Here is a 53,553-nt window from a genome sequence, read left to right on the forward strand (position 1 = left end):
CACCAGCCGTACCGCTTCCAGCTTGAATTCCAGCGTGTACTGCGCCCGCTTTGTCTTGCTTGTCATCACATCTCTCCTTGCTTCAGTTTAACCTCAGCAAGGGATTCGTTTTGCGGGGGCAAGCTCATACAGGCGTCGGGGCAGTCACTCGCGCTTTGGCATGACGAGTACCGTGTGCAGTTTCCAGACGGTCGGGTGATCTGGGTCGAAGGCGAGGCGTCGCCTGAAGCCATGCCTGATGGGAGCATCCTCTGGCACGGCTATATCCATGATGTCACCTCACGCAGAAGATCTGCGGAAGAGCTTCGCCTTGCGGCTAAAGTTTTTGCGCACACAGGAGAGGGCATCCTCGTTACCGACGCTCAGGCCCACATTGTCAACGTCAATCGGGCGTTTTCCGTGATCACTGGTTATGCGCGGGAGGAAGTAATGGGTCAGACACCTCGTCTGCTCGAGTCCGATCGCTATGACGATGAGTTCTATCAGACCGTTTGGCAGGCTCTGCGTGAGCACGACTACTGGCACGGAGAGCTCTGGTGCCGACGCAAGAACGGCAGTCAGTTTGCCGCGCTGCTGACGATCAGTGCAGTCCCGGATATGCGGGGCAATATCGAGCATTACGCAGCCATGTTTTCCGACATCACAGCCCTGAAGGAGAACCAGCAACAGCTTGAACGCGTTGCTCATTACGACCTGCTCACCGGCTTGCCCAATCGACTATTGCTTGGAGACCGCCTTAAGCAGGCCATTGGTCAGACACGTCGGCGTGGCATGCACCTGGCGGTTGTCTTCATCGATCTGGATGGATTCAAGAAGGTCAACGACCAGCACGGCCACGCAGTCGGCGACAAATTGCTGTCCGTCCTGTCCAGGCGTATGACGCAGGTGTTGCGCGAAGGCGATACCTTGGCCCGCCTTGGTGGTGATGAGTTTGTCGCTGTTCTGGTCGACCTGCCGGATGTTTCCATTAGCGTACCGATTCTCGATCGCCTGAGCGAGGTGGTTGCGCAGCCCGTACCGATTGGTGACGCACTGTGCGAAGTGAGCGCGAGTATGGGTGTGAGCTACTACCCGCAAGGCGAAGATATCGACGCCGACCAACTACTGCGGCAGGCAGATCAGGCCATGTATCGCGCCAAGCAAGCTGGCAAGAATCGATATCACGTTTTCGATACGAAGAAGGATCGTACGCTGCGCACCCGTCACGAAGGATTGGACAGCATAGCGAATGCCCTTGCCAATGGGCAGTTTCTGCTTTACTTCCAACCTAAGGTCAACATGCGCACCGGTGAGGTGCTGGGCGCCGAAGCCTTGATCCGCTGGCAACATCCGGCGCGTGGCTTGTTATCTCCTGCCTCCTTCATACCCATCATTGAGAACCATCCGCTCGGGGTTGACGTGGGGAAATGGACCATCGAGGCTGCGCTGACCCAGATCGAAGTTTGGCGCAAGGCCGGCCTTCATGTCCCGATCAGCGTGAATATCGGTGCGCGGCACTTGTTGCAACCGGACTTCACCATGCATCTACGGGGTATGTTGTCACGACATCCCGGCGCCCAGCCGCAAGACCTTGAACTGGAAATCCTCGAAACCAGCGCCGTGGAGGACTTCGTTCAAGTGTCTCAGTTGATGGCGCTGTGCGAGAGGATGGGATTGCGTTTTGCCCTCGACGATTTCGGCAGCGGCTATTCATCGCTGACCTATCTGAAGCGCCTGCCCGCGCACCTGCTCAAGATCGACCAAGGTTTTATACGCGACATGCTCGAGGATCCGGACGATATCGCCATCCTGGATGCGCTACTGGCACTGGCAAGGTCGTTTGGCAGGAACTGCATCGCGGAGGGAGTCGAATCCATTCAGCATGGTGAAATGCTGCTGCGTCTGGGATGCGAGTGGGGCCAGGGTTATGCCATCGGGCAACCGATGCCGGCGCATGAATTCGAGCAATGGCTACACACCTGGCAGGTACCCTTATCCTGGAAGGGATTCAAACCTGACAGTCGCTCCGCGCTGCCCGTGCCGTTCACATACGCCGACCACCGGGTCTGGATTTCCCAGATGATCGACTATCTGTCAGGCAAGACCCAAGTGCCCCCTCAATCCGAAACACTCCAATACTGGCGGGATCAAAGTGGTCGCCCTACGTTCTTCGGCAAGGATCCTGATGATCCGGTCGATGTCCTGCATCAGAGCATTCAGCAGATGGCTCACGCCCTGAGTGAAATGAAAAAAGCCGGCCGTGACGAGGCATTGAGGGCTGGCATCGACAAGTTGCAACATTTGCAGGCGGATCTGCTGGGATTGCTGCCGCCGGACCAGAAGCCGGATTGATGCCATGCATGGGACGAATGGTTGACGTGCAAGAGGCTGATCCACCCATCGGCGGCGCCACGGGCGCGCAGGACATTATGCGCTGGGTGACATCCCAATTGTCACGATGAGCCCGGAACTGATGCTCATTTTTGGAGAACCATTCAATCCTGAAGAAAGAGAAGAGTGCCCATGCAGAAAGATCCTAACCGAACAATGCTCGACGACATGCGCGATCAGTGGCGTTTGATGACCTTCTATGAACGTTTCGAACAGGTCGTTGCGCTCGTCTTGTCGGCAGTGATCGCCGTAATCATCGTGGTTTCGTTACTCCAGCTTGTCTCAATCGTATTCACCCTGCTGGTTCTGGATGCGTTCAATCCCTTGGATCACAAGGTGTTCCAGACTGTTTTCGGGATGATCATGACGCTGCTGATCGCCATGGAGTTCAAGCATTCCATTGTGCGCGTGGCGCTACGCCGTGACACCATCATCCAAGTGAAGACCGTGATTCTGATTGGACTGATCGCGTTGGCGCGCAAGTTCGTGGTCCTCGATCCCGAAGCCAGCCCGGGCAAGGTTGCAGCGCTTGCAGGCGCTACGCTGGCCTTGGGCATTACCTATTGGTTGCTGCGGGAGCGTGACGATCAGATGACCGAGAAAGCCGCGCATGACCCATCGTGACCCCGACAATCCATGCGATGCCTTTTCACGGCACCGTTGGCTAAATCGCTTGCAAACGGGGCTGCTGGGTTTGACCTTGTTAGGGATCGCCGCCGCTGCCGGCAGCCTGCTGTTCGGCGAGAACGGATTCTGGCTGGCACTGACAGTATGCGCATTGACCTTTTTGATCGAGCCGTTAGCCACCACGACGCTGACCTTGCGATTGTATGGCGCGCACGTGCTTCATCCGCACGAGGCTCCTGCGATCTGGTCGATGCTGCGAGATCTATCCACTCGCGCCGGTTTGTCAGCCACGCCAACACCTCACTATGTGCCCACCGCCGTCGTCAATGCCTTCGCTATCGGTTCGAAGCGCCATGCCGCCATCGCTCTCACAGATGGCTTGTTGCACAGCTTGAGCGAGCGCGAGCTGCGAGGTGTGCTCGCGCATGAGATCGCGCACATCGCTCAGGAAGATCTTCGTGTCATGGGGCTGGCCGATTCCATCAGCCGGCTCACGAATCTTCTGGCGCTACTGGGGCAGATATCGATCCTGTTCAGCTTACCGGCGCTGATGATCGGCGCGGTAGAGGTCAATTGGCTGGGGTTGCTGTTGCTGGCAGCCTCACCCCAACTCGCATTGCTCGCACAGCTCGGCTTGTCGCGCGTACGCGAGTTTGACGCCGACCGAATGGCCGCGGAGTTGACAGGCGATCCGCAGGGACTCGCTTCGGCGCTGGCGAAGATCGAGCGGGTGAGCCGTTCGTGGCGTGCTTGGCTGTTGCCCGGATGGGGCAACCCCGAACCTTCATGGTTGCGCACGCATCCGCCAACGGCGGAGCGCGTCGCGCGCCTGCTGGCGTTCGCGCCACAGCCTTCGTTGGCGCCACTGTTCCCCGCAGATCCATTCGCTCCGAAGCCCCTCGCCCCAATGCGCCCGCCACGTTGGCGGCCGGGCGGCCTTTGGCGCTGACCTACCCGACAGGAGACTCATCATGCCTTACCCAGACCCTCATCAGCGCAGCGTGCCGAATCAATTCGTTCGGCGCTGGCTCATCATGACCGCGTGTGTTGCCGCCCTCATGCTGTTGTGGCAGTTCCTGCCCGCAATCGAAGCTTGGCTCAGTCCGCACGAAGCCGCCGAGCGCACCATCACGCCGCGAGGTGATCTAGCCGCCGACGAAAAGAGCACCATCGAACTGTTCGAGAGATCGCGGGCCTCGGTGGTCTTCATCACCACGGCGCAGTTGGTGCGCGATGTCTGGACCCGCGATGTCTTTTCTGTTCCGCGCGGCACGGGCTCGGGTTTCATCTGGGATGATAGTGGTCACGTCGTTACCAATTTCCATGTCATCCAGGGGGCTTCGGAGGCCACGGTGAAGCTGGCCGACGGTCGCGACTACCAAGCCGCGCTGGTCGGAGCGAGCCCTGACCATGACATCGCCGTGCTCAAGATCGGCGTCGGCTTCAAGCGCCCGCCGGCCGTGCCGATCGGCATGAGTGCCGACCTCAAGGTCGGACAAAAGGTGTTCGCCATCGGCAACCCCTTCGGCTTGGACTGGACACTCACCACCGGGATCGTGTCTGCGCTCGATCGCTCACTGCCAGGGGAAACGGGCAGAGCAGCCATCGAACATCTGATTCAGACTGATGCCGCCATCAACCCCGGTAATTCGGGGGGGCCGTTGCTTGATTCGGCAGGCCGCTTGATCGGTATCAATACCGCGATTTACAGCCCTTCCGGCGCATCGGCCGGGATCGGTTTTGCAGTACCTGTGGACACCGTGATGCGCGTGGTGCCACAGCTCATCAAGACCGGCAAGTACATCCGCCCGGCACTTGGCATCGAGGTGGATGAACAGCTCAATGCTCGCCTGCAAGCGCTGACTGGCCTCCAAGGTGTGTTCGTTTTGCGCGTCACCCCTGGTTCTGCAGCGCAGAAAGCCGGTCTTAGCGGTGTTGAGGTCACTGCCCAAGGCATCTTGCCGGGAGACCGAATTTCCAGCATTGACGGCGTTGCTGTAGCTGACGTTGCCAAGTTGCTGGCACGGCTCGACGAAAGGAAGGTTGGTGATGTCGTGGTGTTGTCGGTAGAACGGGCTGGCAAATCGCGCCAAGTGCGCGTGGAGTTGCAGCCAGGCGTCTGATCTGGAGTTGGGAATACTCGGCGAGTTGCCGAATGTGGATGGGAAACGCAGGTTTTCGCCCAGGGTTGGAGTCGACATGCCCAGCGCCGGAAAAGACGTTGCCATTCGGCATCTGGTCATTGGCAAGGAATAACGATGGGATGTAGAAGAATTCGTGCCCCAGAAACTCGATGCCCTACTCTTTGGTGAGCAGTAAGGAAATCTCAGCCTCTCGTCGCGCGAAAAGGCCCGGTAGTACTTTCCCACCACCATAGACCCAGCGCCTTAGCTCCGTCGCCACACTTGCCCAGTCCCGCTGATTGACTCGCCGCCGCAACGTCGAGGTCTGCAACCGCCCCGGGCCAAGGTTAAACGTGAAATCCACGATTGCCGCGAGCCTGCTCTCGGGTTCAGTGGCCAGCACTGGGCAGTAACGTAGCGTTGCGGCGAGCGCTGTTTGCAGATCGCGCACCAAATAGACCTCGGCTTCTGCCTCCGTGATCGGCGGGTGCTTGGGATCGCAAAGGTGGCCGTACCCAATTGTCCAGAAACCTGCGGGGCAGATATAGGGAACAGCAGTGATCTCGATTCCGCGTTTCACCTTGCGCTCGAATCCCTCGAAGCGCTTGGCCAGATCAATGGCCGCTTGAGGCATTTCGATCATGGCCGTACCCGGTCAAACACGCGCCCGAGGAACCAGAAGTTCAGCACCCCGGCCCACAGCGCCTGATCGGCCTCCGTCCATGCGTGCAGGATGGCAACACCCCAGCCAGCACCTGCAGTCACTGCCGCCGCGAAAGCGGCTGTCTTGGCGGCGCAGTACAGGGCCATGAACCAGTAGGTGATGACGGGGCGCACGCTGATCGACAAGGCATCGGCCCAGCGAACCCCGGTTTTCTCGCCCTGAGTCCGAACTGCTTCCCGCAAGGTTTCGATGGCACCGACGTTCCATGCCGCGTCGGCACCCGCGCCGATTTCCGACATTCGCTGCGCGCCACGAATCTTCTCGAACTCCAGCGCCTTGTCCTGCATTGCCAGTTCGTGGCCACGCTCACCCTTGCGGTCGAGCCATTTGAGGATTTCAGGTGCGAGACGGAAGGCCCCTCCGAGGAGACCACCGAGCAGTGTCTCGATCATTGTGGGCCTCCCATCAGTTTCAACTTGATGGCAGCACCAACCAGCAGTGCGGCCAGAATGCCGGTGGTGATGACCTTGACGGTGGTCTGCCACGCGGTACGCCGGGCATCTCGCCAGGCTTCCAACAGGTCGCGTAGTTCGCGGATGTCGCGTGCTGCGTGGCCGTTTTCCAGGCCAAGGTGGGTCAGGACACGCTCGGCTCCGCGTTCAGCGGCCCGATCCAGCAGTTCGTCGAAGTCCTCGCGGCGCAAAAGGAGCATGTTCTCGACGAGCGCAGGCTGTTGTTGTTCGGGTTGGGTCATTGCAGTCTCCAGAAATGCGAAACCCGCCCAGTGCGTGAACACCTGGGCGGGTTTCTGGTGGGTACGAAGATGGGAAATCAGATGGCGATGCCTGCGCTCCAGCCGGTGGACTTGTAGGCCGAGAGCTTGGCCTCGTCCTCAATGTAGCAAAGCCAGCCGATCTTGGGCGAGTGGTACTCCCAGGCATCGGCAATGCGCACCGCGATCTGGTTGGTTTTTCCCGCCCACACACCCGTGGCAGCGGCAGGAATGAGGTAGCGGTCGCCGTTGGCGGGGCTGGCAGGTGGCGTGGTCAGGTCGCGGTCTTTCACGGACAGGCCGACCACAGCGCCGAGGCGCTTGAGGTTGGCGTCCATGCCGGTGTCCCAGCCGCTCTCGCCGAGCGTCCAGCCGTAGTTGAGTCCAAGGTTCGGGTCGGTTGATGACATGGTCTATCTCCAGAGATTCGATGCTTGGCGAATGCGCCGGACTGCTTCCGGATCGCCGGTGCGATGACTTTGTTGCGGGTGCTGCCGCCAATGACGCCCGACGATGGGCAGGTACAGCACACCGCCACGCTTGGCCACAAGCAGGGTCAGCAGCCAATCAGCAAAGTTGTTGAGGTCAGTGGTTTCCTTGAGCACGGCTTCGACGACGGAGCGTCGCATCACGATCAGGCCGTGCACGTGGCTAGCGCTGTTTGCGTGTTGCCAACGGCTGTAGGCCAGACGCCTCACGGCGATGTCCTGGCCGTTTTCGTCGGTCAGTGCTTCGTCGGTGTAAGCCATCACGGCCTGCGGGCAGGCATCCAGCGCATCGGCCAGTTGTGTGAAGGCACTGGCTTCGTACAAATCGTCGGGATCAACAAAGGACACCAGCGGCAGCGTGCCTTGTGCATAGCCTGCCGCGCGTGCCTCGCCGATACGCCCCGGAATGCCGGGCAAAACGTGCAACTGGATCGGTGCGTCCTCGAGGCTGGCGATGCAGGCCTCACGCCATTCGGCAGGCTCGTTCAGGGTGAGCAGATGAACATCGATGCGCGGCTCCATCACACACCTCCCCAATACTGTCCCCAGCGCAGGCCGTAGCCCGCGCGATCCATGACCCGCACCTGCGGCTGCCAGCTACTCAAACCATCGCGCACGGCACTGATCTCCGCCGTGATGCGGTCGCCCAGCGCACCGGCATCCAGCGCGGCCACTGCTGCCGTCCAGATGTAGGCGGTGCCGAGCAGCCCCGTCTCAGTACGAACCAGCACGTTGTTGCGATTGCGGATGTGCACCGTGTAGGTCACGCCCAGTTCTGGCCCGATATCGCCCTCGTCTTGCTGCACTAGATAGGCGGTCTGCTGTGTGCGGTCGCGATGGGCCCACGCGAAGGTGAGGTCACCGGCCACTACGACAGGCTCGGTCTGGCCATTGAGGCGGATACGACCGGGTGGATACGGCAAAGCCTGCCGACCGGCCAGCACCATCGGCTGCCCATTCGCGGCCAGCACTGGATCACCCTGATCGGTCGATGTGCGAGGAATCGCGCCCACGAACACCGATTCGCCCGGGGCCCGCTCCGCGCCTTCGGATGCCAGCCATTCGCCGACACCGATCAACCGAGTCCCCGGGGCATGTGCTTGGGGTGTGGTGTCGAGCACGCCGCGTGCGAGATCGATGGTCGCGTTGGCGGTATCGAAGGCCAGGACGACAACGGCCTCTGCAATCGCCCCATTGGCAGCCACCAGATACGCGTAGTCGCCCACGGCCAGTCTCTCCGGCTGGCTGATGGCCGTCACCGGCACACCGATGGCATCGACCTCGCTGGCAGGCAAGGCCACATCGAGCGTCAGCAGTGGTGCGTAGTCTTCGCCCACCACGGCAGTGAGGTCGCCGCCGGACGCGCCCGTAGCCAGTTGCCAATTCAACTGCCCGGTGCCACCGGCGGCGGCCAGCGCGCCGAGATAAGTGTCCGTATCGGTCAGGTAGGCCAGATCTGCGCGCGACAAGCGCCGGGCCAGTTCCCAATACGGCACCTCGACGGCCAGCACCACGGCGGGCGGCAACGGTTCGATGGTCGGCTCCTCGACGTGCGGTGGCGGGGGCGACAGCACGGTGTTGCTCATGCCGAACACATCTTCCATGGCTTCGATGCGCCACTCGGGCGCTCCCAAGGTGCCGGTGTCGATGCCGGTGACGCGCACCACCATCTGATCCACACCCAAGCGTGGCCAGTTCAGCAGGAACACATCGCCCGGCAGAGGCGCACGTTCCAGGGTGTCGCGTGCCACGGTCAGACTCATTCGGGCCAACGGCGAACCCAAGGCGCGCAGGTCACGCAAGGCCAGCCGCGCGGCCAGTGGCCCGTAGTTAACACCCGGGTAGTCGCGGCGTTGATTGATCACGCCGCCCTGCAACTGGATGGCGGCCAGGTTCTCGACCGTAACGGCGGCATCACCGCCGGTTTGCCAGTCGGTGTAGACGACGGTCAGTTCATTGGGTAGCTCGCCCCACTGGGCACGCTCGAAGCGTTCCAGCCGCACGATTTCGTCAGGCCCCAACTGTGGCAGGCTGTCGATCCAATAGTCGTCGCGCAGCAGCTTGAGCTCAAACGTGCCTTGCTCCGGGTCGGTGTAGAGGATGCCGCCAATGTGATCGATGACCTGGCCGATGAAGCTCTCGATGGGCTGCTGCCGTGTCCAGATCAGATTGAGGCCGAAGCCCTCACTCGACAAAGCCCATGCCGCGTTCCAGAAACTCCAGCCGATGGTGCTCTGCGGATAGCCCATACCCCAATGCGGATCGGTGAGGCACTGCACCAGAATGTGCGCCGGGTTCATGCCGACGCTGATCTCACGGCCTTCGTCCTCATCCCAGCTGCGGACTTCGGCATTCCATTCCATCCATGGCGCATCGAACCAACCCTCCGTGAAGCGCCGGACGCGCACTGCCCACGGTTTGATGTAGGGGTTGTTGGCTGCGAACAGGATCTTGTGTGCCACCAAGGACAGCACGCCCCGAAATGCCGGAATGGAACTGCCGAGGCGACTCATCAGGTAGTCGTTGCGTCCTTGTCCGGCATGACCAGAAAGCACATCGATGGTGCCGACCACGCCGCCTTCGCGCTCGTCGCCGCCAAACAGCGTGGGCTTGTTGATCGAGAGGCTGGTCAGCCCATGCCCGTTGGACAGCGGCGCGCGGTCGGCATCACCCCACGCGGTACGGTCGCCCATCTGGATTTCCTGCACGGCATCGACGGGCCCCTGGCACAAGGCCAGATGCAGCCCCATCCGGTAGCGATAACCGACGGTTTGCTTCTTGCTGCTGCCACCCATCAGCCTTGCCCCCGCTGGCTGGATTGATTGCGGGCGTGCTCGACCACACGCTGTGCCATTGCATCGCCGGTGGCCAGCAAGGTTTCGGCGTCACAGCCTTCACGCAGGAAAGCGCGGAAATCCAGGTCGTGACGCGCAAACCACGTACGCGTGCCGTTCACGCACAGGCCCACGGCGCGCACGTGATCGATGGTGATGACGGTCTGCGTGGTCATTTCTTGCCACCTTTCTTCTTGATCGGATCGGCTTCGAGATCGCCATACCAGACGACGTTGGAGCCGCGCAGCAGCACGGTGCCGAACACGACCGAGATCGGTCGGCCTTCTTCTGCGGTGGGGGCATCGACGTCAGACAGGGATGCCGGTTTGGGTTCGGGCGGTTTCGGCGCGAGCGCGACCGAAACCAGCGCCGCCACCACGATGACGACGAGGTACCACATGGCGATTTCTCCAAGAATTCAGAACACGCCCGTCGAGAACGGGTTTTTGCTCGGGATGGCGGGAAAGCCGCCGTAGTTGTCGAGGTTGCCGAAGCGCGACTCGCACGTGGCCGTGCTGTGATCGCAGCCGACCGTCAGCAGAACCTCGGTGCCGACTTCAATGGCCACCGGATAGAGCAACTCCACACCACCACCGTAGTCATTGACAATCATGTGGCGGGCACCTTCCGGGGTTTGCAACCAGCCACCGGCCAAGCCGCCACTGACACTGCCGGGCGTGCCACCGTCGAGATCGACGTTGCGGCCATTGCTGTTGCTCACCAAGGCGCTGGCAGAAATCGGTGAGGCACCACAGGCAGCCGAATACAGCACATGGGAACACTTGCGGCTGTAGAGCCGCCGCAACCCGATGCGCTTGAGACTGACTTGCGCCGACTCGCAGCGAACGCGAGCCACATCGTCGGCGACTTCGACACCCAGCACCCGGCCCATCCAGCGCGTTCCAGAGATCCACCAGTAGTCGCCCCAGGTGTCGCGCCGTCCGATACGCAGAGTGATCGAGGTGGTGTCACCGGTCAGAGAGTTGGCGAGCAGATGGCGCACCAAATCACAGTTCGGCGGCAGTTTCAGATCCAAGCCAGCCTTCGCAGCTTCAGCACCCAGCGCCAGTTCGTTGCGCTCCAAGGCCAGGCTCTTGTAGAGGTTGCCATCCAGATCAACATCGAATTCGTGCGGCGTCAGATAGAACTGCGCGCTGTTGCTGGCGAAGGCGTATAGCTCGACTTCCAGCAATGGGTTCTGGCTCATCGCGCTTACGCTCCCTCGTAGGTTTGACGGTCATTGCCGCGCGGTTCGGGCAACTGGCGCGCGGTCAAGGTGATCTCCAGCAGCGTCGGGCTGTGCCAGTACAGATCGACGGCGTCGTGGTCGAGGCGGCAGCGCACGAGGCGAATGACGCGGCTGCCTGCGGGCACCCAGTCGTCGAAACCCGAGCGCAGCACCAGCACACCACCTTGATCCAGATGGCAGGTCGCAGTCAGGGCGTACTGCCGATAGCCGTCTGGGTGCACGATCAAGCAAGCGGCAGGGCGATGCCAAAAATCCGAAATTCGCGCGGAGATATCTTTGCCATCCACGCGCAGGAAGCCATCCTCGGGATCGGCTTCGACGGTTACCCACAGGATCGGAGCCAAGCCATCGGGCAGCCAGAAGGCTTCCAGACGGCCTTGGGTGCGCCACAAGCGCGCCCGCCAGATCTCGACTTCATCGAGTGAGCTGGCCAGATAGCGCCGCTGCAAAGTTGTCGTCGCCCACGGATCGTCCCGGCGCATCCACGGATCTGCAGGCGAGAAGTCTTGGCGGGTGATCGTGGCTTGCGCGGCGGCCGTTGGATCGTCACGCCAGTTGCCATCTGGCCAGACCGGGATCTCGTCGAGCCATGGGTCATCGAGGACATCATGGTCGGGCAATGGCGCAGGCTGGATCTGTGTGGGGACGTTGCCGCCGACCATACCGGGTACCCACTGCGTGAGATCCGCCGGGTCAATGGCTTTGCCCCACACCAAGGGCATGATGGTGCCGCCCACGGCTGCGGCGCGTGCCAAGGGCTCCGTCAGCCACAGCAGATCGCTTTCCACTTCGCTGAGTTGGGCGATCTGCCAGCCATCGGCGGTGATGATCAAAATCCAGCGGCCATTGTTCTCAGTTTCCTGCCAGCCCTGCACCCCGTCGTAGGTCAGATGCACATTGGCCGAGAGTGGCCCGAACTGTCGCCCATCTGCCTCCGTCACATTGAGTGCCAGTGCGCCACGTTCGCAGGACTCGGTCAGGTGCACCGCGTACTGCGGCAGCGGCCACAGCGCCATTTGACCGAGATGATCGGCCAGCCAGTCGGCCACCAGGGCATCGGTCTGCCGGGCGTTGCCCACCTTGTAGGTGAGCCAGCGCCGAGGAACGCGTCGGCGTGCCTGCCGGGATTCGTTGCCACTGGCCAGCCGCGTGACGCTGGTCTGCCACTCCAGTCGTTCCACGAGGGGCTCTATCCAATCATGGCGGAAGGCAAACACGCCGCGCTGCGCATCCGGCCAAGGCTGGTCGCCAAAGGCATCCATACCGGTGGCGACGATGGCGCTTGAGGCCGTATCACGGCGCAACACTTCGACCAGAAAGGTTGGTGCATCGATGGGTGGCCAGGGCCCCGCCAAGGATTCCGCCAACAGGCTGGCCGCCAGATTGGGCGGCAGCGGAGCGACAGCTGTTTCCGGCGTGAAGCTGGCTGCGCTCGCCCCGAAGGTGGCGCGCGAGAGCACTTCACCCTGGAAGGCGGGCAGTTCGCTTCCAGGCGTCGGCTTGCTGGAAACCTCCGCGAGGTCTTGAACGACGACGCGATCCGTCATGCCGACTCCACGCCGAACTCAGCGGCATTGAAGGCTGCCTCCGTCCACTGCACGTTGCCGTTCGGATTACGCTCGAACAGCGTGCTCTGCCACGCCAGTTGCTCCTGCAGAACGATGTCAGTGCTGACGGCGGTCTGCGCGCCACTGACTACGAGGCCTTTGACCTTGCCCAGACCGGCGTCGGTCTTGCGGGCCAGCATCGTGAGCTGGACGCCATAGATGGCGGGCGTGGCCATCACCGGCAACGGCTCGACATCGAAGGACTGGCGCAACCCCACGTTCGGTGCATTGATCGCCGTAGCTTCGTCCTCGTCGCTCACGGCTTCCCATGCGGCGGTACCGACCGGGCTGGCCGTCCACTGGTTCAGGCTGCCATCGGCCTGTGCCTGCAAGGCATCGACGCGCACATCACCGAGGAAGGTGTTGTTGATCGTGCCGCTGGTGTCGGCGATGTAGAAGTCGTCGACGTCGATGGTGAGCGGACAGCTCTGGCCGGGCACGGCACCCACAAATGCCGTGAGCAGTTGGCCACCGCCCTGGATGGTGTTCTGCGCAGTCATCTGGATGGCCAGGATGCCGTTGATGCGCACTGACAGAATCCCGTTGCTCGTGCCCTGCGTGACCTGCAACTCGATGTAGTGCCAGCCGCGCGCCGGAGCGCTGGCAACTGAGACAGAGATCAACTGGTCATAGCCGTATTGCCAGCGGTAGAGCTTGAGCCGACCGTCCTCGCCGATTTTCACGAGATGCGCAACCTGCGAGTTGGCATCGCGCACGCCCAGGAGCAGTGGCTCGGTGTAGGTGTTTTGGTACGGCACCACACGAATGGCTGCCCCGACGATCAGGCTGGCCTTGGTGGCGTCGAGGTTCTTGACGTAGCCACCACCCGAACCTTCTGGCAATCGCAGGGCATAGGAGGACGGACGACGGCCATTGATCCGGGTGGCCTGAGGCGAGAGATACGCTGCCTTGCCACGTGCCAGCCACGGATCGCCAAAGCTGTCCACGGCCTGTGGGTCGTAGTGATCGAAACCGTCGATGAACAGAAGTGCCATTGGACTTTCCCCTGAAATTCAGCCTTGCAGCGCCGCACGGATGGCCCGTGCATTGCGCCCGATGATGTTGACGATGACTTTCTCTCCGGCAGGCGACTGCAGGTGGTCGTGGGTGACACCCGGATCGACCGCGTTGACGATGCGCACGGCCTGATTCATCTGCGGCTGCGCGGGCGGCACTTTCACCTCCGGTACCAGTCCGCCCGCTGCGAAGGCCAATTCGCCACCCTTGAAACGCGGGCCTGCCGACAAGCCGTTGAGCGAATCGAGGAAGGCCACACCGACCTGGCGCACGGCGGCAGCACGCACTACGTACTCGCCTGCTGAGAGACGCGCCGGGATCGAATCCGATGTAGCGCTGCCCGGCCCGGAGACCAGACCGCCGCCCGCGAACTTCTTGATGCCGCCCAAGAGCGCCATGACCGCGGCGACCATCGCCACCATTGCGGCAATGGCCAGTCCCGGGCCAACGATGGGAATCGAGGCTTGCGAGGCTGCCGCCCCGGCTCCTGCCTTGGCTGCATCCATCGACACCACGGCGGTGGTTTCGGTGGTCTTTTGCGCGACCTTGGCGGCGCTGGCCGCCGCATCGACGGTCTGCTCCTGCTGGATGAAGCCGAGCTTGAGCGCCAGCATCCGCGCCTGCATGGCGATCCACTGCTGGAAGGGCTGGATCACGATTTGCTGCAGGAAGGCATCGGCCACCTGCTGAAAGATGCTCGCCAAGGCACTGCGCCAGGTCTGCGCGCCGGTGATCATCCCGTTGAGCGCACCGCCGAAGCTCTCGCCGATGCGATTCCACAGCGGGGCCATTTCATCGACGGTGAGCTTGGTGCGATCCAGCTCGTTGCGCCACGCCTGCACGCGAATCACCGCATCCGGCCCGATGGCCTGCGCGGCTTGCTGCATGGTCGGCAACAGGCGCTCCATCTCGGTGGCCGATTGCTGTTGCAGGGCCACGATCTGCTGACGCGCCTGTGCTTCGGTTAGCAGCCCAGCTTGCTGCTGGGTCTGGATGGCCTCCTGCGCATTGCGCAGACGCTCGGTGACCTGCCGCCATTGGGCTTCGAGCGCCGCCAGATTGGCCTGCGCCGCCTTCACGTTGATCAGTCGATCGACTAGCGACACACCGTCGGCGTCGCTTTCTGCCGCCAGTCGTGCCCGAAGATCACGGTAGCTGCGCTCGATGGCGGCTTGTCGGTCAGCATCGGTAGCCGTGCCGGTGATCTGAGCCAGTTCCTCACGCGCCTGCGCCAAGGCATCGGCCAGCTCACGCTCGGCTTGCGCGGCCTTACGCGCATTTGCCTGCTCGATGTCCGTGCGCCGATTGTTGAGCGTGATGAGGTCGGCTTCCGCCTTGGCCACTTCGGCCTTGGCACGCAGGCGGTCGTTTTCCGATTTGCCCGTAGTGGCGACTTGCTGACTGCGGGCCAGCTCCTGCTGCTTGCGGGCAATCTCGGCATCGACCTCGCGTTGCTCGATGGCTGTTTTCTGCGTGTAGTAGTCGCGCACCGAAACCAGACGGTCTTCGAGTGCAGCGTCCAGCGCAGTTTGTTGCCGGGTCAGACCGTCCCTGAGCAGGGCGAACTCGGCGTCCAGCTGCGCTTTTATCAGCGTGGTTTGCGCGCCGGTCGTGTCCTGCGCAGGCTTGGCGGCCTTGGGCTTGGTCAGGCGTTGAAGCAGTTCCGGATCGGCCTGGATCTTGGGTGCCTTGACCTCGATGGGCTTGGGGTCGAACAGGCTGTCACGGAAGGACGCCAGTTCATCCAGCCGTTTGACCAGATTGCCTTTGAGGTCGGCAATGATGGCCTTGGCCCCATCGGTGTTGCCCTTGAGCGCCTCGACCGCCGCCGCCACACCGGCACCAATGGCCTCGCCCAAGGCGACGAAGGCCTTGCCGACGGTGGCGGCACCGAGCGCCAGGGTCTTGAGCACCAGCACCACGCCATCCAGGATCGCGCGCAGTGTGCCGCCTTGCTTGGCCGACTCGACCATGCCACCGGCCATATCGTTCAGGGCGGGCAGCAAGGACGCGATGATCTGGTTACCGATGCTGGTGGTGGCCAGTTTCAGCTTGTCGAGCGCATCGTTAAAGTTGCCCGCCTGCGCCGCAGTCTCACTACTCATCTGCACGCCGAGCGCCTGCATCTCGGCGGCGAGCTCATTGATGCCGTCGCGCCCCTGATTCAGAAACGGGATCAGCTCGGCTCCCGACTTGCCGAACAGTTGCACGGCCAGGGCGGTTTTCTCCGCGCCATCGGGCATGGCCTTGAAGCGCTCGGCCAGATCGAGCAGCACCTGATCGGTGGCTCGCAGGGTGCCGTCCTGGTTCTTGAACTCGACACCCACGGCGGAGAATCCGCGCGCGGCATCTTCCGACCCAGTCGCGGCTTCCAGCATCGTGGTGGACAGCTTGCGCAGCCCCTTCTCGAACGATTCGCCGGACACTCCGGACTGCTCGGCTGCCGGTTTCCATACCGACAGGGTCTCGACGCTGACACCGACACGTTGCGACATCTCGTCCAGCGCATCACCAGTGTCGATGGCCGATTTGACCATCGCGGTCAGACCGGCCACAGAGACAGCCACGCCGAGGTTGGCCAGCACGCCATTGACGCTCTTGGCGGTGTCGGTCAGGCCACCCAAGCCCCGCTTGATCGAGTCGAAGGCGGTCTTGGTCTGGTCGACGGCACTGATCAGGATTTGGGCACGATTGCTTGCCATCAGACTTTGTCCAGTTCTTGTTGAATCGCCCGCGCCAAGGCAGGTAGTGCGCGTTGCACGCCACCCGCCAGATTCAGTCGTCGTTTGAGATCGACGCGCTTGACCAGCACGGCGATGGGAATCTCCTGGCCACGCTTGATCTGCTTGGCCCCGGTACGACCACGCTCGGCACGCTTGAAGCGGCCCAGCTGCCCGGCGTTCTCTTTGATGTTCTCGGCCATCAGCAGCACGCGTCCGTTCTTCTCGATGAAGAAGGCATTGCCCGAGCGCATCAGGCCATCGATGACCGCCTTGAAGCGCTTGGGGCCGATGCGCCCGGGCAGCAGCGGTATCAGCAAATTGCCGCTCACCGTGCCGCCTTTTTCATGCAGACCGAGCCAAGGAATCTTGCTGCCGACCAGCAAGGCGGGCAGCAGTTCGGGCTTCTTGTCGAACACCTTCACGCCCATCGAAGAGATGAATCTGTTGCGCTTGACGGTGAAAGCACTGCGCATCTCGGATCGCGCCGCATCACGCACTTCACGCCCGCCCGATTGCATGCCCTTGGCGACAGCGGTGTGGATGGCACGACGCCGCTCGGTGCTCCACGCCGCCAACTGGCGCGGGTCCAACAAGCCGGTGGTGGTGAGCGAGAGGCGCATGGGTCAGTCCTTGAGCAGATCGCGTTGCAGTTGTTCGATGCCTCGCTTCTCGCCCTGTGCTGCCACGGCATGAATGCCGAGCAGCTGGGCAAGTTGCTGCCGTTCGATCTGTCCGTCGGCATCCAGAAAGGCTTGCGCCTGCGTGAGCGTGTAGGCCATCACGTCGCCCAGGCGGTGCCCGGTGCGGATCAGGCGGGCGACGGCACTGTCCCAGCCGAGGTCGTCAGTGAACGCAGCGTCGGCGCGAGTCGCTGGGCCGCACCCTGAATCGCCGGGACGACATGCGCCACGAAAAAATCCGCGTTCACCTCGAACACGGCGGCGGCCAGTTGCACAGCGTCCTCCAGCGACAGGTCGTTGATCCACGCGCGTTCACGCCGGGTGGTGATGGCCAGCAAATCCAACACGGCATCGCCATGCCGTCCCAGCAGCGCCATCCAGTCCGGATCACTGGTGATTTCCTCGGCCAGCGGGCGCACCACGGCCAGCAGCCGTGGCAACTCACCCAGCCGGATCGGCGTCAGTTCCAGCGCGGTGCCGGACAGCGTCACGACCACAGGCTCAGGGGGGAATGTCTTGAAGCCGTCCATCACAGCAGCACCAGACGGCCGAACTGACCGAGATCACCACCGACTGGCTTGGTCAGATCCGCCAGTACCTGGCCCGACAGCTCGAACTTCAGCAGTTCGTCCGTGATGATCGAGAGTTCCTTGGCCGGGTTGATGGCCACGCGGTAGAGGTCGATCACCACCTCGCGGTTGCCGTCGGCGGTGTTGAGCCCCTCGAAGCGAATCCAGCGCTCGGGCAGTGGCTGGGTGAACATCGCCGTGCTCTGCGCCGCGCCATAGGCGTAATCGACGGTGAACGGCTCGGTGTACGGGCCGCCCGACGTGGCATCCAGCACCACCAGTGAACCGTGTTTGGCATTGACGCTGTAGTGGCTGACCGGGAGCGTCTTGGGCGTGACGTCCGAGTCCTGGATCTGCACGGCGGACACGTTCTGCATGGCCAGCGGATACAGACTGCCCGGGGTGACCGGGTTGGGCAGCAGTTCACCGGTCACCGTACCGGGGGTGATCGTGGTCGTGGTGCCGTAGAGCGCGAGCGCAAGATTGGTGGCGATCAGTTCTTCCAGCGTGCAGGCGAATTCACCTTTCTTGGTCTTGATGAGCTGCAGGTCGGTCAGGCGCTGGCCCGACTGCGCTTCCTGGTGCTCGATGGTGTCTACTGACAGCGAGACCTTCAGCTCGGGCACGTTGCCGACGAAAGTCAGTCCAGCCGGGTTGCCGAATTCATCGCGTGCGCCGATGTAGACGCGGCCTTGTCCAGAAAAGTAAGCCATGTTCAGTCTCCTTGGGTGGCTGCAGTTGTGGAAACACCGGACGTGGCATCACGGCGGGTGGGTTTGGAATCAGTGGCGGGGGTGGCCGCTTTGGCCGTGCCTTGTGCGATCAGCCAACGGGCGCTGGCGTCATTCAGATCAAGGCGATCACCTACGAAGAGGCGCTTGCCTGCGTGGGTATGGGGTTTCAGTAGCTCGATGGAGAGGGTTTGCATAAGGTGTTCATCCTGTTTGGGTGAGATCGATGGCGTGGGTGCGGTAGCGGATTTCGTAGCGGGCGGGCAGCGCGACGGCCCCGGCGTCGGCGTCGTCGAACTCCCATTCGCAGTCGATCTCGCGCACGGCGATGGCCAGACCGCCCAGATTCGGGTCGGCGAGCATTGCCGCGTGGGCCGCGACCAGCGTCTGGTCGGCGACGTCGAAGGCATCCGCACCGCGTGCCACCACGGCAAGCCGGACGATCAGCAGCCGGTCGACCAGGTGGTTGGCGTGGGCGGTGATGCTGTCGCCATCGACGAACAGCAGCAGCGCTGGACTGGCCTCGCGGGTGACCGGTACGGCAGGCATGCGTAGCACCGGTGTCGGGGCAATCGCAGATGCCAGGCGCGTGACGATCTCCCGCAAGACGCGCTCGCGGACGGAGTTCATGGGGAGTTCCTCAGAGTTGGGAGAGCGAGGCGCGACGCTCGGTGCCGTCGCCGATGGCGCGCACGTCGCGCACCTGATAGGTATTGCCTGCCACCTCGACGGTGTCCCCGGCTGCCAGCGTCAGCCAGGACGCCGGGTAGTCGATCTGGTAGTCCCGCGACAGCGCAAAACCATCCAGCACGGTTTCGTCGGGGGCACGGAAGGCGCAGTGCACGGTGCTGCCCGCCACCGTGACGGCGGTCAGCAGTCCTGCACTTCGGGCCGCCTCGTACAACGTCGCGACATCCATCAGGCAGCAACGAGCTTGATCAGCACGCCAGGGCGATGGCACATCGGCAGCGGGTTGCTCTGCGTGTGCAGATCAGTGCCCCGGTCGAACTTGCGTGGCTCCTGCTTGGCATACAGTGGCTGGCCGATGGTGTTCACGGTCTCGTTGAAGTCCGCTGGCGCGAAGTAGGTCGCGAAGGTATCCACCGTGCCGACCGGGAAGGCATGGGCTTCCCCTGCGGCAATGAAGCGGCGCGACCCCAGCGTGCCGTCGGCCTGCACAAAGGACGCCTGGCCACGGTATTCCTCGAAGGTGATGCCGCTGTAGCTGAAGCCCGAGCGCATGTCGTTGATCAGCACTGCGCCCTGCTGCCAGTTCTGGTAGGCGGTCTTGACCTCCTTGTGGGTGGTCAGTGCCCGGAAGAACTCGGTCGAGCACAGCACATGCACGCCGGTCGAGAACTCGCCAGTGAGCCCATCTTCCATGAGGCCCAGCAACTCGAGGCAGGCAGTCTTGATTTGCCCGTTGTCGGCCGCCGTCGAAAACTCGAAGGACACCGATTGCGCAGTGATGTCGAACTCGTCGAACAGATCGACGAGCTCACTGCCATCAGCGTCGAGGATCTTGCCTTTGAGCGCACCCATGCGCAGATGCTCCAGGGTGATCGCGTGCTTGTTGCGCATGGTCTCCAGATGGCGGGCCATGACACCGCCGATGGCTTCCATTTCGGTTTCGGAACCGAAGGCGCGCAGTCCTTGCACTTCCTCGGGCAGCACCACGTCGTCGTGGGGGATGTGCGGGATCACGAAGGAGCGCAGGTTGCGCTTGCCACGCTCACCCACCGTGCCGGGCGAACCGGGCGCCCGGGTGGGCAGCAGATTCAGACGACCGGCGTACTCCTCGACGATGATCTGCCGGGTGCGCACCGGCTTGGCCGGGAACAGGTTGAGTTGCTCCAGCCGCCCATAGCGGTTGGGCAGGAGGTTGATGGCGGCCGTCAGGCTGGCCATCGAAAAGCCGGGGTTTTCAAAAGGGTTCTGCATTTGGGATCTCCAGAAATGACGAAACCCGCCAGCGGCGGGTTTTGGGGGGAGTGAAACGGAGCGTTGGAAGTGCGTCAGGCGCGGGTTTTAGGCACTCTCGCGGGCCAGGACTCCACGTTCTGCGAGTTGCTTGATGGCAGCCACTTTGTGCGCAGTGCTGATGCCGGTCGGCCAGACCAATGCGCCGCGCGCGACGATGGCGTGGCGGGCGATCAGGATCGCGTCCTCACGGTCGATCAGCGTCGCATCGACGTCATTGCCGAGCACGCCAACGGCGGTTTCCGTGCCGTCCGAGGCGCTCGGGTCGAGGGCCTTGAGCTTGGCGGTAGCCGTTTCGCGACCCACCACGGTGCCCAGCGACAGGTTCTGCGCGGCCGCGACGGTGTCCTGGTCACGCGAGTAGAGATTCGGCGCTTCGTACTTCAACAGGTCGCCGAGATTCTTGGGTTGAGAGACAGTGGGCATGGCTTACTCCTTGGCGGTGAGCTTCTTGACGGCAGCGACCACCGGACTGTTTTCCGGGCGCTGAATGGTTCCTGCCTCTGCGGTGATGCGCGAGGCGATTTCGGGTTGGTCGGCACGGGCGTCGAGCAAGGCGCGGCGCACCTGCGCTTCCGAGAAGCCTGCTGCGAGGAATTCCGCCGTGCGTTGGGATTGGCCCGCGATCAGGCACATCTCTGCAATGGCCTGAGCTTGGCCGCGCCCGCTGGCGAACGACTGCGCCAATGCGGCTTGGGCGGCAGGCGTCGGTTCAAGATCGCTGTCGGTCTGCGACTGGTCGCCCTGTGGGTCGGTGTCGGCCGGACGCTTAAGGTTTTCGTGGTCGTCTTTGGGGTCGGTCATGGTGTTCTCCAGGGTGAAAGGTTTGCTTCGGGGCGGGTTTGAAATGGATTGAGTGGACAAGCTTCGCGGCGAGGCGCGGGCCACGCCAGGCTGCGCCAACCGCTGCTTGGCCGCCAACGCGTCGGTGAACTCGGTCATCACCGCATCAAACGGCATCACCGCGTCGGCGAGGCCTGCTGCCACCGCCTGCTCGCCATAGAACAGCCCCGCCTCGGTGGCGCGCACGGCATCCGGATCGATGCCGCGCATCTGTCCGACCTGATTCACGAAGATGTCGTAGAGGCGATCCACCTCGGTCTGCAACGCGGTGGTGGCCTGGGGGGTGAGTGGCTCGTGCGGGGAGAAATCGTTCTTGTGGCTGCCCGCGAAGACAGCGGTGTAGTTCAGGCCGTCCTTGGCGTCCTTCACCGACTGGTCGACGTGTAGCGCGATCACGCCAATCGACCCAACGCCAGCGGTCTGCGACAGCGTCAGGCGTTGGCAGGCAGCCGCGATGGCAAAAGCCGCCGAGTACGCGGCATCGTTGGCGTGCGCCCAGATCGGCTTGATGGTGCTGGCGGCGCGGATGCGCTCGGCCAACTCGAACACACCCGAGGCCTCGCCCCCGGGCGAGTCCAAATCGAGCAGGATGCCCGCCACCTGCGGGTCGGCCAGCGCGGCATCCAGTCGGGCTTCGATCTCGCCGTAGGACATCAGGCCAGAGGCGGCTTCGATACCCATCGAACGTCTGACCAGCGTGCCGACCACCGGGATGACGGCAATGCCCGCCTGACCCGATGTGGCGTTCTGGCGCGGCATGGGCAGCGGCATCGCCATGTCCAGATCGGGCAAGCCGATGCGGGAACCCAGCACGGAGAGGATCACGTCGAGTTTGGGACGCGCAATGAGGAGCGGCGTCCCGTAGAGGCGGGACGCCAGATGAACGAGTTGCATGTCAGTTGTCCTGTTGGTCTTGCGGCACGGCCACTGTGGCGGCCGCATTCATGGGCGCGCCCAATGTCGATGGTTGGGGCGCTTTGTCATGGCGCGGGTCGGAGTCGAAGACCAGACCGAGCGCATCGGCACGCTGGTTGTCGGCGGCGATCTCGCGGTCGATGTCCTCGGCGTCGTAGCCGAAGGCCGAGATGGCTTCCGAGCGAGACAGCAGCCCGGCGCGAATGGCGGTCAGCATCGCGTCGAATTCCTTCTTGGGATCGACCCACTGCCAACCCTGTGGAATCCATTTGGCCGCGAAGTAGTCGCGCTTCTTCTCGGTGAACTGCGGCAGCGCCAGCGCGCCTTCAAGTAGCGCCTGCTCCATCCAGGCACGCCAGATCGGGCGGCACAGCTGGTGGACGATCACGCCGTGCTGGATGGCCTCACAGCGGCGGCGAAATTCCAGCAACCCGGCCCGGATCGACGAGTAGTTCACTTGCGTCAGGTCGCCGGTCAGCATCTCGTAGGTGATGCCCATCGCCGCTGCCACCGCCCGGAACTGCATGCGCAGGAATTCGGCGTAGCTCGCGCCAACGTCGGCAGGCTGACTGAACTTCACGTCCTCGCCGGGCTCCAGGATCTGCATCGTGCCCGGCTCCAGCCCGGCCAATGCTGCACCACTGGCATCCGGCAGTCCCTCACCCATCAGGTTGTCCTCAGGTGACAGGCGCGTGATGAAGCCCGCGAACATCGCGGCGGTTTTCTTGCGCACGAGCTCGGCGTCGTCGTACTGGTCGAGTTCGTTGAGCTTGACCAGTGCGCGCGCCAGCCACGGTTCTCCCCGGATCTGTCCGGGCCGCAAGGGACGAAACAGGTGAATGATTTCGCTGGCCGGGACACGCACTGTGTCGAGACCGCCCACCACGCCACCAGTGCCCGACATCGGAGCCAGTGAGCCATCACCCGGGTGTGAGCGATACAGGTGGTAAGCCACCCGCCGTCCGAGCTTGTCGAATTCGATGCCCGCACGGATCACATTTCCCGAAGCCAATTCCTGATTCAGCGTGGCTGGCAGGTGTTCGGGTTCGAGCAACTGCAATTGCAGGCCCACCGGCAGGCCATCTTCCGGGCGGCGATAGCGCAGCCGCACCAGACATTCCCCGCCTTCGAGCATGGCGCGACAGGCCAAGGCCTGCAGTCCGTAGATGTCAGTCAGTCCGGCGGCATCGGCCTCCTCGCACCAGTCCCACCACAGGCTATGAATGGCTTCACGCAAGGGCTGATCAGCCAGCATGCTCTGCGGCTTGATGCCGGTGCCGATGGCGTTCGAGACAAAGGCCTCGACGCCTGCCGCTGCCCAGGCATTGCGGCGTACCAGATCGCGGCTCTTGGCGCGCAATTCGTTCTGGGTGAACGCCAGCGCTGCAACCGCACCGGGATTGCCAATCTGCCACGCCAGGGCGCGACGGCCACCACCGATACCGTCATAGAACGGGGTGCCGCCAAGCAGACTCATGCCGACGCGTCTACGCATTCGGTCAAACCATCGCATGTTCAGAACCCTTTGCCGGTGGTGACCCGGATCTGGCGTGGCGCGCCAGGCCACAGTCCGGTGTCCACGGCCTGCTCGAAGAGGTCGCGCTTGACCGCCGCAATGGCAGCCTGGAGTTCATCGACGCTGCGGTACTCGACGGTCTTGTCGCCAAAGGTCACGCGCTTTTCGCCCTTGACAAGCGCCGCTTCCAGTGCGTCGAGGTGTGCTTGTGTGTAGGCCATCAGCGGAACACCGTAAGGTTGATTTCGGAGGAGTCGTCGAACGATGCGGCCGTGGTGGCGCAACTGATGTCGACGTACTGGGCGGTCTTCAGGTCGGTGCTGGATCGCACGATGGCAATGCGCTGCGTGCCACTGTTGGTGCTGCTGCGGGCGAGTGCCGTCCAGCAATAGTTGGCGTCGGGCATGGCAACGGTGAAGGTCACGCGGTAGCGACCCGCCGCCGTCCGGGTCACGCTGGCCACGTTGTGCGACGACCGCACGACGATCTGGTTGCCGACGTAGCCGAAGCACACCCACGCCCGGGCCAGACCGGGGTGGGTTGCGTCGATCTTGGTCTTGACCTCGAGCCCGACACGACTGGCCAGCGCACTGATGCGCGATGCGAGGCTCATCAGACAAGCACCCCCACAAAGACCGCGACAAAATCGGTGTCGGTGTTGCCGACATCACTGGCCGCGACGGCACCGATGTTGCTGCGCGCCTGGAGTTGTTCGGCGACGGTCAGCGACTGCGCCGCATCGAAGCGCACGCGGTTGTTCACGGCAGCGAGCAGCGCATCCAGACCACTGGTGCCGTTCTGCAGCAGTTGCTGGATTTCCACCAGCGTGTCGTACGCGGCATCGGCACCGCCCAAGATCTCGGTCTTGAGCGCATCGAGCAGCGAGACGATTTTGTTGGACGAGTACGTGGTCGTGGCCGCGACGTGCGCATCGTCGATCACCGCCGACGACACCACGGCGGCTTTCAGTTCGTTGATGGCCGCGACCAGATTCGACTTATCGGTGGTGGTGAGGTTGGCCAGGTTGCCTGCCTTGGCGCGGACGTCGTTGAACTCCTGCGCGACGCGGATGACCAGACTTTCGATACGGGTAGCAAGACTCATGTTTTCTCCTTGATGTGTCAGGACAGCCAGCGGCTTTTGATCACGCGCCGACCGGTGTTACGGTTGCCAGAAACAGCGAGGCCACCGCGTTGGGTGGCCTCGTTGATCGATTCAGTAGGTGTTTCAAGGGCTGGCGGACTAGACAGCCCCAGTTGTCGCTCCAGTTCCCGCCAGTGGCGTTCCTCGAAGCGATCCAGTCCCGCCGCCGATGCAGCCGCGCGGGCGTAGACGTAGCAGTCGAGCGCCTCATTGCGCTCACGCATCTTTTGCCACTCACGCACCGGGAAGCCGTTGCGGTCGCGGCGGGTGATCAGTTGTTCCGCGCAGAGTTGCTGGATGAACTCAGCATCGATCTTGGGCAGATGGACGAACCCGGCCGGGAACACCGTGGTCAATCCGTCCTCGCCAACATCGGCGCTCTTGCGCAGGTTGTTGTAGAACTCGAGCTTGGCGATGCTGACCGCCACCGAGTACACCTTGATGCCCCGGCGCAGCTTCTTTCCACCCTGCGAGACATCGATGGCGGTCGGCGTGCCGATCAAGGCTGCACCACGAGGTACCCCCTTGACCGCCATCACACGCGAATCGCGGCAAGCCCGCACAAAGGCGTAGGCCTCCTGCGTCGCAAAGCCGGTATCCAAGGCAAAACGCACCAGCGGCATCGCCGCGCCGGAGGCGTGTGTCCAGGTTTCGGCCAGCATTTCAGCAAGGCGCTTCCATACCGCGTCGCGGGCGGTGTCACCCATCAGCACGCGGTGCTCAACCAGCCAGGACTCCTTGCCGCGCCCAAAGGCCCAGACCGACGCCTCGATGCGATCTTTCTGCACGTCGGCCGCGCCGACCAAGAGCAGACCGCCTTGCGGCACGCTGCCGACGCGGTAGTCCTCGCGGCGTTCGACCAGTCGTTGCCAGTCCGGCGCTTCGCCTTCCTCGACCCAGGTTTCACCCAACTCGGTGTTCTTGAAGGTCTTGATGGCGGCGGCCGATCCCGACTCTTTACTGACGGCGGCCTCCCACGCAGCGGCGATCTCTCGCCACGAACGCCAGCCCACCGGGCTGTACAGCGACGACAGGTGGAAGCCTGCCGTCTTACCCGCGCCATCGGTGATCATCGCGCGCCACTCGCCGTGCTCCAGCATCCACGTCTTGTGGTGCTCGGCAATCGCGGTGTCACATGACTCGCAGATGTAGGCGGCGGTCTCCGGTTGCCCTCTGTCCCAACGCAGCTGCTCGAAACGCAGCCACTGACGGTGGGAGCAATGCGGACACGGCACAAAGTAGCGACGTTGGTCACTGGCCTCGTACTCGCGCTCGATAGCCGATGCCCCTGAGATCGTCGGCGTCGAGACGATGAAGATCTTGCGCCGCGCGAAGGTGCGTGTACGCGCCTCGGCCAGCGAGATCGCATCCCCTTCACCCTCAACGTCCAACGGATAGCCGTCGACCTCGTCGAGAAACAGATACCGCACCGGCATCGAGCGCAGTCCGACCGCGCTGTTGGCCCCAGTCATCACCAGCACGCCACCCCGGAACTCCTTGGCCAGGATGGTGTTGCCGGAATCCCGGCTGCGCGCCGGTGCAATCAGTTCGGCCAATGCCGATGACTCTTCGATCAGCGGATCAATCCGCTGCTTGGAGTTGCGCTTGGCCATCTCTACTGTTGGCCACACCGCCATCATCGGGCCCGGCGCGTGGTGGATCACGTAGCCGATCCAGTTCGATCCCATCTCCGTCGCGCCAAGCTGGGCGGCTTTCATGAACACGACGCGCTCGACCGGGGAGGTCGGCGACAGGCAATCCATGATTGCTTTCAGGTACGGCGTGCGGCTGGTGCGCCAGCGCCCCGGTTCGGCAGATGCCTTACTGGAGAGCATCCGGTGGCGATCTGACCATTCGGACACGGTGAGCAGCGGGTCTGGAGTCAGCCCTTCGCGCCACGCGCGTTCGATTTCTGCCGCGCCTTCGTAATCCATGTCCATCAATCCACCCTCGGGCGCATCTCGCCCAGTTCCTGCAGGTGCTCACGCACCGCCGCCTCCAAGGCGATGTGCATCGTGTGGGGATCGACGCCGAGCTTGGCTGCCATTTGTGCCGAGATGCGTGCGGGCCAGTTGAGCCACGCATCGCGTTCGGAGCGCGCCAGCTTGAAGACATGGGCGATGGCCTGCGGCCGATCCACCAGCTCGCCCTTGAGTCGGGCCAGACGCACCTTGTTGGTTTGCGCCTTGACCACTTCGTTGACCGTCCGCGCTTGCAACAAGGACGTGCCACCTGCTGCGGATGTTGCCAATGAGGCTGCTTGCCCGTCTCCTGTGGCCCCGCTGGATTCCTGGACGGCGACCTTGACCGCGCGGGTGGCCGTGCCATTGCGCGGTGCATCGGAATTGCGCGCCCACTCGCGGTCGACGCGCTCGGCATCAATCGTTCCGTCTGCCTCCGGCGTGATCCGCCCAGCAGCGATGGCCTTGCGCACCGCTGCATCGGACACCCCTCGGTGGCGTGCGTAGGCACGAATCGAAATACCCATATTTCCCCTTCGGGGCACCTTCAATCATTTGTTCGTCATTCATGCGAATTGAGCTTGGCTTCCATCTGGAACAGCGCGTTCATACGTTCGTCATCAACACCATGAAAGGACACGGACATGAGCAAGCTCGAACAACTCCTGACCCAGATCGCGCAAAACAAGCTGGGCATCGAAACCCTGGAAACCCGCCGCTCAGACAGCCTCGATTTCCACGATGTGGCGGTCTGGTGCCTACGCGATGCGCTTGAAGCCGCCTTCAACGCGGGTCTCGAGCAGGGGCGCAATGCCAACCCGCCAGACAAGGCCAACACCTGATTGCGAAGCGAAGAAGCCAAGCAAAAAGCGCTTGGCTTCACTTGAGAACAGCGCGTTCATCACATCACCGTCCACCACATCGAAGGAGCAAAACATGACCACCACTCAACTGACCCCTGCCCAGCACGCGATCCTGGCCCACGCGGTTGAACACACCAGCGGCAAGATCGACTGGTTCCCCGACAACATCAAAGGCGGCGCACGCAAGAAGGTGCTCGACGGACTTTTCAACCGCGCACTAATCACAACCGACGGCACCAACTGGTTTGTCGCTGCGGAGGGCTACGACGCCCTGGGCATTCCGCGTCCCGACGTGAACAGGAAGGGCATCGGTCAGTTCGAAGCCAATCTCGACCGGATCATCGCCAACGCTGAAGGCGCGCCTGCGGCCGTAAGCGATCCCGAACTGGAAGCCTTTGTTACCGCCGCCGAAGCAACGTGGGTCAAGCCGCGCACCCGCGAGAACAGCAAGCAGGCCGAAGTGATCCGGATGCTGCAACGCCCCGAGGGCGCAACCATCGGCCAGATCTGCACCGCCACCGGTTGGCAGGCGCACACGGTGCGCGGCACCTTCGCCGGAGCCTTCAAGAAAAAGCTCGGCCTGAACATCGTCTCGGACAAGCCGAAGGGTGGCGAGCGGATCTACCGCATCGCCTGAAAACGAGCACAGCGAGTTTCGGCGAAGCCAAAAAGATGGCGAGAGGAGCCATGAATAGCTTGGCTTCTCTCCCCACCAGCGCGTTCATACAGATGTCGTGATTGACGACGCCAAACCAGGAAAACCGCCATGAGCACCATGACCATCACCATCGAACGCACCCCACGCACTCTGCAGTTCGCAGGCCAAAGCCTCCAGGTCGAAGAGTTGAGCATCCGCCTACCGTTTGCACGCAAACCTGCCGACCTCGGCGAACCGGGCGGGAGCGACCAGCACAATGTCTACGTCACCGAGACCAAGGAGCTCACCCCTGCCGAATTCGACGCCTTTGGGCGCAGCCTGCTGGTGTCACGCGACTGGCTGCGTGGCAAGGGTGGCGGCACTGGCGACGGCTACCTCTGCGTCGAGGTCACTGCTCCCGGACGCCCTTACCTCTACGTCAATCCCGAGGGCGGTGATTACGCCCGCTACGTAGCCCGTCTCGGGTAAGCGAAATTGATCGAGAAAGAGGCCAGGAACAGCTTGGCTTCTCAATCGAACAGCGCGTTACTACAGGTGTCGCAACGATCAACCCGGAGAAGACACCTTGACCACCAACCAGATCCCCACCACCCAGAACGAAGCCTGGGGTTTTTGGGGCACGATGAACGAACACGCCAGCGCCGCATGGCCCCTGGCCATGAACGCCATTTCGGACGCCACCCACCAGCCCCTCGAATCGGTGCGGACCTTCCTCGACAGCCGTCACGGACGCCACTTTGCCGACGACGTCCAGAACGGCTTGTACCAAGGCCAAGCCTTGCAGGATGCGATCAAGGCCGCCACCCAACGTTGGATGGGCTGGACGATTGGCCGCCAGACCAGCAAGCAGTACGGCATCCCGCGCGGCCTGCCTTACCTGACAGGCTTTGTGATCCACTGCGAAATCTGCGAAGAGCTGGCTGCCTGATGAAAACGCCCGCCACCGAACGGGAGCAGGCACTGCGTTGGCTGACTGCCAACCGGCGTCCAGACATCTCCATCGAGCAGGCTGTGCTGGTAATGTGCATTGCACTGCCCTGAGATCTCAGCGCGGTTATCCGTAATCTGCGATTGATTCGTGCTTTTGCAATGCTGTATCGAAACGGCCTAGTAGTATTGCCTGCTCCAAATGACTGCGTTCGGCCAGAAGCAGACATTCGTTTTGCTATTTATATTCTATTGAGCCTAAATCCGGAGAATGGAGAATCAAATCTGCAAGGCTTGCCACCGGACCGCTTAACGAAGTTTCTGAGCGATGTACGAGATAAAGATCTTTGTAAACATCTTCTTCAATCGGAATTGCATGTAACCATCCGCTTGCCTGTTCATGCTTGACCGCGCTTTCCATCACAAGCGAGATTCCTAGCCCTGCGTGGACCGCGTGTTTGACCGCCTCGGTGCTACCTAACTGCATACCCACTGTGAACTCTGCCGAGTCGGCACCGGCATATTGTTGTAGTAGGCGCCCAGTTCCGGTAGCCGCTTCGCCTCCAAGCAAGTTCTGGGATTTTAACCACTTAAGTGGAATGGTCGACTCGGCAGCCCAAGGATGGCCGGGGCGAACAATGACAACCATCCTCTCGCGCCGCCATACTGTTGAGACGAACCCAGGACGTGAGTCCCACCACTCCATTACCGCTACATCCACTTCAAGCGTTTCCAGCAAAGCGGCAATCTCGATATTTTTGCCGATCCTCACATCGATCTTGTTTGCTAATTTATCTTGGAGCGCCTTGATATAGGGTTGTAAAAGATAAATGCCGATATTGGAGCTTGCACCAACGACCAGGCTTTTATTGTGGAGGGCTGCCGTAGCCTTATGGCTAGTACGGAGCAATTGTTCCGCATAGGGGAAAAAAATCTTTCCCTCCAATGTCAGGCTTTGCGGCATTGTTGCGCGGTCAATCAGCCGGGCCTGCAAAGACTGCTCCAGCCGCTTGATATGCTGCGTTACTGTTGGCTGGGACAATCCAGTTTGCTTCGCCGCTTCGCGAAAGCCCCCGCATTTGACGACGGCAATGAACGTCGCCACACGCTCCAGATCTATCACGCCGCCTTTACTCCCGGATACGGCAGATTAATCGCGCCCATCGGTTTTTCACCAGCGAGTGCCTGGATGATGTTCATCGCTGCCTGCCGCTCGATTTCAAGCCGAACTTCCTTGACCGCCGATCCCAAATGCGGCGTAAAAAACGTTTGTGCCGTATTGTCGAGCAGCGCCTTGGGGATAGCCTGCGGGCGATCAGCGCGTATCCATTCTTCCATCTCGAAGACATCGGCTGCATATCCAGCTAGTTTTCCAGACGCCAGTGCTGCTATCACCGCATTCTCATCCACGACCGAGCCGCGACATGCATTGATCAGGTAGCTACCGGTTTTCATCTTGGCCAACGCGGTGGCATCGATCAGATGCAGTGTCTCTGCGGCCATCGGAACCATCGGCACGACATAATCACATTTTTCGAGCAGTTCATCGAGCGTGACGCGCTGTACGTGCCAAGCCTTTTCTTGTTCGGCATTGAGCGGAATCGGATCGCAATACAAGAGATTCATTTCAAAGCCAGCCAAGCGCTGGGCGATTGCACGGCCGACCGCCCCCATACCAATGATGCCAAGCGTTTTTCCTGTCAAACCAGAGCCATATAGTGTCGGCCGCCAGCCTTGGAAGTGTCCGCTACGGATTTGCCTATCGCCTTCCAGCATATGCCTTGTCAAACCGAGAAGAAGGCCGATAGTCAGTTCAGCGGTCGGGATCGTAAGCAAATCCGGCACAATCGTAAGCCATACACCGTGGCGTGTGCAGGCGTTGACATCGAAGTTATCATAGCCTTTAAGCGCGGCGCCGATGACACGCAGCTTTGGACATTCCTCGAGAAACGCGCTGTCGATGCTGTCCGGCATGAAAGCCATGAGTGCATCCGCATCTTTGGCTCGCGCAATTACCTCAGAACGCGGCAAGGTTTCCCGTGTGGTGTTGGGGATAACATCGGCGCTAGCGGACAACAATTCGATGATTTCCGGGTGCACCCAGTGGGTGAGGACGACTTTGGGCTTCATAAAAACCTTTGTAAGCTTTGGGAGTTATTTGAACTTGCGACGCAGGAAGGAGCTGAAGGCGTCGACGAGGGTAACCATGCCTAAAATAACCAGCAAAATAGCCGAGACATCCTGGTATTGCATGATGCGCAGAGAGCCCATCAGCTCGAACCCGATTCCACCGGCGCCGACCATGCCCATCACGGTCGAAGCACGGAAGTTGTATTCCCATCGATAGATCGCGGTATCGGCCATTTGCGGAAGCACTTGGGGAAAGATCCCATGAAAAATCACCTGCAATGGCGTGCAGCCCGCTGCATGCGCGGCTTCTACCGGTGCCGGATCGGCATGTTCGATCGATTCCGAAAAAAATTTGGCGATCATGCCAACCGAATGTAAGCCTAGGGCTAAAACACCCGGCAATGCGCCGAAGCCAACGGCTGCCACGAACAGGATGCCCATGATCAGTTCGGGTATCGATCGCAAAGCGTTTAACAGGCCGCGTGTGGCTTGATACACGAGTGGATGAGGGCTAGTATTCCGCGCGGCGAGCACTCCTAAGGGAATGGATAGCAATACCGCGATTGCCGTGCCGGCGATACTCATGGCCAAGGTATCCAGTACCGGTTTGACCCAGGTGCCAGCCTGCGAGAAGTTCGGTGGGAACATCTCGCCGGCAATTTTTACCAGGCTTGGCATGCCATCCTTCAATCGCTCGGCATCAAATAGGCCGACGTAATACCAGCAACCGATCACAATCGCCAGCACAACGGCAAACTGCAGTATCGTGCGGTTCCATACGCGCTGGCGCTCGGCCAGAATCAAACCAAAATCAGCTTGCATGCTGTCGCTCACTTAGAACTTCGACAGATCGAGCTTGAGCAGTGTGCCAAGGCTGCGCACCACGTCATAGTCTTTGTCGCTGATCGGGCCGAAACCATCGGCTTTGAAAGGTTTCAGGACTTCCGGATCTTTGAGATTCAAGAAGGCTGCACGGATCTTTTCCTTCAGTTCCGGCTTCAGATTGCTGCGCATGGTCCACGGGTATTGCGGATATGGCTTCGATTCGGCAAGAACTTTTACTTTGTTGGGATCGACCAGTCCGCGCTGAACCAGGGATTCAAAAATCGGCTTACTCAAGCCGCCAGCCTGCGCGTGACCGTTTTGCACGGCCATGGCCACCGCGTCATGCGCACCGGCAAAGTGTTCGCGATAGTTTTCGCCGGCTTTCAAACCGTTTTCCGCCAATATCGACTTCGGAATCAAATGGCTGGAGGTGGATGCCTTATCACCGTAAGCGACATTCTTGTTGACGATATCACTGATTTTGGCGATGCCGGCGCCAGTATTGGCGATCAATACGGACTGGTAGGTAGTGCTACCCTTTTGCTTCATCGCTGCGAATGGCTCGATGTCGCTCTTTTGCTTAGCCAGCACATACGACAAGGGGCCAAAATATGCCATGTCGATACGGCCGTGACGCATGGCTTCGATCATTGACGAATAATCAGTGGTAACCACCAGCTCAATTTTCTTTCCCAGCTCTTTTTCCAGATAGATTTCGAGCGGCTTGTTGTTTTTAATTACGGTCGATGCGTTTTCGTCCGGCAGCAGCGCAACTTTGAGCGTTTCTGGATCGGGATTGGATGATGCATGGCCAATGCTGCAGACGGCGGCAAGCAAGACAGACATTAATGCGGATGCGAGTTTTTTCATAATCAATCCTTTACGGTAGCAAGTTGCATGGGAAATGAAGTATCGATAAGCCGTTCCTCTCGAGCGTCTTGTGGAACGCTCAAAGAAGAACGGGGTACTTGTTCATACAGCGTGTCGTAACTGGCTTGATCCAAAGTCTGCGGGGCGGCATCAAAAATGACTCGGCCATGGGACAGGCCAATAATACGGTCGGCATAACGTTGAGCGAGGTCTACCTGATGCAGGCTGACGACCGCCGAAATCCCGTCCTCTTTACAAATGCGGTGCAGCAGACTTAGCACTCGCTCTGCAGTAGCAGGATCGAGGCTGGCTACCGGTTCATCAGCCAACACCAGTTTAGGTTGCTGAGCCAGAGCCCGGGCAATACCGATGCGTTGCTGCTGGCCGCCGCTCAATGCGTCGACACGGCTTAAGGCTTTGTGCAATAAGCCGACTCGGTCCAGACTTTGCAGGCATATGGATTGATCCTTCGCCGGGAGGGGGAATAGACTGCGTAATGCCGTGTGGTAGCCCATTCGGCCCATCGAAACGTTTTGCAAAGCCGTCAGTCGGCCAATCAATTGATGCTGTTGAAACACCATGCCAGTCTGTCGGCGATGCATGCGCAATGCACGCGAGTTCGCCAAATTTCCTAAGCCGGCGACAATGGTGGTGCCGCGCTGCGACGCATGCAGCGAGTTAATACAGCGAAGTAGCGTGGATTTTCCAGCGCCGGAAGATCCGAGCAATACGGTGAACTGTCCCTGATGGAGTTTGAGAGTGGTGGGATACAGTGCAATCGCATCACCATAACTGACTGAGACATTCTGTAGTTCGATCATGACACCTCCGGCAGATTTGAATTCGTAATCAAAAATGATGACCTGATTACGAATCTGAATTGCAGCGATGGTAATGTCGTGATATGACACCCTGATGACTCGTTGATGTCATTTTTGTGACATGGTCGCGGGTGCCTGTGAGGGAAATAAGTTGTGCTATCTATGCCAAATATAGACGTCTGCTATCGGCCAGGAGTGGACGCTGGTCAGCGACCGCTAAGTGGTCAGGTGCTATGGTGATCGTGAGTGATCGTCCTAGCTCATTAAACGTACTAGACCACAATTCCGCATGTCCCTCACTGACTTCCAAACACTTGTTCTTGATGAAGGGCTCGCCGAATGGTTCGCCAACCACGGCGGCGCCAGCGCGAGCACCATTGCTGAGAAGCTCTCGGTGTCACATGAGCAAGCACTGGCAGCGGTTGAGGAGCTTGCGCATCTGGGCTATGGCACCCTAAATCGTGACGTAAAGCTGGTCGCGCTGAGCTTCGACCCCGCCAACCCTAGTGGTGGCTTTACCCAGAGGCCATTCACGACCCACATCTTCTTCCCCTCCAGGGGCGCGCTGCGTCGGGCCTTCTACGCTTCTGAACTACCGGCACAAAACCTAACCGAGTACGTTGTAAGACTGCACCTCGGTACTCAGCAGATTGAACTCATCTTCTTCTCCGAGGAGGTTCTATCTCGCTACTTTGATCATCCGGAGCTGTACGACATTAGTGACAGTCTCGCCGGCGGAGAGATCAACGCACGTGGGGAAGATGTTGACGATCGTTATCTGTATGTCAGGTATGGCAAATGCCGACTTCGAGACGGAAGAATTGCAGTCACTGCGATCTGCAAGGATCTTGCTGACATGGGAGTGTTGGAGCAAAGGTACTGGCACTCCCATGAACTGGTAAAGCCAGACTTGGAGTCCAGCGATCCCAACTTCCAGGCCTTTCTCGGCAGAACCTACGATGGATCTTGGGTCGAGTACCCTGACCCCATCGCCGATTTGATCGCCGCAATGCGATCTCTGAACTCGATCGTGTCGCCCGGCGCGCTTTTCACTCGACTCGAGAACGTTCACCTTCGCGCGCCAGTTGAGCAAACGTACAAGTCCTTCTGCGACTGCGCTAGCGAGCTCTACAAGATCATTGGCCCCGACGCACTCTCTCAGGCGACCATGAAGGACATTCTCCAAAATAGGTTGGGGTTGTCTGCATCCGACTTTGTGCATCATCAGTCAAAGCGCCCCCTCAGCAGCAGCCAGCTGCTGGCGTTGCTTGAGCAGCAGTTCAAGCTACCTGGCAGTCTGTCGGAGGTCCTTCGTAAGGTATCTGCGCTCCGAGTCGATGCTGATCACAAGATCCTAAATCGGGACGAGAAGCCGTCTACGTACTCAGAACAATTCGCCGCGTTGTGCAGCCAAGCTACCGCAGCCGTCGAGGAGCTTGCCGGAGCGCTGACGCCGTCAACCGAATGATGCCTAACTCTGCGTTGGGCGGCTGCTTTCAGTCGCGCTACTGACCAAAGGCGAAAGGCCACTCTGGGTCGATCTGAGCCGCTCACCTATTTTTTGGTGAGCAAGGAATGGAAACCACCTTGGTGCACCGCAGCAAGCAGTTTAGGCATAAACCGCAGATTGCGGATACCCATCCTCCGGCGCATCGCCGAGGAAGAAGATGCCAGGCAGCCCGGCCAGCCATTCAACTGGCGCACACTTCCTGGTCTGCTGCCTCGCGGATGGCCGTCTGGCCGGTGAAGTCCTCCCACCGGCGCACGATCACATCCACGTACTTCGGATCGAGTTCGATCAGCCGCGCGACGCGACCTGACTTTTCGGCCGCAATCAGCGTTGTGCCAGAACCACCGAACGGATCGAGCACCACGTTACCCGGGCGGCTCGAATTGCGGATGGCTCGCTCGACCAGCTCCACCGGCTTCATCGTCGGATGCAGATCGTTCTTCTGCGGCTTCTTGATCGCCCACACATCGCCCTGATCGCGGTCACCACACCAGTGGCGTTGCGCACCCTCGGGCCATCCGTACAAGATCGGTTCGTACTGGCGCTGGTAGTCGGCACGGCCCAGCGTGAAGGTGTTCTTGGCCCAGATGATGAACGTCGACCACTTGCCACCGGCGGCGCGAAAGGCGGCCTGCAGCACATCCAGCTCGCTGGATGACATCGCCACATAGATGCCGCCCCGGCAGTTCGCCACGGTGGGCGTCAATGCTGCCAACAGGAAGTCGTAGAAGCCATCGCCCAAGTTGTCGTTGAGGATCGCGCGGTCCTTGCCGCGCATCTTGTCCTTGGCGCTGTTGGCATAGTTCACGTTGTACGGCGGGTCGGTGAAGACCATGTCTGCCATGTCGCCTCGCATCAGCCGGGCATAGCTCTCTGCCACGGTCGAGTCACCGCACAGCAGTCGGTGCTGGCCCATGATCCAGACATCGCCCGGGCGCGATATTGGAATTTCGCCAACCTCCGGTACCGCGTCCTCATCGGTCTGCCCCTCGTTGTCCGGCTCGTCGCCCGCGATCAGTTCGGCCAGCGCGTCGGCGTCGAAGCCTGTGATGTCCAGATCGAAACCTTTCAGCTGCAAAGCCTCAAGTTCGATCCGCAACATCGCGTCATCCCAACCAGCGTTCTCCGCGATGCGGTTGTCTGCGATGACCAAGGCGCGGCGCTGGGTCGGGCTCAGGTGATCCAGTACGACCACGGGCACGATTTCCAGCCCGAGTTTCTGCGCAGCGGCCAAGCGGCCATGCCCAGCGACGATGACGCCGTCACTGCCCGCAAGGATCGGATTGGTGAAGCCAAACTCGGCAATCGATGCAGCGATCTGCGCCACCTGGTCATCCGAGTGCGTCCGCGCATTGCGGGCATAGGGCAGCAGTTTGGCTGTAGGCCACTGCTCGATCTTGTCTGCCAACCAGGACGCGCTCATTGTTCGACCTCCGAGGTCGCCAGCCGTTCTGTGGCCACGTCGTCGAAGGACTGGCCCGATTTGATTCCAAAGCCTGCGATGAGCGTGACCGGCACGCCGGGGTGGTTTTGCTGAAAGCGCTTGATGGCCACGTCCACGTACTCCGGTGCAACTTCCACACTGCGGCAGATCCGGCCAGTGCGTTGCGCGGCCAGCATCGTCGTGCCACTGCCACCGAAGGGCTCGAACACGACGTCACCCGAATCGGTGTAAGCCTTGATCGCAAACTCCGGCAATGCCACCGGGAACACGGCCGGGTGATCAATGTCCTGCCCGATCTTGCCCTTGTGGCGCATCACGCGAATCACCGAATCGGGGATGCGGGTGTCCTGCGTCGGCTGACCCTTGTGCGTCCAGCCGCCGACCTCGCCATCCTTACCACGCATCGCTGTGGACGACCCGTCAGCGCGCAGGTGCGATTCCTGGCCTGCGTGCTTGCAAGGCACGATCTTGTTGGGTTTGCGGGTGCTGCGATTGAAGTGGAAAACAAACTCGAAGCTGGGAGCTAATCGGCCCTGCCAGTCGCCGGGCATGCCTGGCCCCTGATCCCAGACGTACCACGCGAAGCGCCGCCACCCTTGCTGACGCATCCAGGACAGCCAGCCGTCCCAATAGGGGATGACTTCGTTGTCGCGGTGGATCAGCCCAAGATTGACCAACACCTGTCCGGCGTCCGTTATCGGCAGATGTGCGAACACACCGCGCATCAGTGCATCCCAATCGACAATGCCGCCGGAGGTGTAGTTGCGCTGGTTGCCATACGGCGGCGAGGTGAAGCAAAGCTGCGCGGTGTCACCCTGCATCAGCGTGGCGACCACGGCTGGGTCGGTGGCGTCGCCACAGATCAAGCGGTGCGAGCCGATGGCCCAGACATCTCCCTCGCGCGACACCGCCACCACTGGCGTGTCAGGTACGTCATCGGTCGTATCGAGTTCATCGGCGTTTGCACCATCCTGCGCCGCCGGTTCACCTTCAGTCGACGGGGCATCTGCCAGCAGCGCATCGATCTCGATGTTCTCGAAGCCGGTCAGCGCCAGTTCGAAACCCGCTTCGGAAAGCTCCGCCAGTTCGAGCGCCAACATCTCCTCATCCCAGCCAGCGTCAAGCGCCAGCCGGTTGTCGGCGATGACCAAGGCGCGCTTTTGCGCGGTGGTGAGATGGGCCAGTTCGATCACCGGCACCTGATCCAGCCCCAGCTTGCGTGCAGCAGCCAAACGACCGTGGCCCGCGATGATGCCGTTGTCGCCATCAACCAGTACCGGGTTCGTCCAGCCATATTCGACGATGCTGGCGGCGATCTTGGTGATCTGCGCATCGGAATGTGTGCGCGGATTGCGGGCGTAGGGAATCAGCGCCTCGACCTTGCGGTACTCGACGTTGAGCGTATTCAAAGAGGGTGTCCTGAAAATAGAAAACCCGCCGACGACAACCGTGGGCGGGTTTTTGGGGTTGGTGCGAACTGACGGGGTGCGAACTGCGAACCGTGCGAACCTTGGTTCGCACCCTGACGCTAAAAAAGCGCCGCGCTCGCGCCCCCCGCATTGGTTTTTGGCCAGGAAGGACCCGTTGATTTCTGGGCTGCTTCCTCTGCCGTCACCTCTGTCCAGACGATAAATGAATACTACGCAAGATCAGGTCGTTTTGTTGCAGGGGCAAAAACCGCTGATTGCCGCGTGATGGCGCACATCCCCGACCATACGCGCCAAATCACGCCAAAACCCTACGCAACCACCACACCATTAAGTTGATCTGCGACCGTCTGCAATGCCCGCCGCCAATGCCGCCATGCCGTCGTGCGGTCGCAGGCAAAGCGGATCGTGATGTCCCGCCAGCCATAGCGCTTCGCGCGCATCCATACGAGATGACGTTGCTCGATGGTGAGCCACTGCACCCAGCGCATAGCCTCCAGCATTCGTTCAATTGCCTCTGGACTCGGCGGAAAGGATCGGTACACCCTCTCGTCCGCTGCAAAGGTCTCCCATTCGCTTCGGACAATGGCGGGCCAGCAGTTGAAGTAGCCCTGCACTCGAACAGGAGGCAACCGTCGACTGGTGCTTGCGGCCTCTTCAAACCGAGCAGCAACGTCCTCGATAGTCCACTTAGTCATTGCGTCGCCCTCCGTAGAGCCGGTCACCGATGCGTCGCACGATTTCGCGCTCGATGAAGTCCAGACGTTCGTCGGATGCGTTGACCACCAGGATGTGTTGGTCACGCCAGCCACGTTCCTTGATCGCATCCAGATCCGTGGCCTGAGGCTGCAGACGACCGAGGGGGCAGCGGTATTGGGGTGTCGGCACCTTCATGTCACACCTCCTGCGTCTCGACAGCCCAGTGCAGCAAGGCCAGTGCGTCGGCTTCGTTGTCGTCGACTGGGGTGTGACCACGCAGGCGGACGGACGCGATCATGTCGTCCTTGCCCGCATTGCCCTTGCCGGTCGCGTGCTTCTTGATCGTGCCGACTGGAACACCCTGGTAAGGGATGTTGTGATGCTCACACCACGCGGTCAGGTGTCCCATGAAGCCACCGTAGGCGTGCGCCGCATCAACGCCAGCGTGCCGTCGAACCTCCTCGAAGAACACCGCGTTGATGTGGTTGCTGGCCGAGAGCAATTCGTTGAGCCAGCGCTTGAAACGGAGGAAACGCATGCCGCCTCCTTCAAATCGCTGCGGCTTGAAGTGCTCCGTGCCGCTGGTGATAGTGCCGTCCAGGTGCTGCAAAGCCCACCCGGTGTGTGTGCCCAGATCAAGGGCCAAGATTGTCGTGTTCATCGTCGTACTCCAGTTCGGGGGGCGAGTGACGGATGCGACGGGTTCTTTGGAAAACAGCCTTTACGTGCGCGCACGCGTAGCGCGTCAATCAGGAAACCCGTCAAATCCGTCACTCGCCCGGATTGCTCAGTCATCTCGATAGGGGTAGCCATGGCTGTACGGCTTGGGCCTGAGGGCTATGCCCGTGATCCCACGTGCGCCCCCGGTCAGCCGACACTTCTCGAACTTGCGGGCGGCCATCAGTTCGGAAAAGCGCTTGACCGAGCCCACGTACTCACCCGCGCGCTCAGCCCATTCACGCCAGTCGGCGAACAATTCGGAAACGCCTTCGCGGTGGGTCTTGGCCAGTAAGCAACGCTCTTCGATCCACTGCCCGAGCGCGTCCTCAGCCTCGAAATACTCCTCGGTCGCCGACACCACACTGGCGGGTGGCTTCAGTCCTTGGCGTTGCCAAAAGCTGCAGCCCTCGACTGCCCACGCCAGAATGCCGTCCCGCTCCTTGAGCAGTTTTTCGGTCAGCCTGCCGTCACGTCGTTCGGGCGGGATCGTCACCGTGAACGGGATCAGGTGCAGTCGCCGCTTCATCGCCTCATCCACGTTGCGGATCGATGGCTTGTGGTTGCCTGCGATAACCAACTTGAACTGCGGCACGTACTCGAAGAAGTCCTGGCGCATGAAACGCGCAGACACCTTGTCGCCACCGGTGATGGCCTTGACCTTGGATTCGTTCCAGCGCCGACCCTGTTCGGTTTCGATGGAGGACACAAAGCGGGCACCGCGCAGGCCCGCCAAATCGGTCGGATGCCGGTCGGTGCGCGCCTCCATGAAGGTGTCCATCGGCGCGTTGGCCGCGTAGTCGCCCAAGATGGTGGTCAGGACGTTGACGAACACCGACTTGCCGTTCGCGCCGGTCCCGTACAGGAAGAACAGCGCGTGCTCGCTGGTCACGCCCGTCAGGCAGTAGCCAACCATCAGTTGCAGGTAGGCAATCAGTTCAGCGTCACCGCCTGTGACGTCGGCCAGGAATGTGCGCCACGTCGGACTGTCGCCCTGCGGTGTGGCCGTGGTCACCTTGGTCATCCGATCATCGCGCCGGTGCGGTCGCATGCGGCCCGTGCGCAGATCAACCACACCGCCTGGTGTGTTGAGCGCCCAGACGTCGGCATCCCACTCCTCGGCGGTAGACGCGTGCTTGGGATCGGAGCGTGCGATTTTCTCGACGGACGAAATCGTGGCGGAGCTGGCCAGCTTGCCTTTGAGCCGAGGGCTGTCCGCCTTGAGTGACGCCATCCGGCAGATACCGCGTGCCAGATGAGACACGTAGAGCACCTGATCCGGATTCCAGCGCACGCCGGTCCAGACCAGCCATTTGCCCCAAAGCGCGCAGTAGCGCCAGTCCTCGCCATAGCGGCGTGTGAAGGCCGAGGACAAGCCGTCCTCCGTAGCCCAGTCGACACCAGTCAGCAGATCCGGTGGTGGCGTCTCCTCGACCGAGCGCATCACCGGCATCCGCTCGCCGACGGCGAGGAAGCCTCCCACATCGAAGCCGTCTGGAATGGCGTCAGCCGCATCCCAGCCCTCCGGCTTGTCATCGGGAGGCACTAGGATGGCGACCGTGGTCGCACCCGCGTTAAGGATTGCTTGCGATGCACGGTCAGCGTAATCCCAGCCTGGCGCGTCCCGGTCAGGCCAGATCAGCACGGATTTGCCCGCCAGCGGCGACCAGTCGGTCTTATCGACGGGAGCGTTTGCGCCATGCATGGCCGTGGTTGCCACCACGCCGATGGCGATCAGGGCCTGCGCACACTTCTCGCCCTCGACCAGCACAACGTGACCAGCGGCAGCCAGCCCCGGCTGGTTGTACAGCGGGCGCGGATCGGGCGGAGTCATCTTGCGCCGCTTGGCATCCCACGGCCGGAACTCCTTCTTGCGCCCGGGTGGGTCGTATCGGTACACGACCGCAATCAGTTTGCCGGTGGTATCGAAGTAGTCCCACTTGGCCGTGGCCGGGCCGAGATCATCAACCGGAGCTTCCTTCTTGGCGCGGCGTACCGGCACTGATCGCGAACGACCGAGCAGATCAGCAGCCTCGTCGAGCACCCGGGGAAAGTCGGTGTGGACGTTGGCCCCGAGGTAGGCGGCGATCAAAGCAAAGATGTCACCGCCATCGCCCGTGGCACGATCCGTCCAGAGACCAGCCTTGTCGCCTTCGAGTACCACCTCGAGGCTGTCGCCCGGGCTGCCTAGGATGTCCCCGATCAGAAACTTGCCACGACGCTTCTTTCCTGCCGGAAACATCGTGGTCAGGACTGATTCCATGCGTGCGATCAGTTCAGTGCGAATCTCGTCCCGCTCGCTGTCATTGACGTTGCGCCGGCCCGTTTCTCCCGGTGGTGATGTGTCATTGAAATCAAGCATCGGCACCACCCTCGTGTGACGTCTGCTGCGCAGCGATCCAGGCTTCCAGCTCGTTGGGTTTGAAGCGAACCAGTTTGCCGACACGGTAATGCGGAATGCGACGCTCCTTTCGCTCCTTGGCTTGAGAGAGCCAATACGACGGCAGATTGAACATCAGTGCAGCCTGGCGCACGTCGATCAGCTGCTCGCCCAGTACGTGATTCAAATTCGAGGTATTCATGCTTGTGTCCTCCAGCAGCGGTCTTGCCACGCGCACATCCGGCATTCAAAGTGGGTCGAGTCATGGAAGACGCGCGGCAGGAGCTCTCCCGCCTCGGTCGCCGTGATGACCTTGACCGCCCGATCCGACATGCGTTGGGCCAGTGCTGCGTCAAAGGGCACGAGCTCGGTGTAGATCTCCATCGTGTCGGCGTTGAGTGCCGTGAAGATCGCCGGGTGCTCGTGCAGTTCGAGATAGGCTTGGTAGATCGCCACTTGCGCGGCGTAGACGGGCTTGGAGAGAGTCAGGCCCTTCTTGTCCAGATCGCTCCAGGACTTGTTGCCGAGACACTTACATTCCCAGAGCGCGGGATAGGCGAAGCCCTCGGGGCCGCCGACGATGACGCCGTCGATGTGGCCCTGCAGGCGGCCATCGGCCACCGAGAAACCGAACTGCTCGCCGTCGGCCTTGCGGGTGCGCAGGTCAAAGCCCGCGCCCCGGAGCCACGCGACCATGCAGTCCTCCATGACGTGACCGCGTTCGAAGATCCGCAGCATTCGGCCCGGGGTGTCACGCCCGTGGTCGATGGGTGCCTTGGCGTACTCGAACTGCAGCGCTCGCTCGCAGGCCACGCCGAGACGTGAGGCCCCGAGGTACTGGCGCTCGGACTGGCGGGCGCGAGCCTGTTGCAGGCCCGTGTCCACCAGGGTGGTGACCTGACCCGAGATGCTCGATGAGGAGTTGAAGTCGATCATGGCTTCTTCCCCTTCGGCTCTTCCCAGGGCAGGTCGTCCTCCAGATCCGCGAACGGGTTGGCCAGAGGGTCGGGCGCAGGCGTCATGCCGCGTACCGGTGGGTACCTGCTCGCCTCGTGGTGCGCGACCATTGCCTCGGTGTAGCAAGTGACGATGGCGTCGATCACTTGCAGCGCCTCGGCTTCGGAGTAGTCGCCCAGCGGCTTGGTGAAGCCAATCTCGCCCGCAGCCTCGCCGAAGGCCTTGAGGCACTTCTTCATCGCGGCTAGTTCGACATCAGATGGATCGATCATGGCGACCTCCGTACTGTCGACGCGACCTTCCTTGACCCGCAGCCAGTTGCCGTACAGCGTATGAAACGCGTTTTGGCAGCGTTGTGAGCAGAACACCCAGTCGATGGGATAGCGCCGGGGATGGCCGACACCGTGACGGTTGTCGGTGTGGCCGAATCCCCGGGCCTGTCGTTTGCAGACCCAGCATTTCATCGGCCTCCCTCACTGTGCCCACGACGGCTTGCCGGTCACCGGTGCGCGTTGTGGAGCCGGTGCCTGATATGCAGGCGCAGCCGCCTGCGCCGGAGCGCCGGAATGTCCACTGCCCGGAGCCTTGGGCGGCACGCCCATCAGTTTTGCGTAGTCGGGGTGATCAGGCTCGACCGCGATCTTGACCACGTTCCGGTCTTGGCCCTTGCCATCCTTCTCAATGTCCACGCGCGCCAGAAACTCCAGGCCATCCAGTTCATGAAAACCCTGGATGCGGCGCGCGGCGGCGGCCTGCGGGCTGTTGTCCTGGGGATGAACGTTGCGGGCGCTGTTGAGCGCGGCGCGGATAAAACTGCGCCCCATCTGACCCCAGGTCGGCCCCTTCTTGGAGTGCAGGCCGATGTTGCTCCACATCTTGCGCTTGGCATGGTCGCCCGCCGTGACGACAAACTCGGCGGCGAGGTAGACAGAGCCGGTTTCGAAGGACTCGGTGGCGTAGCCGCCGCCCCAGCTTTGTTCCGGATCGTCATAACCACCGGGCTTGATGGTCATGCGCACTGGCACGACAGCCCCCTTGGGGATCAGGTCAAAGCCCGACTGTTGAGGATCGGCATCTTGGAAGTCAAAATAGTTGGAAGACATGGCGATTACTCCTTAGATTCGGTGGTGTTTGCTGTAGTGGGGGTGCCGGTGCTGCCGGGCATGGGCAATGGCGACTGGCCTGCGCACTTGGCGATCAGTGCACTGAGATGCGGCGGCTCCAGCAGGTCGAGGCGACCGCTGCGGTCTTTGGCCGGGAAACCGTAGGGATTGACGGTGTGCGTGACGAAGGCGCGGTATGTACTGCCGTCCTCGGCCTTGATCTCGGCCAGCGTCACGACCTCGTCGACGATGCCGGGCAGCTCCAGGCTGGTTTTGCTGCCTTCGATCTGCGGCACGAACACCTTGCGGTTGTAGTCATCGAGACGTTCGTCGAGGATGGCGACGAACACCACGTTCTTGCCGCGTGCGTGCTGCAGATGAGTCAGTGCGCCGATCATTTCCTGGCCAAGCAGGCCATAGGCGGCGCGCAGATCGGGTTTGCCGCTACGGTCGCTGGTGGCACCGGGTTGCGTCTTGCACCATGCGAAGCACTGCCTGGACAGTTGCGTGATCGAGTCGAGAAAGAAGGTCTGGTAGCGGTCGAGCTGCGTCGGGCTGCCAAATTTCTCGATGACGTGGTCGTAATGCGCCTGCGAGAACGCGCTCTCCGGCGGCAGTGACTTGTCCGGGCCCGCGAGGAACACGAAAAAGTCGCGGCTTTCCGGCCACGAGGCCGGGCGGATGGTGTCGCCTGGCCAGTCGGCCACGGCGAGATCGCCCGCCTCGATATCGAGGAACAAGGTGGTGGCAGGGTCGAGGTCTTTGAGCCGGGTGGTCTTGCCGATGCCGGATTTGCCCAGCATCAGCAACTTCACACCCTTGCGCTCGGCCAAGCGCTGCTGCGCGGAAATGATCGGGAGAGACATCACGCCACCTCCTTCAGTTGTTCCGCGACCGCCGGATTCCAGAGGATCTGGTAGCCGCTGTGGCCGTTGCGCGAGTACGGCATGGCTTCGGCCCATGCTTCACCGGCCTCGGTCAGTTCCCACTCGTCCCGGTCGTTGCGGAACTGAAGGCCGCCGGATGCCAGCAACTGGTTCGTGGCCTTGGCTGAGCGACTCAGTAATTTGCCGAGCTGTGTGGCGTTGAGCGAGCAGATCGGCTCGTTGGCGGCAGGCAAAGCGCGTCGTAGCACTTCCGTGGTCAGGCCGGTGTTTTCCTGAATGCAGGTCAACGTGGCAGCCATTGCAATGCCGGTCTTGACGCCCGGTACCTTGGCGACCGCTTCGCCGATCAGCAGGATGGCGGTGACGCGATCTTGGGTCGGCGCGGGCAAGGCAGCCATCGTGGTGGCGGCGGAGTACGCGCCTGTCTTGCGGATTGCAGGCAGCACTTCACCGGTGATCCAGCGCTTGAAGCGCTTGGCGGCATCCTTGGTGCTACCGAGGATCAGGGCGTAAAGCCCCGACTCGTTGACGTGGTTTTGGCGTTGACGGCCACCCGCCGTAAGGGTCTCCAATTTCTGGAGATCCTCGGCATCGACGTGGGACTTGATCGCCTGAGACGGATTGCCCATCTCCAGGGCGTCGCAGACATCGGTGGCGTTGAACCACGGCAGCCCGAGTTCATCGACCTGGACGCGCACGGCGTGCGCTTCGAACTGGAAGGGAATGATTGCGCTCATGATCAGCCCTCCCACGACACGTCGGCGATACGGTCGACTCCACGCGCGGCACGTTTGCGCACCTCGGTGTGGAGTTCTTCCAGCGCGGTGCGGCGGCGACCGAGCGCCAGCGATTCCGCGTTGGCTGTCTGGATGGCAAAAGCCAGCTCGTCCACAGTGGCGACATCGAGCGGGACAACGACGTACTGACCGTCCGCGCGGCGATACCGGATTTCGTCAGGGAGGTGTTCGCCGTAGATGGACGGCAGCTGTTGACGCAGCGAGGCGATGAGATTGGTGCTCATGGTCATTACTCCGAATCGATAGAAAGGGTGAAAGACGGCTTGCCGGAATCCACAGTGCGAGCGGCGGCGAACTGCTGTTGCAAAGCAGGCGGCCAGTTCGTGAAGCGGGATTCGGAGACGGACAACTTGATGTCGAGGTAACCCTCGACCTTCTCGCCTGAGGCGACGATGCGTTCAGCGATCTCAGCCAGTTGCTTCTGATCCCAGCTGACCTTCTTGGGTAGCTCGAACTTCAGGTGCAGCGGGCCATCGCTGATGTGTGCGGTGCCGAAGTCACGGCCGGACTCGCGCAGCGCGGTGCGTGCCTGCTCGCCGTAGCACTGATCCAGTGCCGCATCGAACTTGGTGCGCGCCTTCTTCAGCCAGTCGATGGCTGCATCGAGGTTCTTGTCGATCTCGTGTTTCTGCGCGGGCGGCAATGCGGCCAGTTGGCTGACCGACATCTCGGCGATGTCGGCAGGGAAGATGGTGATGTCATTCATCGCATCTCTCCTCAAACGGCCGCGCGTTCGGATGTCGAGTCGTGCAGCGCTTCGCGCTCAAACTCGAGGATCGCGTCGACCGGGTAGCCGACACGCTTGGACAGCTTCAGGTAGCGTGGACCGCGACCCTCACTGCGCCAGCGTTGCAAAGTCTTGGGGCTAACGCCCCAGCGTTGCGCGAGCTCGTTTTCGTTGAGCACGCGGCGATCACCGGGTGACATGGTGTTGATCGCCTGCTGTGGCGACCGGGGGATACCGCTGGTTGGTGTCTGCATGGAATGCTCCTGTGACGTTGTTGAGTAACAGGTGTCATTCCAAACTTCGGGTGGCGAACCTTTAAGGGACGCAATGGCGAACCACGACGGAACTCCAGGTTCGCCAATGACCCAGTGCAGAAAAGCAAACGGCGAGCACATGGCTCGCCGTCATCGGATGTGTCTGGAAGCAGATCAGGCGTCGGAGAAACCGAGCAATCGACGCTGCGCAGCCCAATCGCGCGGCAGTTGCTCTTGGCGGCCACGCAATGTGTGCAGATTCAGGTGGCGTGGCTGACGTCCTTCGAATATCGCCTCCACGATATCGGGGGCCAACATGGTCATACGCAAGACCTCGGCAGCCCAGCCCGGTTCCACTTTGAAGGCGTGCGCCAAGTCCGTTGTCGTGGAGTAGGTGCCATCGTCGATCAAGCGCTTCCAGTAGAAGGCCTTGCCCAGCGTTTTGATCATCGGCACATCGAAGCCGCCGATTCGGTCCGCGATCTCGGGGGCTGGCGGTATCAGCAGCTTCCGGTTCTGGCGGCGCTTGATCGTCAGGGGCACCAAGGTGACCCGCTGCCCCTCGCTGACATAACTGCGCGCCTCGGCTCCAATCTCGATGCGGACGGCGCGCTGGCGCTGGTGGGTCGTGGTTTTCATGCCAAAGCCTCCTCGACACGCTCTTGGGACTCTTCGATCAAGGGATGCGTGCTGATGTCCGCACCGAATCCGATCCAACCGTCCTCCCGCCAAACGATATCCAGGCCGTGCCCGTGTAGTTGCACGCGTTCGATCAACAGCCGTGTGATCCGTTGCTGCTCGGCGGGGAACAGTTGCGACCACACGTCACCGATGCGCTGCATGGCGACCACCACCTGTGCCTCGTCCAGCGTCGACCCCGCCGGATGCTGCTGGCAGGATCTCCACACTGCGATCAGCATTTGCGGCGATGAGAGCGCAGCATGGATTTGCGCCAACACGGCATCTTCGATCTCGGCGGCTGGCAGGTGGCCCACGTCCGGCGTATGCGGAGCCAGGCTGGCACCTGCGTTGCGCCGCTTGTGCAGGTAAGGCACGTAGTAGCGGTACTGCCGACCATTTTTCTTCTTGACGAAGGAGTGCAACATGCGTTGGCCATCCGGAGCGAACAGAAGTCCCGCCAGCAGTGCCGGATGCTTGGCTCGGTGTTCGCGCGGTGCCTGCTTTCGCCTCTCAATGAAGGCGTGTGCCGCGTCCCACAATTCTTGAGAAATGATGGGGTCGTGCTGGCCCGAGTACCACGTCTCGTGATTGCAGATTTCACCGAGGTAAATGCGGTTACGCAGCAAGGTAAAGAGGTACTGCTGATCGATGCTGCGCCCCAATCGCTCCCGGCCGGACTGGGTGACCCATGCCTTGGTGGTATGCCCTTCGATATCCAGTTCGCGGACGAGTCGCGCAGCCGAGCCATGCTCGGCGTAGCGGCGGAAGATGTCACGTACCAGCGCAGCTTCAAGGTCGTTGATAACGAGCTTGCGTTCGACCACGTCGTATCCGAGGGGCGGGACTCCGCCCATCCACATGCCTTTGGCCTTGCTGGCGGCGATCTTGTCGCGGATGCGTTCGCCGGTGACTTCGCGTTCGAACTGCGCGAATGACAAAAGGATGTTGAGCGTCAATCGCCCCATCGATGTGGTGGTGTTGAACTGCTGCGTGACCGCGACAAAGGAGACGCCGTTGCGGTCGAAAACCTCGACCAGCTTTGCGAAGTCCGGCAGGCTGCGCGTGAGGCGGTCGATTTTGTAGACGACCACGGTATCGATCTTCCCCGCCTCGATGTCGATCATCAGGCGGCGCAACCCGGGCCGTTCCATGTTGCCGCCCGAGTAGCCGCCGTCGTCGTATCCGTCGTCGACGGCTATCCAGCCTTCATGCCGTTGGCTTGCAATAAAGGCCAAGCCTGCATCACGCTGTGCCTCGAGGCTGTTGTATTCCTGATCGAGGCCTTCGTCAGAGGACTTGCGGGTGTAGACGGCGCAGCGCTTCTTTGGCGTGACTGCGGGAATCTGGTTTCGACGCGCTAAGCTCATGCTGCCCCCTTCTTCGAAGCTGGTGCCTTCAAACCAAAGAACACCGGGCCTGACCAATGGCTGCCTGTGATGCGTTTGGCCACAGCGGACAAGCTCTTGAAGCGTTGCCCCTGGTACTCGAAGTCATTCGATCCGCGCACCAGCACACGATGTTCAATGTCGTCGTAGATGCGTGTCAGGACGGTACCGGGCAGTAGGCGTTGGCTATCGCCGCGCAGTTGCTTGGGCAAGATGCCGGTTTCGCCAACCTCCTCGAGCTTCTTGCGCAGTGACGGTTTCAAACCACCAAACGCACGCTCTTGCATCCGGTAGGCCAGGCGACTTTCCAGCCAGACCCGATGGTGGTGATTCGGCCGTTCATCGAAATGGTCGTCCCAGAGAGCCCAAAGATCATCCATCGAAAGATGGGGAATAGCCGCGACGCGGGCGGCGACTGAGGCGGGCGTTGGTGAGGTTGCGTGTGCTGTCATGGGCGAACTCCGTTGTTGTGATCGGGGTTCGCATTCACGCGCTGTTGGCCGGGGAAGCCAAGGCAAACTTGCTCGCTGTTTTGGGGGATGTCGCGCGATTGGCGGACACGAAGGCGCAGCAGCGCGGCAGCCAAGAGATCAGCGATTTCTTGATGCCCGTGCCGTGGCCGTTCAGGTGATTTGCAAATGGAGATAGGTTCGATTTCTGTCATGGCAAGCGTTCCGATGGAAAACGCTGCTCATGCTAGAAACCAAGGGCACTTCGCGTAACGTGATTTAGCGGGAGTGCGCGGGTCTTGCACTATGTCTTTTTGGGCCGGTACCAAGCCGCTCGCTGGCCATTCACTTCGCGATACCGAAGCTCGAAAAGGCGGGATTCGTGCACGACCTGCCGCCAACTGCTGCACCCATACTTGGCGGGCAGTTGATCGGGGTGCCTTTCTGCAATCCATCGTCCAGCAGTAGTGACCGGCGTCCACTCGTCGACAGCCAACTGATCTGCTGCCTCATGCAATGCGCGAACAATTCCGGCTGCGGGCCAATCCACCGAGCCATCCGGCGCTATGCCGTTGATCACCAGATCGCGGAAGGCATCGGACTGGGCAAACTCCGCCGCCAGACGACGGGCCTGATCCATGTGCTCCGCCCAGCCTCGCAGTTGCTCAAAGTGTTGATCGACGCGACTGTAGGCCGCCACCAAGGACTCTTGCGCACCACGGCATCCGTCCAGACTCCAAAGGTCGTGCTGGTCGATAAAGTGGTGCACCAGGTTGTTCCGCAACAGAACCAGTTCCTTCAGATCGTTTTGCGTCGTATCGAAATCCGCAGCAGACATCCGCAAGCTCATCTTCATCTTGAACGAGATGATGTTGTCGGGCGCATCTGGTTCGGCGACCTCGTCTTGGTCGCCGCTGGTGACATACGTTCCGAGCAGCGTGCCAACCAACGTACCCAGAGTCTTGTTTGCGGCATCCGCAATGCGCTCCGCCTGGTTTGATTCGAGGGGTGATCCTGACGCGGAGATTTCGTGGTGGGCCACGATGGCCTTCATCAGTTGCTCGTACTGCTGCAGACGCAAGAGACAACGACCCAGCATTCGCTGCACCTCGCGTTGCAAGGTCTGCAGTTCTTCATCTATGGGTTGGATCGGCAAGCCTGTCATCGAGGGACTCACCGTACTGGCAATTGCCCGTTCGAGACGAACTGATCGAAGCTGTCAAAGCTCTCGCCGTCTTGCCAAGACCGATCCCATGACCGTGGTTCAGCACTTTCCAGTAGCAGAAGGGTCAGGACGCGATCTCCTGTGGTGTAGCTGTGCTTGAACTCGCGCAACTTCATGTGTGGTGCCTCCTCCGGGCACCAGATCGCGGCAGACATCTCCGTGCCATCCCACTCCTGCTCAACGGTGGAATCAGCAGCCAGGGTGCCGGGTAATGGTTCCTGCGGATCGTCAGTGCGCCGAATGCGGGCGCGCGTCTTGACCGCGCTGCTGCTGCGCCATTCGTACTTCACGAAACCGTTGTCCCAATAGACAAGGATTGCTCGCTGCGTGGTGAATTTGATGAACCGAATACACAGCGCCTCGAACGACACCTGGAACCGTTTGGCAAGGGCGCTCAGGACATGCAAGTCGATGCGCTGGTTTGAGATCCACTCGCGCAGCAAGTCGCCAGGCATCAGCAGGTTGCTGGCAAAGTCGTCCGCCTCACGTTCGATGACACGGATAGTGTCCGCGCCGGAGTACACGCTTTCCTTGTCGCAGTTGAAACTTTGCCGCTGATCACGGTGAAGGATGAAGTGGCCCAGTTCGTGAGCGATGGTGAAACGCTGGCGCTCGGGGTTTGCCTTGCCGTTATAGAAGATGCCCCACTCTGCGGTGTCCTGTGGGTTGCGCACCAGCATGCCTTCGCAGCTATTGATGTCCAGCACCATCGGGGCCTTGATCTCCCGCACCCCTTTGCCGTAAGGCGTCTCTGGAAGCATTTTCCGGACGACTTCCAGATCCACGGCATCTGGCATGCCGTCGGCGTGCCAGGCCCGCAACCATCTCAAGACGGTGCTGGCCGCGATGGAACCGGTGAGGGGCTGGGATACGCTCAATTGTCAGACCGCCTTAGCTCTTGTCAGGGAACATGATTTTGAGGGCCTGACGGTAGCGATCCTTCTCCTCGTCCGTCATTCCAGCGTACTCGCGGAAGAAAGCCACATCTTCTGGACTGGCTTGGGGAACCTGATCGACGGGCTCCCCCATCACATCCTCCATCGTCACGCCCAGCACCTTGGCTATCGCCTGAATTCGCTCGGCAGAAGGGCGCTGGCCGTCCTTCATCTCCAGTTCCCATATGTACGCCTTGGTACAGCCGACCGCGTCGGCGACCTGTTGCAAGGTCAATTTCTTCGCCTCGCGTAAGCGTCGCAGGCGTGCTCCGAACGCTGAAGCCATAGCGATGCTCCTGTAGGGGAAAACAGTCAGTTAACAAAAACAAGACCGCCAGTATAGCCGCGAGATACAAACGAGGTCTAGATGTGCCGATTTGATTGACAAGCGGAAATCTGAGGTTCAGAATCGCGCTTGTATCTCGCTACTTTACTTGTGCGAGGTGCGTGTTCAGTAATCCAGTCGCTGGCCAGTGCAGTCCGTACATCGGTCGCAGACCTTCGACGCCGATCCAGAAAGGACGATCAAGATGAAGAAGACCTTTGTCGACGTGATGCTCGAGCTGCCGGTGGATGCCACGTTGCGCGACTTCCTGACCACCCACAGCCTGCCGGTGCCCCATGGCTTTGCCTGGGATGACACACCTGAGACCAGCCAGTTTCTGGTCGAAGCGGTTAAGGTCTGGCCCGACATTGCTGCCCGCGACCGGATGACAGCCAACCTCATGGCCAGCGTTCAGTTGGGCGATGCGGCAGGCAAGCAGGCGATGTTTGAGGCGGCCGTGGCCGATGGTGCTGCGCTGGCGGGCTTGGCGCTGTGTGCAAGTGACGTCCACCGTTCCTTCTGGCTCTACGTCCACCACCCGGCGCTGTTCGAGCGCGCCTGTGACTTCAGCTTTTGGGAACAGCATGGGCAGCAGACGCAGCAATACGACCTTGGCTTGAAACGCCAACCGAACGGGTCGGATGCCAATCTGACAGCGTTGCGTCATGCCATCTCGGCTTTCTACAAGCGCGAACTGCAATGCGGAGACGGCAGCGTGGCGCACTTGGTCGAGCGCAGTCCGGGGGTGTTCCTGTTGTCGGTCCATGTCAAGGACATGGCGATGCTGCGCCTGGAGTTTGAGGGAGCGACCCTGAAGCGCCGGGTCGGCAACCCCAACATTCACATGGTGCTGGAGTACGCCAAGTCCACCGGTGTCGTGCGCACGCTGGTGCGCGGCGGGGCAAAGTATCAGCAAATGCTGGTCGAGGCCTTCGCGGAGCATGTGCTGGGCGTGAAAGCAAGCGCTCACAAGATCAAGTCGCCGACTCTGGATCTGTCGATGCTGCGCACCGGGTTCGATGTGCCGGAGGTCTTTGAGGACGGTTTTTCGATGGTGCAGCTCAAGGCACTCACCCTGCTCAGCCCCGACACGGCGCTGAAGATCGAATGCACGGCGATGCAGTCCAGCCAGCAACGCTCGGTGCACGATTTGCTGAAGGAGAAACTCCCAGGCCCGCTGGAGGGTCAGTGGGCGGTGACAGCGGCACAGGTCAATCTCTATTACCCGCCCGAGCCGGGCAGGACTCGCCCCAAGGTGGTCACCATCGAAGTGACCAGCAAAGGGCGGCTGAACCTGCACAAGTTCGACGCCAAGATGCAGGCGCAACTGGAGGGTTACCTTGTCGCGGTGGGCATCTTGCAGAAGGGCCAGACCCTCAGTGCCCAGGAATTGCCGCCAGAGACCGACGCAGTCAGTTCATCATCGGCCTACGAGGACTGATCAATGGCGACGCACGATGCCTGGGCCTTGGTTTGCCGTCTGTTCGCGGGTGGCACGCCGGTACTGCGTGCCACGCTGTCGCCACGCGAGGTATCTGCTTTGTCTGTGCTCGGCAAAACGGTCAGGCCAGCAGTGCTGGATCAGTCTTTTGTGCTCTGCCCCCACTGCCAGCAGCATCGGGCGCAGGTCTGGAGTGACGGCCGGGGCGGTCGGATCTGCCGTTGCCCGGAGTGTGGCCAGGTGCCGGTCGAGGCAATCGATGGTGCGGCATTGGCCCTGGATGAAGACTGGCTGCGGCAGAAAA

66 protein-coding genes (1 of these 66 only partly in view) are annotated in these 53,553 nt (G+C 61.3%); 11 read left to right on the forward strand and 55 right to left on the reverse strand.

What is annotated here, in order from left to right; genetic code table 11:
- The first annotated feature begins 231 nt into the window (after positions 1-231).
- The 4 genes from F7R19_RS16240 to F7R19_RS16255 all read left to right on the forward strand — a co-directional run bounded on the left by F7R19_RS16240 (position 232) and on the right by F7R19_RS16255 (position 5,120).
- On the forward strand, positions 232-2,331 hold the full coding sequence (locus tag F7R19_RS16240; protein ID WP_249043161.1) for a putative bifunctional diguanylate cyclase/phosphodiesterase: 2,100 nt from the start codon (positions 232-234) through the stop codon (positions 2,329-2,331).
- Between the two features lie 171 nt (positions 2,332-2,502).
- Positions 2,503-2,994, forward strand: coding sequence for a phosphate-starvation-inducible PsiE family protein (locus F7R19_RS16245; protein WP_150981261.1), 492 nt, complete (start codon positions 2,503-2,505; stop codon positions 2,992-2,994).
- Positions 2,981-3,946: a zinc metalloprotease HtpX gene (locus tag F7R19_RS16250; protein ID WP_150981262.1), complete on the forward strand. Its 966-nt coding sequence runs from the start codon at positions 2,981-2,983 to the stop codon at positions 3,944-3,946. The genes F7R19_RS16245 and F7R19_RS16250 overlap by 14 nt, the downstream gene beginning before the upstream one ends.
- A gap of 22 nt (positions 3,947-3,968) precedes the next feature.
- Positions 3,969-5,120: a S1C family serine protease gene (locus F7R19_RS16255; protein WP_150981263.1), complete on the forward strand. Its 1,152-nt coding sequence runs from the start codon at positions 3,969-3,971 to the stop codon at positions 5,118-5,120.
- A 175-nt stretch (positions 5,121-5,295) separates the two neighbouring features.
- Here the strand turns inward: F7R19_RS16255 and F7R19_RS16260 are convergent, their stop codons facing one another.
- The 28 genes from F7R19_RS16260 to F7R19_RS16390 form a co-directional block, all read right to left on the reverse strand.
- Positions 5,296-5,763: a lysozyme gene (locus F7R19_RS16260; RefSeq protein WP_211922741.1), complete on the reverse strand. Its 468-nt coding sequence runs from the start codon at positions 5,761-5,763 to the stop codon at positions 5,296-5,298.
- Complete coding sequence (locus F7R19_RS16265; RefSeq protein WP_150981264.1) at positions 5,760-6,236, reverse strand: hypothetical protein; 477 nt, start codon at positions 6,234-6,236, stop codon at positions 5,760-5,762. The genes F7R19_RS16260 and F7R19_RS16265 overlap by 4 nt, the downstream gene beginning before the upstream one ends.
- The gene (locus F7R19_RS16270) at positions 6,233-6,538 is read right to left on the reverse strand and encodes a DUF6127 family protein (protein ID WP_150981265.1); all 306 of its coding nucleotides are present in this window, start codon (positions 6,536-6,538) and stop codon (positions 6,233-6,235) included. Before F7R19_RS16270 ends, F7R19_RS16265 begins: the two co-directional genes overlap by 4 nt.
- Positions 6,539-6,615: 77 nt before the next feature.
- Entirely contained in the window at positions 6,616-6,966 is a 351-nt protein-coding gene (locus tag F7R19_RS16275) for a DUF2793 domain-containing protein (RefSeq protein ID WP_150981266.1), read from the reverse strand.
- 3 nt (positions 6,967-6,969) lie between these two features.
- The gene (locus F7R19_RS16280) at positions 6,970-7,566 is read right to left on the reverse strand and encodes a glycosyltransferase family protein (protein ID WP_150981267.1); all 597 of its coding nucleotides are present in this window, start codon (positions 7,564-7,566) and stop codon (positions 6,970-6,972) included.
- Entirely contained in the window at positions 7,566-9,839 is a 2,274-nt protein-coding gene (locus F7R19_RS16285) for a phage tail protein (protein ID WP_150981268.1), read from the reverse strand. Before F7R19_RS16285 ends, F7R19_RS16280 begins: the two co-directional genes overlap by 1 nt.
- Positions 9,839-10,054 (reverse strand): hypothetical protein, encoded by a 216-nt coding sequence (locus F7R19_RS16290; protein ID WP_211922742.1) that lies wholly within the window; start codon positions 10,052-10,054, stop codon positions 9,839-9,841. The genes F7R19_RS16285 and F7R19_RS16290 overlap by 1 nt, the downstream gene beginning before the upstream one ends.
- Positions 10,051-10,278: a hypothetical protein gene (locus tag F7R19_RS16295; protein WP_150981269.1), complete on the reverse strand. Its 228-nt coding sequence runs from the start codon at positions 10,276-10,278 to the stop codon at positions 10,051-10,053. Before F7R19_RS16295 ends, F7R19_RS16290 begins: the two co-directional genes overlap by 4 nt.
- Before the next feature lie 18 nt (positions 10,279-10,296).
- Entirely contained in the window at positions 10,297-11,085 is a 789-nt protein-coding gene (locus F7R19_RS16300; protein ID WP_150427996.1) for a DUF2163 domain-containing protein, read from the reverse strand.
- Positions 11,086-11,090: 5 nt separating this feature from the next.
- Positions 11,091-12,674, reverse strand: a complete 1,584-nt coding sequence (locus F7R19_RS16305; RefSeq protein WP_150981270.1) for a hypothetical protein — start codon at positions 12,672-12,674, stop codon at positions 11,091-11,093.
- Positions 12,671-13,729: a hypothetical protein gene (locus F7R19_RS16310; protein ID WP_150427998.1), complete on the reverse strand. Its 1,059-nt coding sequence runs from the start codon at positions 13,727-13,729 to the stop codon at positions 12,671-12,673. Before F7R19_RS16310 ends, F7R19_RS16305 begins: the two co-directional genes overlap by 4 nt.
- 18 nt (positions 13,730-13,747) lie before the next feature.
- The gene (locus tag F7R19_RS16315) at positions 13,748-16,453 is read right to left on the reverse strand and encodes a coiled-coil domain-containing protein (protein WP_150427999.1); all 2,706 of its coding nucleotides are present in this window, start codon (positions 16,451-16,453) and stop codon (positions 13,748-13,750) included.
- Positions 16,453-17,094 (reverse strand): DUF6441 family protein, encoded by a 642-nt coding sequence (locus F7R19_RS16320; protein WP_150428000.1) that lies wholly within the window; start codon positions 17,092-17,094, stop codon positions 16,453-16,455. The genes F7R19_RS16315 and F7R19_RS16320 overlap by 1 nt, the downstream gene beginning before the upstream one ends.
- 3 nt (positions 17,095-17,097) lie before the next feature.
- Entirely contained in the window at positions 17,098-17,253 is a 156-nt protein-coding gene (locus F7R19_RS29775; RefSeq protein ID WP_009521710.1) for a hypothetical protein, read from the reverse strand.
- A gap of 29 nt (positions 17,254-17,282) precedes the next feature.
- Complete coding sequence (locus F7R19_RS16325) at positions 17,283-17,684, reverse strand: hypothetical protein (RefSeq protein WP_150428001.1); 402 nt, start codon at positions 17,682-17,684, stop codon at positions 17,283-17,285.
- Positions 17,684-18,436: a phage tail tube protein gene (locus F7R19_RS16330; RefSeq protein ID WP_150428002.1), complete on the reverse strand. Its 753-nt coding sequence runs from the start codon at positions 18,434-18,436 to the stop codon at positions 17,684-17,686. The genes F7R19_RS16325 and F7R19_RS16330 overlap by 1 nt, the downstream gene beginning before the upstream one ends.
- Before the next feature lie 2 nt (positions 18,437-18,438).
- A complete protein-coding gene (locus F7R19_RS16335; protein WP_150428003.1) occupies positions 18,439-18,651 on the reverse strand; it encodes a DUF7210 family protein in 213 nt (70 codons plus the stop codon).
- Positions 18,652-18,658: 7 nt separating this feature from the next.
- Positions 18,659-19,084 carry a hypothetical protein gene (locus F7R19_RS16340; RefSeq protein ID WP_029043079.1) on the reverse strand — a complete coding sequence of 142 codons (426 nt, stop codon included), beginning with the start codon at positions 19,082-19,084 and terminating at the stop codon, positions 18,659-18,661.
- A gap of 10 nt (positions 19,085-19,094) precedes the next feature.
- Complete coding sequence (locus F7R19_RS16345; protein WP_009521715.1) at positions 19,095-19,373, reverse strand: head-tail joining protein; 279 nt, start codon at positions 19,371-19,373, stop codon at positions 19,095-19,097.
- Positions 19,373-20,395 carry a major capsid protein gene (locus F7R19_RS16350; protein WP_020200538.1) on the reverse strand — a complete coding sequence of 341 codons (1,023 nt, stop codon included), beginning with the start codon at positions 20,393-20,395 and terminating at the stop codon, positions 19,373-19,375. Before F7R19_RS16350 ends, F7R19_RS16345 begins: the two co-directional genes overlap by 1 nt.
- A gap of 87 nt (positions 20,396-20,482) precedes the next feature.
- Positions 20,483-20,860, reverse strand: a complete 378-nt coding sequence (locus F7R19_RS16355) for a head decoration protein (protein ID WP_020200539.1) — start codon at positions 20,858-20,860, stop codon at positions 20,483-20,485.
- A 3-nt stretch (positions 20,861-20,863) separates the two neighbouring features.
- The gene (locus F7R19_RS16360) at positions 20,864-22,171 is read right to left on the reverse strand and encodes a S49 family peptidase (protein ID WP_020200540.1); all 1,308 of its coding nucleotides are present in this window, start codon (positions 22,169-22,171) and stop codon (positions 20,864-20,866) included.
- 1 nt (position 22,172) lies between these two features.
- Positions 22,173-23,705 (reverse strand): phage portal protein, encoded by a 1,533-nt coding sequence (locus tag F7R19_RS16365; protein ID WP_150981271.1) that lies wholly within the window; start codon positions 23,703-23,705, stop codon positions 22,173-22,175.
- A 2-nt stretch (positions 23,706-23,707) separates the two neighbouring features.
- A complete protein-coding gene (locus tag F7R19_RS16370) occupies positions 23,708-23,929 on the reverse strand; it encodes a phage head-tail joining protein (RefSeq protein WP_009521720.1) in 222 nt (73 codons plus the stop codon).
- Positions 23,929-24,321 carry a hypothetical protein gene (locus F7R19_RS16375; protein WP_020200542.1) on the reverse strand — a complete coding sequence of 131 codons (393 nt, stop codon included), beginning with the start codon at positions 24,319-24,321 and terminating at the stop codon, positions 23,929-23,931. Before F7R19_RS16375 ends, F7R19_RS16370 begins: the two co-directional genes overlap by 1 nt.
- Positions 24,321-24,812: a hypothetical protein gene (locus tag F7R19_RS16380; RefSeq protein WP_020200543.1), complete on the reverse strand. Its 492-nt coding sequence runs from the start codon at positions 24,810-24,812 to the stop codon at positions 24,321-24,323. Before F7R19_RS16380 ends, F7R19_RS16375 begins: the two co-directional genes overlap by 1 nt.
- A gap of 17 nt (positions 24,813-24,829) precedes the next feature.
- Entirely contained in the window at positions 24,830-26,791 is a 1,962-nt protein-coding gene (locus tag F7R19_RS16385) for a phage terminase large subunit family protein (RefSeq protein WP_020200544.1), read from the reverse strand.
- The gene (locus F7R19_RS16390; RefSeq protein WP_029043081.1) at positions 26,791-27,339 is read right to left on the reverse strand and encodes a hypothetical protein; all 549 of its coding nucleotides are present in this window, start codon (positions 27,337-27,339) and stop codon (positions 26,791-26,793) included. The genes F7R19_RS16385 and F7R19_RS16390 overlap by 1 nt, the downstream gene beginning before the upstream one ends.
- Before the next feature lie 117 nt (positions 27,340-27,456).
- Here F7R19_RS16390 and F7R19_RS16395 point away from each other — a divergent pair, with 117 nt between their 5' ends.
- From F7R19_RS16395 to F7R19_RS16410, 4 genes are all read left to right on the forward strand, one after another.
- Positions 27,457-27,654, forward strand: coding sequence for a DUF6900 domain-containing protein (locus tag F7R19_RS16395; protein ID WP_020200546.1), 198 nt, complete (start codon positions 27,457-27,459; stop codon positions 27,652-27,654).
- A gap of 94 nt (positions 27,655-27,748) precedes the next feature.
- Positions 27,749-28,312: a DUF3489 domain-containing protein gene (locus F7R19_RS16400; RefSeq protein WP_150981371.1), complete on the forward strand. Its 564-nt coding sequence runs from the start codon at positions 27,749-27,751 to the stop codon at positions 28,310-28,312.
- Between the two features lie 129 nt (positions 28,313-28,441).
- The gene (locus F7R19_RS16405) at positions 28,442-28,801 is read left to right on the forward strand and encodes a hypothetical protein (RefSeq protein WP_020200548.1); all 360 of its coding nucleotides are present in this window, start codon (positions 28,442-28,444) and stop codon (positions 28,799-28,801) included.
- Positions 28,802-28,898: 97 nt separating this feature from the next.
- Positions 28,899-29,261, forward strand: a complete 363-nt coding sequence (locus F7R19_RS16410; RefSeq protein WP_020200549.1) for a hypothetical protein — start codon at positions 28,899-28,901, stop codon at positions 29,259-29,261.
- Between the two features lie 237 nt (positions 29,262-29,498).
- Here the strand turns inward: F7R19_RS16410 and F7R19_RS16415 are convergent, their stop codons facing one another.
- The 5 genes from F7R19_RS16415 to phnC are packed head-to-tail and all read right to left on the reverse strand — an operon-like array spanning position 29,499 to position 33,906.
- Positions 29,499-30,383 (reverse strand): LysR family transcriptional regulator, encoded by an 885-nt coding sequence (locus F7R19_RS16415; RefSeq protein WP_004629222.1) that lies wholly within the window; start codon positions 30,381-30,383, stop codon positions 29,499-29,501.
- Positions 30,380-31,390 (reverse strand): phosphonate dehydrogenase, encoded by a 1,011-nt coding sequence (locus F7R19_RS16420; RefSeq protein ID WP_029043082.1) that lies wholly within the window; start codon positions 31,388-31,390, stop codon positions 30,380-30,382. The genes F7R19_RS16415 and F7R19_RS16420 overlap by 4 nt, the downstream gene beginning before the upstream one ends.
- A 24-nt stretch (positions 31,391-31,414) precedes the next feature.
- Positions 31,415-32,212, reverse strand: a complete 798-nt coding sequence (gene phnE / locus F7R19_RS16425) for a phosphonate ABC transporter, permease protein PhnE (protein WP_009238668.1) — start codon at positions 32,210-32,212, stop codon at positions 31,415-31,417.
- Positions 32,213-32,224: 12 nt separating this feature from the next.
- A complete protein-coding gene (phnD, locus tag F7R19_RS16430) occupies positions 32,225-33,085 on the reverse strand; it encodes a phosphate/phosphite/phosphonate ABC transporter substrate-binding protein (RefSeq protein ID WP_004629229.1) in 861 nt (286 codons plus the stop codon).
- 2 nt (positions 33,086-33,087) lie between these two features.
- Positions 33,088-33,906 (reverse strand): phosphonate ABC transporter ATP-binding protein, encoded by an 819-nt coding sequence (gene phnC / locus F7R19_RS16435; RefSeq protein WP_020200553.1) that lies wholly within the window; start codon positions 33,904-33,906, stop codon positions 33,088-33,090.
- 289 nt (positions 33,907-34,195) lie between these two features.
- Here phnC and F7R19_RS16440 point away from each other — a divergent pair, with 289 nt between their 5' ends.
- Positions 34,196-35,374, forward strand: coding sequence for a hypothetical protein (locus F7R19_RS16440; protein WP_020200554.1), 1,179 nt, complete (start codon positions 34,196-34,198; stop codon positions 35,372-35,374).
- A 223-nt stretch (positions 35,375-35,597) separates the two neighbouring features.
- Here the strand turns inward: F7R19_RS16440 and F7R19_RS16450 are convergent, their stop codons facing one another.
- The 22 genes from F7R19_RS16450 to F7R19_RS16555 form a co-directional block, all read right to left on the reverse strand.
- Positions 35,598-36,839 carry a site-specific DNA-methyltransferase gene (locus F7R19_RS16450; RefSeq protein WP_029043083.1) on the reverse strand — a complete coding sequence of 414 codons (1,242 nt, stop codon included), beginning with the start codon at positions 36,837-36,839 and terminating at the stop codon, positions 35,598-35,600.
- On the reverse strand, positions 36,836-38,269 hold the full coding sequence (locus tag F7R19_RS16455; protein ID WP_020200556.1) for a site-specific DNA-methyltransferase: 1,434 nt from the start codon (positions 38,267-38,269) through the stop codon (positions 36,836-36,838). Before F7R19_RS16455 ends, F7R19_RS16450 begins: the two co-directional genes overlap by 4 nt.
- A gap of 329 nt (positions 38,270-38,598) precedes the next feature.
- Entirely contained in the window at positions 38,599-38,985 is a 387-nt protein-coding gene (locus F7R19_RS16460) for a DUF6362 family protein (protein ID WP_029043084.1), read from the reverse strand.
- Positions 38,978-39,181: a hypothetical protein gene (locus F7R19_RS16465; protein WP_020200558.1), complete on the reverse strand. Its 204-nt coding sequence runs from the start codon at positions 39,179-39,181 to the stop codon at positions 38,978-38,980. Before F7R19_RS16465 ends, F7R19_RS16460 begins: the two co-directional genes overlap by 8 nt.
- 1 nt (position 39,182) lies before the next feature.
- On the reverse strand, positions 39,183-39,647 hold the full coding sequence (locus F7R19_RS16470; protein ID WP_020200559.1) for a crossover junction endodeoxyribonuclease RuvC: 465 nt from the start codon (positions 39,645-39,647) through the stop codon (positions 39,183-39,185).
- 126 nt (positions 39,648-39,773) lie between these two features.
- Positions 39,774-42,065, reverse strand: a complete 2,292-nt coding sequence (locus tag F7R19_RS16475; RefSeq protein WP_150981272.1) for a phage/plasmid primase, P4 family — start codon at positions 42,063-42,065, stop codon at positions 39,774-39,776.
- Positions 42,058-42,285 (reverse strand): helix-turn-helix domain-containing protein, encoded by a 228-nt coding sequence (locus tag F7R19_RS16480; RefSeq protein WP_020200561.1) that lies wholly within the window; start codon positions 42,283-42,285, stop codon positions 42,058-42,060. The genes F7R19_RS16475 and F7R19_RS16480 overlap by 8 nt, the downstream gene beginning before the upstream one ends.
- A complete protein-coding gene (locus F7R19_RS16485) occupies positions 42,282-43,019 on the reverse strand; it encodes a hypothetical protein (RefSeq protein ID WP_150981273.1) in 738 nt (245 codons plus the stop codon). The genes F7R19_RS16480 and F7R19_RS16485 overlap by 4 nt, the downstream gene beginning before the upstream one ends.
- Entirely contained in the window at positions 43,016-43,504 is a 489-nt protein-coding gene (locus tag F7R19_RS16490; protein ID WP_150981274.1) for a DUF6511 domain-containing protein, read from the reverse strand. Before F7R19_RS16490 ends, F7R19_RS16485 begins: the two co-directional genes overlap by 4 nt.
- Before the next feature lie 9 nt (positions 43,505-43,513).
- Positions 43,514-44,143 carry a hypothetical protein gene (locus F7R19_RS16495; RefSeq protein WP_150981275.1) on the reverse strand — a complete coding sequence of 210 codons (630 nt, stop codon included), beginning with the start codon at positions 44,141-44,143 and terminating at the stop codon, positions 43,514-43,516.
- 5 nt (positions 44,144-44,148) lie between these two features.
- A complete protein-coding gene (locus tag F7R19_RS16500) occupies positions 44,149-45,009 on the reverse strand; it encodes an ATP-binding protein (protein WP_211922743.1) in 861 nt (286 codons plus the stop codon).
- On the reverse strand, positions 45,009-45,767 hold the full coding sequence (locus F7R19_RS16505; RefSeq protein WP_029043087.1) for a BRO-N domain-containing protein: 759 nt from the start codon (positions 45,765-45,767) through the stop codon (positions 45,009-45,011). Before F7R19_RS16505 ends, F7R19_RS16500 begins: the two co-directional genes overlap by 1 nt.
- A 2-nt stretch (positions 45,768-45,769) precedes the next feature.
- A complete protein-coding gene (locus F7R19_RS16510; protein WP_024958073.1) occupies positions 45,770-46,051 on the reverse strand; it encodes a hypothetical protein in 282 nt (93 codons plus the stop codon).
- A 5-nt stretch (positions 46,052-46,056) separates the two neighbouring features.
- The gene (locus tag F7R19_RS16515; protein ID WP_020200568.1) at positions 46,057-46,533 is read right to left on the reverse strand and encodes a hypothetical protein; all 477 of its coding nucleotides are present in this window, start codon (positions 46,531-46,533) and stop codon (positions 46,057-46,059) included.
- Between the two features lie 11 nt (positions 46,534-46,544).
- Positions 46,545-46,808 (reverse strand): helix-turn-helix transcriptional regulator, encoded by a 264-nt coding sequence (locus F7R19_RS16520; protein WP_020200569.1) that lies wholly within the window; start codon positions 46,806-46,808, stop codon positions 46,545-46,547.
- A 174-nt stretch (positions 46,809-46,982) separates the two neighbouring features.
- A complete protein-coding gene (locus tag F7R19_RS16525) occupies positions 46,983-47,447 on the reverse strand; it encodes a hypothetical protein (RefSeq protein WP_150981277.1) in 465 nt (154 codons plus the stop codon).
- Positions 47,444-48,856 carry a recombinase family protein gene (locus tag F7R19_RS16530; RefSeq protein ID WP_150981278.1) on the reverse strand — a complete coding sequence of 471 codons (1,413 nt, stop codon included), beginning with the start codon at positions 48,854-48,856 and terminating at the stop codon, positions 47,444-47,446. Before F7R19_RS16530 ends, F7R19_RS16525 begins: the two co-directional genes overlap by 4 nt.
- Positions 48,853-49,326, reverse strand: coding sequence for a DUF2924 domain-containing protein (locus F7R19_RS16535; RefSeq protein WP_055451266.1), 474 nt, complete (start codon positions 49,324-49,326; stop codon positions 48,853-48,855). The genes F7R19_RS16530 and F7R19_RS16535 overlap by 4 nt, the downstream gene beginning before the upstream one ends.
- Entirely contained in the window at positions 49,323-49,538 is a 216-nt protein-coding gene (locus tag F7R19_RS16540; protein WP_150981279.1) for a hypothetical protein, read from the reverse strand. The genes F7R19_RS16535 and F7R19_RS16540 overlap by 4 nt, the downstream gene beginning before the upstream one ends.
- 89 nt (positions 49,539-49,627) lie before the next feature.
- On the reverse strand, positions 49,628-50,488 hold the full coding sequence (locus F7R19_RS16545) for an OST-HTH/LOTUS domain-containing protein (RefSeq protein WP_150981280.1): 861 nt from the start codon (positions 50,486-50,488) through the stop codon (positions 49,628-49,630).
- 8 nt (positions 50,489-50,496) lie between these two features.
- Positions 50,497-51,426 carry an ImmA/IrrE family metallo-endopeptidase gene (locus F7R19_RS16550; protein ID WP_223505882.1) on the reverse strand — a complete coding sequence of 310 codons (930 nt, stop codon included), beginning with the start codon at positions 51,424-51,426 and terminating at the stop codon, positions 50,497-50,499.
- 13 nt (positions 51,427-51,439) lie between these two features.
- Complete coding sequence (locus F7R19_RS16555) at positions 51,440-51,769, reverse strand: helix-turn-helix domain-containing protein (protein ID WP_062794267.1); 330 nt, start codon at positions 51,767-51,769, stop codon at positions 51,440-51,442.
- Between the two features lie 244 nt (positions 51,770-52,013).
- On the opposite strand from F7R19_RS16555, the gene F7R19_RS16560 reads away from it, so the two are divergent.
- Positions 52,014-53,249 (forward strand): hypothetical protein, encoded by a 1,236-nt coding sequence (locus F7R19_RS16560; RefSeq protein WP_150981281.1) that lies wholly within the window; start codon positions 52,014-52,016, stop codon positions 53,247-53,249.
- 3 nt (positions 53,250-53,252) lie between these two features.
- Positions 53,253-53,553, forward strand: partial view of a hypothetical protein gene (locus F7R19_RS16565; RefSeq protein ID WP_150981282.1) — the 5' portion only. 650 nt of this gene lie beyond the right edge of the window; 301 of the gene's 951 nt are visible here — the first part of the coding sequence; it begins with the start codon at positions 53,253-53,255; its stop codon lies off the right edge, out of view.

It is taken from the genome of Cupriavidus pauculus (assembly GCF_008801835.1).
GTDB classification, from domain to species: domain Bacteria; phylum Pseudomonadota; class Gammaproteobacteria; order Burkholderiales; family Burkholderiaceae; genus Cupriavidus; species Cupriavidus pauculus.

Excerpts from the sequence above, each read along its gene's own strand:
- F7R19_RS16240 (WP_249043161.1), top strand. The coding sequence starts at position 232 with ATGCCTGATGGGAGCATCCTCTGGCACGGCTATATCCATGATGTCACC.
- F7R19_RS16245 (WP_150981261.1), top strand. The coding sequence starts at position 2,503 with ATGCAGAAAGATCCTAACCGAACAATGCTCGACGACATGCGCGATCAG.
- F7R19_RS16250 (WP_150981262.1), top strand. The coding sequence starts at position 2,981 with ATGACCCATCGTGACCCCGACAATCCATGCGATGCCTTTTCACGGCAC.
- F7R19_RS16255 (WP_150981263.1), top strand. The coding sequence starts at position 3,969 with ATGCCTTACCCAGACCCTCATCAGCGCAGCGTGCCGAATCAATTCGTT.
- F7R19_RS16260 (WP_211922741.1), bottom strand. The coding sequence starts at position 5,763 with ATGATCGAAATGCCTCAAGCGGCCATTGATCTGGCCAAGCGCTTCGAG.
- F7R19_RS16265 (WP_150981264.1), bottom strand. The coding sequence starts at position 6,236 with ATGATCGAGACACTGCTCGGTGGTCTCCTCGGAGGGGCCTTCCGTCTC.
- F7R19_RS16270 (WP_150981265.1), bottom strand. The coding sequence starts at position 6,538 with ATGACCCAACCCGAACAACAACAGCCTGCGCTCGTCGAGAACATGCTC.
- F7R19_RS16275 (WP_150981266.1), bottom strand. The coding sequence starts at position 6,966 with ATGTCATCAACCGACCCGAACCTTGGACTCAACTACGGCTGGACGCTC.
- F7R19_RS16280 (WP_150981267.1), bottom strand. The coding sequence starts at position 7,566 with ATGGAGCCGCGCATCGATGTTCATCTGCTCACCCTGAACGAGCCTGCC.
- F7R19_RS16285 (WP_150981268.1), bottom strand. The coding sequence starts at position 9,839 with ATGGGTGGCAGCAGCAAGAAGCAAACCGTCGGTTATCGCTACCGGATG.
- F7R19_RS16290 (WP_211922742.1), bottom strand. The coding sequence starts at position 10,054 with ATGACCACGCAGACCGTCATCACCATCGATCACGTGCGCGCCGTGGGC.
- F7R19_RS16295 (WP_150981269.1), bottom strand. The coding sequence starts at position 10,278 with ATGTGGTACCTCGTCGTCATCGTGGTGGCGGCGCTGGTTTCGGTCGCG.
- F7R19_RS16300 (WP_150427996.1), bottom strand. The coding sequence starts at position 11,085 with ATGAGCCAGAACCCATTGCTGGAAGTCGAGCTATACGCCTTCGCCAGC.
- F7R19_RS16305 (WP_150981270.1), bottom strand. The coding sequence starts at position 12,674 with ATGACGGATCGCGTCGTCGTTCAAGACCTCGCGGAGGTTTCCAGCAAG.
- F7R19_RS16310 (WP_150427998.1), bottom strand. The coding sequence starts at position 13,729 with ATGGCACTTCTGTTCATCGACGGTTTCGATCACTACGACCCACAGGCC.
- F7R19_RS16315 (WP_150427999.1), bottom strand. The coding sequence starts at position 16,453 with ATGGCAAGCAATCGTGCCCAAATCCTGATCAGTGCCGTCGACCAGACC.
- F7R19_RS16320 (WP_150428000.1), bottom strand. The coding sequence starts at position 17,094 with ATGCGCCTCTCGCTCACCACCACCGGCTTGTTGGACCCGCGCCAGTTG.
- F7R19_RS29775 (WP_009521710.1), bottom strand. The coding sequence starts at position 17,253 with ATGGCCTACACGCTCACGCAGGCGCAAGCCTTTCTGGATGCCGACGGA.
- F7R19_RS16325 (WP_150428001.1), bottom strand. The coding sequence starts at position 17,684 with ATGGACGGCTTCAAGACATTCCCCCCTGAGCCTGTGGTCGTGACGCTG.
- F7R19_RS16330 (WP_150428002.1), bottom strand. The coding sequence starts at position 18,436 with ATGGCTTACTTTTCTGGACAAGGCCGCGTCTACATCGGCGCACGCGAT.
- F7R19_RS16335 (WP_150428003.1), bottom strand. The coding sequence starts at position 18,651 with ATGCAAACCCTCTCCATCGAGCTACTGAAACCCCATACCCACGCAGGC.
- F7R19_RS16340 (WP_029043079.1), bottom strand. The coding sequence starts at position 19,084 with ATGAACTCCGTCCGCGAGCGCGTCTTGCGGGAGATCGTCACGCGCCTG.
- F7R19_RS16345 (WP_009521715.1), bottom strand. The coding sequence starts at position 19,373 with ATGGATGTCGCGACGTTGTACGAGGCGGCCCGAAGTGCAGGACTGCTG.
- F7R19_RS16350 (WP_020200538.1), bottom strand. The coding sequence starts at position 20,395 with ATGCAGAACCCTTTTGAAAACCCCGGCTTTTCGATGGCCAGCCTGACG.
- F7R19_RS16355 (WP_020200539.1), bottom strand. The coding sequence starts at position 20,860 with ATGCCCACTGTCTCTCAACCCAAGAATCTCGGCGACCTGTTGAAGTAC.
- F7R19_RS16360 (WP_020200540.1), bottom strand. The coding sequence starts at position 22,171 with ATGCAACTCGTTCATCTGGCGTCCCGCCTCTACGGGACGCCGCTCCTC.
- F7R19_RS16365 (WP_150981271.1), bottom strand. The coding sequence starts at position 23,705 with ATGCGATGGTTTGACCGAATGCGTAGACGCGTCGGCATGAGTCTGCTT.
- F7R19_RS16370 (WP_009521720.1), bottom strand. The coding sequence starts at position 23,929 with ATGGCCTACACACAAGCACACCTCGACGCACTGGAAGCGGCGCTTGTC.
- F7R19_RS16375 (WP_020200542.1), bottom strand. The coding sequence starts at position 24,321 with ATGAGCCTCGCATCGCGCATCAGTGCGCTGGCCAGTCGTGTCGGGCTC.
- F7R19_RS16380 (WP_020200543.1), bottom strand. The coding sequence starts at position 24,812 with ATGAGTCTTGCTACCCGTATCGAAAGTCTGGTCATCCGCGTCGCGCAG.
- F7R19_RS16385 (WP_020200544.1), bottom strand. The coding sequence starts at position 26,791 with ATGGACATGGATTACGAAGGCGCGGCAGAAATCGAACGCGCGTGGCGC.
- F7R19_RS16390 (WP_029043081.1), bottom strand. The coding sequence starts at position 27,339 with ATGGGTATTTCGATTCGTGCCTACGCACGCCACCGAGGGGTGTCCGAT.
- F7R19_RS16395 (WP_020200546.1), top strand. The coding sequence starts at position 27,457 with ATGAGCAAGCTCGAACAACTCCTGACCCAGATCGCGCAAAACAAGCTG.
- F7R19_RS16400 (WP_150981371.1), top strand. The coding sequence starts at position 27,749 with ATGACCACCACTCAACTGACCCCTGCCCAGCACGCGATCCTGGCCCAC.
- F7R19_RS16405 (WP_020200548.1), top strand. The coding sequence starts at position 28,442 with ATGAGCACCATGACCATCACCATCGAACGCACCCCACGCACTCTGCAG.
- F7R19_RS16420 (WP_029043082.1), bottom strand. The coding sequence starts at position 31,390 with ATGAAGCCCAAAGTCGTCCTCACCCACTGGGTGCACCCGGAAATCATC.
- phnE (WP_009238668.1), bottom strand. The coding sequence starts at position 32,212 with ATGCAAGCTGATTTTGGTTTGATTCTGGCCGAGCGCCAGCGCGTATGG.
- phnD (WP_004629229.1), bottom strand. The coding sequence starts at position 33,085 with ATGAAAAAACTCGCATCCGCATTAATGTCTGTCTTGCTTGCCGCCGTC.
- phnC (WP_020200553.1), bottom strand. The coding sequence starts at position 33,906 with ATGATCGAACTACAGAATGTCTCAGTCAGTTATGGTGATGCGATTGCA.
- F7R19_RS16440 (WP_020200554.1), top strand. The coding sequence starts at position 34,196 with ATGTCCCTCACTGACTTCCAAACACTTGTTCTTGATGAAGGGCTCGCC.
- F7R19_RS16450 (WP_029043083.1), bottom strand. The coding sequence starts at position 36,839 with ATGAGCGCGTCCTGGTTGGCAGACAAGATCGAGCAGTGGCCTACAGCC.
- F7R19_RS16460 (WP_029043084.1), bottom strand. The coding sequence starts at position 38,985 with ATGACTAAGTGGACTATCGAGGACGTTGCTGCTCGGTTTGAAGAGGCC.
- F7R19_RS16465 (WP_020200558.1), bottom strand. The coding sequence starts at position 39,181 with ATGAAGGTGCCGACACCCCAATACCGCTGCCCCCTCGGTCGTCTGCAG.
- F7R19_RS16470 (WP_020200559.1), bottom strand. The coding sequence starts at position 39,647 with ATGAACACGACAATCTTGGCCCTTGATCTGGGCACACACACCGGGTGG.
- F7R19_RS16475 (WP_150981272.1), bottom strand. The coding sequence starts at position 42,065 with ATGCTTGATTTCAATGACACATCACCACCGGGAGAAACGGGCCGGCGC.
- F7R19_RS16480 (WP_020200561.1), bottom strand. The coding sequence starts at position 42,285 with ATGAATACCTCGAATTTGAATCACGTACTGGGCGAGCAGCTGATCGAC.
- F7R19_RS16485 (WP_150981273.1), bottom strand. The coding sequence starts at position 43,019 with ATGATCGACTTCAACTCCTCATCGAGCATCTCGGGTCAGGTCACCACC.
- F7R19_RS16490 (WP_150981274.1), bottom strand. The coding sequence starts at position 43,504 with ATGAAATGCTGGGTCTGCAAACGACAGGCCCGGGGATTCGGCCACACC.
- F7R19_RS16495 (WP_150981275.1), bottom strand. The coding sequence starts at position 44,143 with ATGTCTTCCAACTATTTTGACTTCCAAGATGCCGATCCTCAACAGTCG.
- F7R19_RS16500 (WP_211922743.1), bottom strand. The coding sequence starts at position 45,009 with ATGTCTCTCCCGATCATTTCCGCGCAGCAGCGCTTGGCCGAGCGCAAG.
- F7R19_RS16505 (WP_029043087.1), bottom strand. The coding sequence starts at position 45,767 with ATGAGCGCAATCATTCCCTTCCAGTTCGAAGCGCACGCCGTGCGCGTC.
- F7R19_RS16510 (WP_024958073.1), bottom strand. The coding sequence starts at position 46,051 with ATGAGCACCAATCTCATCGCCTCGCTGCGTCAACAGCTGCCGTCCATC.
- F7R19_RS16515 (WP_020200568.1), bottom strand. The coding sequence starts at position 46,533 with ATGAATGACATCACCATCTTCCCTGCCGACATCGCCGAGATGTCGGTC.
- F7R19_RS16520 (WP_020200569.1), bottom strand. The coding sequence starts at position 46,808 with ATGCAGACACCAACCAGCGGTATCCCCCGGTCGCCACAGCAGGCGATC.
- F7R19_RS16525 (WP_150981277.1), bottom strand. The coding sequence starts at position 47,447 with ATGAAAACCACGACCCACCAGCGCCAGCGCGCCGTCCGCATCGAGATT.
- F7R19_RS16530 (WP_150981278.1), bottom strand. The coding sequence starts at position 48,856 with ATGAGCTTAGCGCGTCGAAACCAGATTCCCGCAGTCACGCCAAAGAAG.
- F7R19_RS16535 (WP_055451266.1), bottom strand. The coding sequence starts at position 49,326 with ATGACAGCACACGCAACCTCACCAACGCCCGCCTCAGTCGCCGCCCGC.
- F7R19_RS16540 (WP_150981279.1), bottom strand. The coding sequence starts at position 49,538 with ATGACAGAAATCGAACCTATCTCCATTTGCAAATCACCTGAACGGCCA.
- F7R19_RS16545 (WP_150981280.1), bottom strand. The coding sequence starts at position 50,488 with ATGACAGGCTTGCCGATCCAACCCATAGATGAAGAACTGCAGACCTTG.
- F7R19_RS16555 (WP_062794267.1), bottom strand. The coding sequence starts at position 51,769 with ATGGCTTCAGCGTTCGGAGCACGCCTGCGACGCTTACGCGAGGCGAAG.
- F7R19_RS16560 (WP_150981281.1), top strand. The coding sequence starts at position 52,014 with ATGAAGAAGACCTTTGTCGACGTGATGCTCGAGCTGCCGGTGGATGCC.